Annotated in this window: 55 protein-coding genes and 3 pseudogenes; 31 read left to right on the top strand and 27 right to left on the bottom strand. The window is 60.7% G+C overall.

All coding sequences use genetic code 11. From position 1 onward, the window contains the following. The 4 genes from DRB19_RS20460 to DRB19_RS20445 form a co-directional block, all read left to right on the top strand. Positions 1-296 (top strand): transposase (locus DRB19_RS20460; RefSeq protein ID WP_162815783.1); only part of this gene is annotated, 296 nt, incomplete at its 5' end. Positions 297-390: 94 nt separating this feature from the next. Then, the gene (locus tag DRB19_RS20455; protein WP_147021873.1) at positions 391-693 is read left to right on the top strand and encodes a hypothetical protein; all 303 of its coding nucleotides are present in this window, start codon (positions 391-393) and stop codon (positions 691-693) included. A 232-nt stretch (positions 694-925) separates the two neighbouring features. Next, positions 926-1,402, top strand: a complete 477-nt coding sequence (locus tag DRB19_RS31715; protein WP_308494314.1) for a hypothetical protein — start codon at positions 926-928, stop codon at positions 1,400-1,402. Then, positions 1,321-3,306 (top strand): hypothetical protein, encoded by a 1,986-nt coding sequence (locus DRB19_RS20445; protein ID WP_162815782.1) that lies wholly within the window; start codon positions 1,321-1,323, stop codon positions 3,304-3,306. Before DRB19_RS31715 ends, DRB19_RS20445 begins: the two co-directional genes overlap by 82 nt. Positions 3,307-3,475: 169 nt before the next feature. On the opposite strand, the gene DRB19_RS20440 is transcribed toward DRB19_RS20445, so the two are convergent. From DRB19_RS20440 to DRB19_RS20400, 9 genes are all read right to left on the bottom strand, one after another. Next, positions 3,476-3,760, bottom strand: a complete 285-nt coding sequence (locus DRB19_RS20440; protein WP_420870167.1) for a transposase — start codon at positions 3,758-3,760, stop codon at positions 3,476-3,478. Between the two features lie 743 nt (positions 3,761-4,503). Then, positions 4,504-4,878, bottom strand: a complete 375-nt coding sequence (locus DRB19_RS20435; RefSeq protein WP_114187877.1) for a hypothetical protein — start codon at positions 4,876-4,878, stop codon at positions 4,504-4,506. After that, on the bottom strand, positions 4,875-5,126 hold the full coding sequence (locus DRB19_RS20430) for a hypothetical protein (RefSeq protein WP_114187876.1): 252 nt from the start codon (positions 5,124-5,126) through the stop codon (positions 4,875-4,877). The genes DRB19_RS20435 and DRB19_RS20430 overlap by 4 nt, the downstream gene beginning before the upstream one ends. Next, complete coding sequence (locus tag DRB19_RS20425) at positions 5,123-5,638, bottom strand: hypothetical protein (protein ID WP_162815781.1); 516 nt, start codon at positions 5,636-5,638, stop codon at positions 5,123-5,125. Before DRB19_RS20425 ends, DRB19_RS20430 begins: the two co-directional genes overlap by 4 nt. Before the next feature lie 1,199 nt (positions 5,639-6,837). After that, a complete protein-coding gene (locus DRB19_RS20420; protein ID WP_114187874.1) occupies positions 6,838-7,092 on the bottom strand; it encodes a hypothetical protein in 255 nt (84 codons plus the stop codon). Further along, a complete protein-coding gene (locus DRB19_RS20415; protein ID WP_114187873.1) occupies positions 7,082-7,339 on the bottom strand; it encodes a hypothetical protein in 258 nt (85 codons plus the stop codon). Before DRB19_RS20415 ends, DRB19_RS20420 begins: the two co-directional genes overlap by 11 nt. Positions 7,340-7,354: 15 nt before the next feature. After that, positions 7,355-7,552 carry a hypothetical protein gene (locus tag DRB19_RS20410; protein ID WP_114187872.1) on the bottom strand — a complete coding sequence of 66 codons (198 nt, stop codon included), beginning with the start codon at positions 7,550-7,552 and terminating at the stop codon, positions 7,355-7,357. Next, on the bottom strand, positions 7,549-7,896 hold the full coding sequence (locus DRB19_RS20405; RefSeq protein ID WP_114187871.1) for a hypothetical protein: 348 nt from the start codon (positions 7,894-7,896) through the stop codon (positions 7,549-7,551). The genes DRB19_RS20410 and DRB19_RS20405 overlap by 4 nt, the downstream gene beginning before the upstream one ends. Then, positions 7,896-8,375, bottom strand: coding sequence for a hypothetical protein (locus DRB19_RS20400; RefSeq protein WP_114187870.1), 480 nt, complete (start codon positions 8,373-8,375; stop codon positions 7,896-7,898). The genes DRB19_RS20405 and DRB19_RS20400 overlap by 1 nt, the downstream gene beginning before the upstream one ends. Before the next feature lie 1,419 nt (positions 8,376-9,794). Here DRB19_RS20400 and DRB19_RS20395 point away from each other — a divergent pair. From DRB19_RS20395 to egtD, 6 genes and pseudogenes are all read left to right on the top strand, one after another. Next, on the top strand, positions 9,795-11,165 hold the full coding sequence (locus tag DRB19_RS20395) for a PAS domain S-box protein (RefSeq protein ID WP_162815780.1): 1,371 nt from the start codon (positions 9,795-9,797) through the stop codon (positions 11,163-11,165). A gap of 971 nt (positions 11,166-12,136) precedes the next feature. Then, a pseudogene (locus tag DRB19_RS31545) lies at positions 12,137-12,265 on the top strand (type II toxin-antitoxin system ParD family antitoxin); the annotation flags it as partial. A 32-nt stretch (positions 12,266-12,297) separates the two neighbouring features. Continuing rightward, on the top strand, positions 12,298-13,479 hold the full coding sequence (locus DRB19_RS20385) for a PAS domain-containing protein (protein ID WP_114187867.1): 1,182 nt from the start codon (positions 12,298-12,300) through the stop codon (positions 13,477-13,479). Positions 13,480-13,675: 196 nt separating this feature from the next. Next, complete coding sequence (locus DRB19_RS20380) at positions 13,676-14,497, top strand: alpha/beta fold hydrolase (protein ID WP_114187866.1); 822 nt, start codon at positions 13,676-13,678, stop codon at positions 14,495-14,497. A 5-nt stretch (positions 14,498-14,502) separates the two neighbouring features. After that, positions 14,503-16,161, top strand: coding sequence for a PAS domain-containing hybrid sensor histidine kinase/response regulator (locus DRB19_RS20375; protein ID WP_245439697.1), 1,659 nt, complete (start codon positions 14,503-14,505; stop codon positions 16,159-16,161). A gap of 17 nt (positions 16,162-16,178) precedes the next feature. Beyond that, complete coding sequence (egtD, locus tag DRB19_RS20370; protein WP_114187864.1) at positions 16,179-17,132, top strand: L-histidine N(alpha)-methyltransferase; 954 nt, start codon at positions 16,179-16,181, stop codon at positions 17,130-17,132. On the opposite strand, the gene DRB19_RS20365 is transcribed toward egtD, so the two are convergent. Continuing rightward, positions 17,118-17,561 carry a DUF3429 domain-containing protein gene (locus DRB19_RS20365; RefSeq protein ID WP_114187863.1) on the bottom strand — a complete coding sequence of 148 codons (444 nt, stop codon included), beginning with the start codon at positions 17,559-17,561 and terminating at the stop codon, positions 17,118-17,120. The genes egtD and DRB19_RS20365 overlap by 15 nt on opposite strands. 364 nt (positions 17,562-17,925) lie before the next feature. On the opposite strand from DRB19_RS20365, the gene DRB19_RS20360 reads away from it, so the two are divergent. Continuing rightward, positions 17,926-18,267: a cupin domain-containing protein gene (locus DRB19_RS20360; protein WP_114187862.1), complete on the top strand. Its 342-nt coding sequence runs from the start codon at positions 17,926-17,928 to the stop codon at positions 18,265-18,267. Positions 18,268-18,610: 343 nt separating this feature from the next. Continuing rightward, positions 18,611-19,153, top strand: coding sequence for a DUF2231 domain-containing protein (locus DRB19_RS20355; protein ID WP_245439695.1), 543 nt, complete (start codon positions 18,611-18,613; stop codon positions 19,151-19,153). Positions 19,154-19,217: 64 nt separating this feature from the next. Here DRB19_RS20355 and DRB19_RS20350 read toward each other — a convergent pair whose 3' ends face one another. Together DRB19_RS20350 and DRB19_RS20345 are read right to left on the bottom strand one after the other, a co-directional pair. Next, positions 19,218-20,321, bottom strand: coding sequence for a catalase family protein (locus DRB19_RS20350; protein WP_114187860.1), 1,104 nt, complete (start codon positions 20,319-20,321; stop codon positions 19,218-19,220). A 244-nt stretch (positions 20,322-20,565) separates the two neighbouring features. After that, entirely contained in the window at positions 20,566-20,775 is a 210-nt protein-coding gene (locus DRB19_RS20345) for a hypervirulence associated TUDOR domain-containing protein (protein WP_114187859.1), read from the bottom strand. Between the two features lie 391 nt (positions 20,776-21,166). Here DRB19_RS20345 and DRB19_RS20340 point away from each other — a divergent pair, with 391 nt between their 5' ends. Genes DRB19_RS20340 through DRB19_RS20320 form a run of 5 tightly spaced genes read left to right on the top strand, consistent with a single transcriptional unit; the run spans position 21,167 to position 25,378 of the window. After that, positions 21,167-22,459: an extracellular solute-binding protein gene (locus DRB19_RS20340; RefSeq protein WP_114187858.1), complete on the top strand. Its 1,293-nt coding sequence runs from the start codon at positions 21,167-21,169 to the stop codon at positions 22,457-22,459. Between the two features lie 36 nt (positions 22,460-22,495). Beyond that, positions 22,496-23,395 carry a carbohydrate ABC transporter permease gene (locus DRB19_RS20335; RefSeq protein ID WP_210207505.1) on the top strand — a complete coding sequence of 300 codons (900 nt, stop codon included), beginning with the start codon at positions 22,496-22,498 and terminating at the stop codon, positions 23,393-23,395. After that, the gene (locus tag DRB19_RS20330; protein ID WP_210207504.1) at positions 23,395-24,366 is read left to right on the top strand and encodes a carbohydrate ABC transporter permease; all 972 of its coding nucleotides are present in this window, start codon (positions 23,395-23,397) and stop codon (positions 24,364-24,366) included. The genes DRB19_RS20335 and DRB19_RS20330 overlap by 1 nt, the downstream gene beginning before the upstream one ends. A gap of 36 nt (positions 24,367-24,402) precedes the next feature. Next, on the top strand, positions 24,403-24,705 hold the full coding sequence (locus DRB19_RS20325; RefSeq protein WP_114187856.1) for a hypothetical protein: 303 nt from the start codon (positions 24,403-24,405) through the stop codon (positions 24,703-24,705). Further along, positions 24,698-25,378: a polysaccharide deacetylase family protein gene (locus DRB19_RS20320; RefSeq protein WP_162815778.1), complete on the top strand. Its 681-nt coding sequence runs from the start codon at positions 24,698-24,700 to the stop codon at positions 25,376-25,378. The genes DRB19_RS20325 and DRB19_RS20320 overlap by 8 nt, the downstream gene beginning before the upstream one ends. A 29-nt stretch (positions 25,379-25,407) precedes the next feature. On the opposite strand, the gene DRB19_RS20315 is transcribed toward DRB19_RS20320, so the two are convergent. From DRB19_RS20315 to DRB19_RS20295, 5 genes and pseudogenes are all read right to left on the bottom strand, one after another. Beyond that, the gene (locus tag DRB19_RS20315; RefSeq protein ID WP_114187854.1) at positions 25,408-25,770 is read right to left on the bottom strand and encodes a hypothetical protein; all 363 of its coding nucleotides are present in this window, start codon (positions 25,768-25,770) and stop codon (positions 25,408-25,410) included. A gap of 102 nt (positions 25,771-25,872) precedes the next feature. Beyond that, a complete protein-coding gene (locus tag DRB19_RS20310; protein WP_114187853.1) occupies positions 25,873-27,375 on the bottom strand; it encodes a YcaO-like family protein in 1,503 nt (500 codons plus the stop codon). Positions 27,376-27,549: 174 nt separating this feature from the next. After that, the gene (locus DRB19_RS20305) at positions 27,550-28,617 is read right to left on the bottom strand and encodes a spore photoproduct lyase family protein (RefSeq protein WP_114187852.1); all 1,068 of its coding nucleotides are present in this window, start codon (positions 28,615-28,617) and stop codon (positions 27,550-27,552) included. Positions 28,618-28,797: 180 nt separating this feature from the next. Further along, a pseudogene (gene uvsE, locus DRB19_RS20300) lies at positions 28,798-29,802 on the bottom strand (UV DNA damage repair endonuclease UvsE). Positions 29,803-29,840: 38 nt separating this feature from the next. Next, the gene (locus tag DRB19_RS20295; RefSeq protein WP_245439693.1) at positions 29,841-30,899 is read right to left on the bottom strand and encodes a single-stranded-DNA-specific exonuclease RecJ; all 1,059 of its coding nucleotides are present in this window, start codon (positions 30,897-30,899) and stop codon (positions 29,841-29,843) included. A 242-nt stretch (positions 30,900-31,141) separates the two neighbouring features. Here DRB19_RS20295 and DRB19_RS20290 point away from each other — a divergent pair, with 242 nt between their 5' ends. Then, on the top strand, positions 31,142-31,798 hold the full coding sequence (locus DRB19_RS20290; protein ID WP_162815777.1) for a deoxynucleoside kinase: 657 nt from the start codon (positions 31,142-31,144) through the stop codon (positions 31,796-31,798). A 22-nt stretch (positions 31,799-31,820) separates the two neighbouring features. On the opposite strand, the gene DRB19_RS20285 is transcribed toward DRB19_RS20290, so the two are convergent. Further along, positions 31,821-32,831 (bottom strand): SDR family oxidoreductase, encoded by a 1,011-nt coding sequence (locus DRB19_RS20285; protein ID WP_114187850.1) that lies wholly within the window; start codon positions 32,829-32,831, stop codon positions 31,821-31,823. A 256-nt stretch (positions 32,832-33,087) separates the two neighbouring features. Between DRB19_RS20285 and DRB19_RS20280 the strand changes: the two genes are divergently transcribed. After that, a complete protein-coding gene (locus DRB19_RS20280) occupies positions 33,088-34,191 on the top strand; it encodes a spore photoproduct lyase family protein (protein ID WP_114187882.1) in 1,104 nt (367 codons plus the stop codon). A 78-nt stretch (positions 34,192-34,269) separates the two neighbouring features. Next, complete coding sequence (locus DRB19_RS20275) at positions 34,270-34,779, top strand: DUF892 family protein (RefSeq protein WP_114187849.1); 510 nt, start codon at positions 34,270-34,272, stop codon at positions 34,777-34,779. Between the two features lie 88 nt (positions 34,780-34,867). Here the strand turns inward: DRB19_RS20275 and DRB19_RS20270 are convergent, their stop codons facing one another. Genes DRB19_RS20270 through DRB19_RS20260 form a run of 3 tightly spaced genes read right to left on the bottom strand, consistent with a single transcriptional unit; the run spans position 34,868 to position 37,845 of the window. Continuing rightward, on the bottom strand, positions 34,868-35,872 hold the full coding sequence (locus tag DRB19_RS20270; protein ID WP_114187848.1) for a cytochrome d ubiquinol oxidase subunit II: 1,005 nt from the start codon (positions 35,870-35,872) through the stop codon (positions 34,868-34,870). 12 nt (positions 35,873-35,884) lie between these two features. Further along, positions 35,885-37,258: a cytochrome ubiquinol oxidase subunit I gene (locus DRB19_RS20265; RefSeq protein WP_114187847.1), complete on the bottom strand. Its 1,374-nt coding sequence runs from the start codon at positions 37,256-37,258 to the stop codon at positions 35,885-35,887. Between the two features lie 5 nt (positions 37,259-37,263). Beyond that, entirely contained in the window at positions 37,264-37,845 is a 582-nt protein-coding gene (locus DRB19_RS20260; protein WP_114187846.1) for a GbsR/MarR family transcriptional regulator, read from the bottom strand. A gap of 200 nt (positions 37,846-38,045) precedes the next feature. Between DRB19_RS20260 and DRB19_RS20255 the strand changes: the two are divergent. Then, a pseudogene (locus DRB19_RS20255) lies at positions 38,046-38,597 on the top strand (YciE/YciF ferroxidase family protein). A 64-nt stretch (positions 38,598-38,661) separates the two neighbouring features. Here DRB19_RS20255 and DRB19_RS20245 read toward each other — a convergent pair. The 3 genes from DRB19_RS20245 to DRB19_RS20235 form a co-directional block, all read right to left on the bottom strand. Next, complete coding sequence (locus DRB19_RS20245; protein ID WP_114187844.1) at positions 38,662-39,786, bottom strand: site-2 protease family protein; 1,125 nt, start codon at positions 39,784-39,786, stop codon at positions 38,662-38,664. 95 nt (positions 39,787-39,881) lie between these two features. Then, positions 39,882-40,253, bottom strand: coding sequence for a response regulator (locus tag DRB19_RS20240; RefSeq protein ID WP_162815776.1), 372 nt, complete (start codon positions 40,251-40,253; stop codon positions 39,882-39,884). A gap of 233 nt (positions 40,254-40,486) precedes the next feature. Continuing rightward, entirely contained in the window at positions 40,487-40,987 is a 501-nt protein-coding gene (locus DRB19_RS20235; RefSeq protein WP_114187842.1) for a fasciclin domain-containing protein, read from the bottom strand. A gap of 193 nt (positions 40,988-41,180) precedes the next feature. Between DRB19_RS20235 and DRB19_RS20230 the strand changes: the two genes are divergently transcribed. The 3 genes from DRB19_RS20230 to DRB19_RS20220 all read left to right on the top strand — a co-directional run bounded on the left by DRB19_RS20230 (position 41,181) and on the right by DRB19_RS20220 (position 43,829). Then, a complete protein-coding gene (locus DRB19_RS20230) occupies positions 41,181-41,768 on the top strand; it encodes a helix-turn-helix domain-containing protein (protein ID WP_114187841.1) in 588 nt (195 codons plus the stop codon). Positions 41,769-42,032: 264 nt separating this feature from the next. Next, positions 42,033-42,680 carry a DUF4142 domain-containing protein gene (locus DRB19_RS20225; protein ID WP_114187840.1) on the top strand — a complete coding sequence of 216 codons (648 nt, stop codon included), beginning with the start codon at positions 42,033-42,035 and terminating at the stop codon, positions 42,678-42,680. 447 nt (positions 42,681-43,127) lie between these two features. Continuing rightward, positions 43,128-43,829 (top strand): IS6 family transposase, encoded by a 702-nt coding sequence (locus tag DRB19_RS20220; protein ID WP_114187839.1) that lies wholly within the window; start codon positions 43,128-43,130, stop codon positions 43,827-43,829. A 142-nt stretch (positions 43,830-43,971) separates the two neighbouring features. Here the strand turns inward: DRB19_RS20220 and DRB19_RS20215 are convergent, their stop codons facing one another. After that, entirely contained in the window at positions 43,972-44,511 is a 540-nt protein-coding gene (locus DRB19_RS20215; RefSeq protein WP_114187838.1) for a hypothetical protein, read from the bottom strand. Between the two features lie 252 nt (positions 44,512-44,763). Here DRB19_RS20215 and DRB19_RS20210 point away from each other — a divergent pair, with 252 nt between their 5' ends. From DRB19_RS20210 to DRB19_RS20195, 5 genes are all read left to right on the top strand, one after another. After that, positions 44,764-45,144 carry a hypothetical protein gene (locus tag DRB19_RS20210; protein ID WP_114187837.1) on the top strand — a complete coding sequence of 127 codons (381 nt, stop codon included), beginning with the start codon at positions 44,764-44,766 and terminating at the stop codon, positions 45,142-45,144. A gap of 663 nt (positions 45,145-45,807) precedes the next feature. After that, a complete protein-coding gene (locus tag DRB19_RS30070; protein WP_147023384.1) occupies positions 45,808-46,020 on the top strand; it encodes a hypothetical protein in 213 nt (70 codons plus the stop codon). A 124-nt stretch (positions 46,021-46,144) separates the two neighbouring features. Beyond that, positions 46,145-46,552: an OsmC family protein gene (locus DRB19_RS20205; RefSeq protein ID WP_114187836.1), complete on the top strand. Its 408-nt coding sequence runs from the start codon at positions 46,145-46,147 to the stop codon at positions 46,550-46,552. 8 nt (positions 46,553-46,560) lie between these two features. Further along, complete coding sequence (locus DRB19_RS20200) at positions 46,561-46,902, top strand: hypothetical protein (RefSeq protein WP_114187835.1); 342 nt, start codon at positions 46,561-46,563, stop codon at positions 46,900-46,902. Positions 46,903-47,145: 243 nt separating this feature from the next. Next, a complete protein-coding gene (locus DRB19_RS20195; RefSeq protein ID WP_162815775.1) occupies positions 47,146-47,415 on the top strand; it encodes a hypothetical protein in 270 nt (89 codons plus the stop codon). 65 nt (positions 47,416-47,480) lie between these two features. On the opposite strand, the gene DRB19_RS20190 is transcribed toward DRB19_RS20195, so the two are convergent. Both DRB19_RS20190 and DRB19_RS20185 read right to left on the bottom strand, forming a co-directional pair. Beyond that, on the bottom strand, positions 47,481-47,699 hold the full coding sequence (locus DRB19_RS20190; RefSeq protein ID WP_147023383.1) for a DUF6894 family protein: 219 nt from the start codon (positions 47,697-47,699) through the stop codon (positions 47,481-47,483). Positions 47,700-47,745: 46 nt separating this feature from the next. Beyond that, a complete protein-coding gene (locus tag DRB19_RS20185) occupies positions 47,746-49,347 on the bottom strand; it encodes a pyridoxal phosphate-dependent decarboxylase family protein (protein ID WP_210207503.1) in 1,602 nt (533 codons plus the stop codon). 409 nt (positions 49,348-49,756) lie between these two features. Here DRB19_RS20185 and DRB19_RS20180 point away from each other — a divergent pair, with 409 nt between their 5' ends. Continuing rightward, positions 49,757-50,731, top strand: coding sequence for a quinone oxidoreductase family protein (locus tag DRB19_RS20180; RefSeq protein WP_114187831.1), 975 nt, complete (start codon positions 49,757-49,759; stop codon positions 50,729-50,731). 416 nt (positions 50,732-51,147) lie between these two features. Then, on the top strand, positions 51,148-52,296 hold a 1,149-nt coding region (locus tag DRB19_RS20175), incomplete at its 3' end, for a GAF domain-containing protein (protein ID WP_114187830.1).

The raw sequence follows: 52,296 nt of genomic DNA, 5'->3' as shown, positions 1-52,296 counted from the left end.
AGATCACGCCGCGGGCAGCGGTGGGCGACAAGGGTTATGCCGCGAAGGTCAACCGACAGGCCGCTCGCGCCCGTGGCATCTGCCCGGCCATTCCGTATCGCACGACCACCAAAGAGAAGCCAAAGTTCTTTCCCAAGGCGCTCTATCGTGGGCGGGCTCGCATTGAGCAGACCATGGGAAAGCTCAAGCGGTTCAAGCGCGTTGCTTTACGCTGCGAGAAGACGGACGAGAACTACGGCTCTTTCGTTGCTCTTGCTCTGAGCTTCATCCTCATCAAATCCGTCCACACGACCTAGTTCCAACAGCCTGCTTGCTTGGCTGTTTATGGTCAAGAACAAGTACACCACGCCCACGCTAGACCGCGCGTGGATATTTCTTCCGGAGGCCTGGATGACCGAGAGGACCTACAGGAGCAACCGCCGCAAGATCGCCCGTAGCGGCGAGGCCACGGGCGCGTGGCTGAGCGAGTTCGATCTGGAGCATGGCGTTTGTGCCGTTCATGCCCATTGCATGAAAGCAGGCCCAGACCATCGCGTGCCACTGGCCACCCCGGCGCTGGCGATTGTCACAGCCATGGCGCCAGAGGACCGAGACGTTTTTGTTTTCCCCAGGCAAGGCCGGGCGCTCTCGGTGACCGCCGGAAATCGGGACCCGCTTGATTTCAGTAAAAATTTTTCGCGCTCTATGGCCTGAAGCACGTGAAATTCTATTCCGTGCTCAACAAGAGCGATCTCCGAGTGCTCAAGCTCGGTACCCACTCGATTGCTGACGTGGAAGAAGCCGAGCGTTGGAGAGCGTCGCTACATGCCTATCGAGGCAGCAAACTGGCGGCCGAGAACAAACGACGACGGAGCTTAGCTCACTTTCTCTGACGCACACAGCAGCAACTGATTTCGACCGCAGGTCTCAGGCGGAGTGTTGACTCATGTCCAAACGCAACTATGGCCGAGCCGAAGAATTCTTCGCTACCGTCGCCAAGGCGGCACTGGCCGCGCTTCCGACACTTCTCAAGCGCTGGCTGCCGGACGGTCACCGTGAGGGCTCCGAGTGGGTCGCGCTCAATCCGCGCCGCAAGGATCACGCGCGAGGATCGTTCAAGATCAACCTGAAGACTGGCCGGTGGGCCGATTTCGCCACGGGCGACCGGGGCGGTGATGCCATTAGTCTACTGGCTTATCTGCGGAACGTCTCCCAGCGTGACGCCGCCCACGACCTTAGTCGTGATCTTGGCATGCCGGCACCGGTAAAGCGCACCAGTGGTCGTACTTCACGGCCCCGGGCTGGGGGGAGGGTGCTGTCTCCCCTGATTCCCCTGCACACGTGCACACGCGGGGCTGCCGCCTCGAGGACTATGCGCGGGCGAAGCAACTGCCGCTGGAATTCCTCAAGGGTCTGCATCTGACCGAGATCAGCTATCATAGCGCCCCCGCAGTGAGGATTCCCTACCGAGACGCGAGCGGTCAGGAGGTTGCCGTGCGCTTTAGGACAGCTCTTTTTAAGGGCGAGAGTACGGATAATCGCTTTCGATGGAGACATGGGTCGACGCCTTGTCTCTATGGGCTTTGGGAGTTACGCGAACAGCGCGACGTCGTGCTTGTAGAAGGAGAAAGCGACACCCACACGCTCTGGTGGCACGGCATCCATGCTGTCGGCATACCGGGAGCAAGCGTCTGGAAGGAGGAGCGTGATGCTCCTCACCTGACCCGCTACGACGTCATTTACGTCGTCATCGAGCCCGACCAGGGCGGTGAGTCAATGTTGCAGTGGGTCAAGAAATCGGGTCTGCGGGATCGCGTCCGCATTATCCGTCTCGCCGGCTTCAAAGACGTAAGTGCGATGCACGTTGCCGGACCCGAGCATTTCGCAGCGCGCTGGCAGCAGGCTCTCCATACTAGCATCGCCTGGTCTGACGAGGTGAGCACACAGGCCGAGTCTGCCCGGGAGAATGCGTGGGGAAAGTGCGAAGAGCTCGCGCGTGACCCTGCCATCTTGGATCGGCTAGCCACCCATCTTCCACACGTCGGCCTAGTCGGAGTGGAGCGTGAGGCGAAATTGCTTTACTTGGCACTAACCAGCCGCGTGTTCGACCGGGTTATCTCTGTTGTGGTGAAAGGCCCCTCATCGGCCGGCAAAAGCTATCTCGTCGAAACGGTGCTGTCGTTCTCCTGCCCCACATCCTACTATTCTCTGACCGCCATGTCGGAGCTAGCGCTGGTCTACGGCCAAGAGCCGCTGCAGCACCGGATGCTGGTGCTCACCGAAGCTGACGCCATGGCCAGCGACATGGTCTCTTACTTGATCCGTTCGCTCCTCAGCGAAGGATACCTGCGCTATGAGACGGTGGTAAAGACCACTGAGGGATACGCGACTGTCTTCATCGAGCGTCCTGGTCCAAGCGGCCTTATCGTGACCACAACGCGCGATAGTCTGCACCCGGAGAACGAAACCCGCCTGATCTCGATTACATTGGCCGACAGCCAGGACCAGACCCGGGCCATTCTGGACGCCCTCGCCCGCGAAGATCAGGGAGATGATGTGGATCGGGCTCCCTGGATTGCCCTGCAGCAGTGGATCGCGGCCTCAGACGCGCAGGTTACTATTCCTTTCTCAGAAAATCTTGTCGGGCTCATCCCGCCAATTGCCGTGCGCCTGCGCCGAGACGCAAGGCTCCTCCTCCAACTCATTCGCGCTCATGCGCTTCTGCATCAAGCCAGCCGAAAGCGCGATGACCGAGGTCGAGTCGTGGCGACGCTTCAGGACTACGCCGTGGTCCGCGCGCTTGTGGCCGAGTTTATGTCAGAGGGCGTGCAGGCCACTGTCCCCGCAACGATGCGCGAGACCGTGACCGTTGTTGGCTTGATCCAGAAAAGGCATGGCAGCGCATCGGTCTCGGAAGTAGCAGTTCACCTCGGAATCGACCACTCATCGACGTCCCGACGCTGTGCGGCAGCGGCACGGCGTGGCTATCTCGGTAATGGAGAGATGTCACGTGGCAGACCTGCTCGTTATGTGCTCGCCGATCCACTGCCGCAGGAGCAGACGATTTTGCCCACAGTGGAAATGGTGGCGGCAAGCATAGGAAGAGCCGAGGCTGACGTCTGCACGTGTGCACCCGAAATCGCAGAACATGATACCCCCCTCCCTAACGAATCCAAAGCCAGGCGCCGGACGCACAAGATACCGGCGTGGTCTAGTCGAGCATGGCGACAGGACCTTCAGAGCCGCCAAGATAGCGCAACAGCAAGTGGTAGGCGGTGGCGAGTCCGGCGCTGGCAAGGGTGGAGGAGGTCACGCCGAGGGGATTGAGCCCCCGCCGGGCCAGACGACAAAGAGAGTGCCTAGAAAGCGCACCGCCCCATCAATCCAGCCTGCGGTGCGGACCTGTTCCCAGAAACGGGATCGCCAGCATCACAGCGAAAGGCGAAAAATAGACGGTTATGACCGTCTCACTTACCAGCGTCAGCCGCAGCGCCAGTCATCGGGTCAGCGAGGCTAGAGCATCGCACGGATAAACGGACGCATACCCGGCGGCCCTGAGGAAATTCCAGCATTCGTGTGGCTCGAAGAGATTGCAGATGTCACCGAGGGCGCGCCAGAGCGCGTCGAACGTTCGGGCCTCGGCTTTGCGCAGGTGTGCCTTGATCCTGGCGAAGGCCTGTTCAATGGGATTAGGATCAGGCGAATAAGCCGGTAGAAACAGGAACCAGACTCCGCGCTGTTTCAGGCACTGCACAGCCTTTTCGCTCTTGTGGACTAGCACAAGGCACAGGCCGCGGAGGAACACGAGCCACCGGCGGTCTGTCCGCCAGAGTCGAGAACCGAGTTACGGTCAGAGCAACAGGTTATAGACCGATGCTGGCAATGCCCCGTAGCGCGCCCCCGCGACGGAACCAGACAGGGCATTTGAAACCATGCCGCCATCGAGACGGAAGATTACGACGGCGATAATCTACCAAGTTACGGATCTCGACGCTGAAGGCCTAGAACTTGGGCGGTGCGGACGGATGGCAATGCTGATCGCGTAATGCGCATAGCCGTTGGGCGTACGAGCGGCTCGATCCCTTGTTATCCACGGATACCTCAATAAGAATTGCCGCTTGCACGGTGGTGCGCCAGTTTTAGATGACAAACACCCGCGGTGATGGCACCACGGGAACCTTCGCGCCGGTTATTGACCCCGACGCTGCGCGCCGCAGCCAACTTGGCCTGCATGATCCCGATCTCGCTGTCAAAGCTTCTAGAGCGCGCACTTGAGATTGCGTCCGACAGAGGCGACTGCAACCGCGAAAGACAGTGATACTTCCTGCGACACAGGACATCGGGAGATGGCGCATTGGACGGTCTATGCTTCAGCATTCTGGGTGTTGAAGGCAAGGAGCGTCATAACACAAATGCCTGCAGATATCGCGGACACGATCAGGTCGCTGGTCATAATGACCTCCTGAACCGAGGTGCCTTCGGTGATATTCTTTGATCGGTGCAGGAGCGATTGCTTCTCGATGCTCAGGCCCAGCGCAGCTTGAACAGAAGGGCGTCTGCCTCGTTTTTGAACCCGACGATGCACCCGTGATCGGCCCAGTCATAGACCTCCTGTGTAGACTCCCACGGACCGCCTGTGCCGACGTGTTCGCTCAGCCAACAACAGACATCGTCGGAAAGCATCTCATCATCGTCCCAGACTTTGTACTGACGCATGTCGAGGACGAACGGAAACGCTGCGATGAGTGCGTGGCGGTCCGCCTCGCAACGTGCCCATGTGGTCGCATCACGGATAATTTCGCTTCGAAACCATGGGGCGCCCGTTGCGTACGCAATCACCAGGGCGCGATCCTCGGTGCTGATGTCCGGAACATCCAGCACTTTCAGTTCCTCGCTCATGTCGCAATCCTTTCCAGGTGATGATCGATACGATCGTAAAGATCGGGGAAGTTGCAGTCGTAATGTGCGCGGCCTTTCACCCGAACATCGGAGCTGGTCTGCTGCTCGGAGCGAACCAGGATCCACACGATGTTGGTCGTGGCCACCTCGGTGCCCTCAACATCCTGGCAGACGAAAGCGAGCTTGGCCGGTGCCGTGGTCAAGTCAATGGGCCGACATTCGATCGAGAGAAAGTGGTACTTGCTCATGCCAGCAGCTCCGTCAGCGGTCCGGCTCCATCGCGCGCTATCACACCGGGGGTCAGCTTGATGACCTTGCCTTTCCGATTTCGCGTGATATCCATGGTCATGGTCGCGGTGCCGGTCATGTCCACTGCCGTGATCAGAAGAATTTCACGGCGATCCGCCTGCATGAATGGGGGCGTAGTCGAGCCCTTGCGCCCGGCCCAGGCCTCCGAGGCAACGACGTAGGATTCTACGCCGAGTTCCTTAAAAGCTTCCGAGAATGCGGCGTATGTTTCTTCGCGCCGGGTCACGTTAAAATGCGTCTGCAGAACATGACAGCCGGTCGGCGAGAATGCGAAGATGGTCATGGGCCAGTCTCCGTCCGGCTTCGCGTCATAAAAACTTTTGGCCTGCTTCGCCACGAAGGTGATCACCCCGGTAAGGGTGTCGGCTTGGTCGGTCCTTCCATTAACAGGTCGTTCAGCGGCGTTGGTCATAAAAATGTAGCTCCTTTGCAATGGAGCCAAGAATCCCATAGTCGGATTCGCGCCGTCAATATTCTCGTGATGCGGAAAATTAAGACGGTATCGACCGCGCTGTGTATTTACCAAACACGCATGTAATGACGCAGGCACCTGCTGTTTCTGCCTTTAACATTGCCCTCTGATGGCATGAGGCAAGCAACCTACATATGCGCTATCTTGGCTCTGTTCCGGGGACGATGCGCTTGACTTGAATGACCTGCCACTTGCTTTCGCCGCGCGGCGTGATGAACCTGCCCGTGGGAATGCGTTCGAGGTTTTTGTCGGTGGGTGATGCCCGCAGGCTGCCGCTTGGTGATCTCGCCGACCACCGACACCAAACAGGCATCGTTGTCCGGGCATTCAGTCACCTTTCGAATTTGCTCCACCGCGGCGTTGTTGGGATTACCTAGTTGGATTGGGTTGCCACTCTTGGGGATTCCACGCTCGTTAAGCACGATAAAACCGTCCCTGATCTCCAGCTGCGCAAGATAACGAGTGGTCAGAGGTGGCTCGGGATATTTGCCGAGGATTAGTGGAGTTTCTGCCTGACTACAGCCAGAATGGCTGCCGAACAGCAGAAGCTATGAGCAAGCGGCCGCGCCAGAACTACGGCGGCGAGGATCGGACCGGCTTTGCGGTGGAGAGCAGCGTCGGTGAAGCCGAGGCGATCCGTATCATAACCCCGACGTGAGCTGGTGCAGGATTTCGATGAGCATGGCCTGCATATGGTTGCGCTGCCGGCGCAGGCCACTGGCGCACTAGGCCGGCATGACGGGTAAAAACAGATGACCTATAATCGGGTGGATTGTCTGGAAGGGTTTCGCCCGTCGGCGGAACGAAGTTTTGAAGGCCTGAGTGGATGGGAGCTGAGATCACAACGGCGGCCATCGGCGGCGAAGTCTATGCCGATGGCCGGGTCGTAAGAGTCAAGATCAGGGGAGTCACTCGCTCACGCAAGGTCTGCGGTATCGGCAGGCAGCCCACTGCACGATAGAGGGACTGCGAGAGGCGTCAGGCCAGCGCTCGCATCTGGTCGGCACCATGAAGGCAAGGATCTTCAGGCATCTGACCGGCCCGGTCGATTCTGATCCGCACAACCCTGACGCAATCGGCGAGCCCCTGACCAACCTGATCAGGAGTTTTGGCCGACACGAACAAATGGACTGAAGCACCGTAGAGACTCTCGGCCGAGACGAAGTATAGAGTCCCGGTCACTGGTCTTCGGCTCTATCCGCAATGCTTGCCATGATCGCGTCAACCAACTCAACGAGACTGAACTCGCCATCAATGATCCCGATGAGATCGTCCTCGCCACGCATGGAATAGGTCCGAGGCGTGAAGGTGATCACCCGCTCCGTCAGAAAGTCGCGAATCGTCTCCATAAGGATCGCATGCAGATCATCGTCAACGCCGGAAGTCAGGCCGGCGTAAGTCAGTTCTCCAGGCGGCACAATGTTATTCATCATCTTCACCCCACCATCCTGATGTATCCGGCATTGTTACAACACACTCCTCGACCGGCATGGCGGTCCACTCGATGACTCCCTTGGTATCGGGGATCGACGGCACCTTAAAAGCAGAAATCACGCCGTCCGGATCAGGCGTGGCCTCCATCGTGGCCCAATAGTCTACGACGAGCTGCCCAGCCTCATGGACAGAGTCGGCCACCACCAGCATCGACAGGTCTTCCCTGTTGGGGTCCTTGGCGTTCACATAATAGGCATGTATTCACAACACCTCATAGGCGTCGGGGTCAGGCAAATAGACCTCAAAGTGGTTAAATTCGTCCAAGCAGAACGGGGCGTAGTTGTAGAAGTTCGGGTCCAGCGCAATGTCGTGAGCGTCCTCAATGGAGTCAGCGTCGATGATCACGACGGCCGTCTCGGTGACGTTGCAGGTGATGTGGAAGGAGAATTTCGGTATCATGCGGCCTCCCCATACCACCTCAGAATGAAGTGGATGGCCTGTGCGGCTGTTTTGAACCCAAGGCGCACCTCCACACGGTCGTGCGAGTACCGATCATCGACGCGTACGGAGCCGACAATGACCCGGTGAAGCTTGGCACCCGTACGGCGGTCCCGCGTCCACTGGATCATCTCGTCATAGGTCGGGATGTTGTAGCGCATGATCTCATTGATCCACATGACATCCTGATTGTGGCCGGCATCGAAGCGGCCACGGGACACGACCGTGCCGAGGCGAACGGTGACGTCGTCCACGCTGCCCATACCTTCGACGAGCCACTTGGCGTGATTGGTCACGAATACCATCACTCGTCCTCCCTAAGGAGCTGATGGATGATCGCGTTCAGGGCGATGTACTCTTCCTCCACCGTGCGCTCAAACCCACAGGCCAGGGTGAACGGCTTGGTCAGATCAATGGTATCCTCGTCTGTCAGAGTGGCGCCCAGCAGCATCCCCGTCGGGAATCCCTTGTTCTTGTGGAGCACGCTTGCGCAAGCAACAGCGGCGTGGTCCTCCCCGCTGAGAATGCCCAGGCAGAAAGTCGAGGCCAGCTTGGCGCACAAAAGGGCCTCATCGTCAGGGATCACCGCACGGGCGGCGGCCTCCATCCGAGCGGCATCCGCCGTCGCCGCGTCGTGGACGATCTTAACGACGCCGCTGACAGAGTTGTTGGCCCGGTGGAGGACGAAGCCGAGATATCCAATCGTCCCGTCCTCAGCCGGGGCAAAGTGAGAACGCGACAGCTTATTGCCCGCCAGCCTGGCGGACTCCGTTGAAATAAACATGTAAAAAGTTCCTAAAAATTGATTGGCTGACCATAAAACGCCCGATCAGTCAGCCCAACTTGCCTGAGCGGATCTCCAAACCTCAATATCTTTTTTCAACTTTATCCGCTGCGGTGAGCCAAGATCGGCGACGGCATCACCGACGCCCAATTCTGGCTGCGGCGGACATAGGCAGCGCTATGGGCGGCGGCACTGACGCGGCCGCTCCCGCGCCGAAGCGTTTCATCTCCATCACGGCGGGAACCACTCCGGAAATCGGAAGCAGGGTGGAATGGAGACAGTGGATGGCGGCCTCTCGGACCACTCTTCCGGCGCGGTTGCGTCACCCCACCCGCCATAGGCTCCGTAAAACCCGCAATGAAGAAGGCTGAACGGTGCTCACACGTTCGGAGCCGCCCTTGCATATCGTTACTGGCGCGGCAACGCGACAGGTTCTTGAAGCTTGGAACTGGACAGCCCGTGCCAACATCAATTTTTTGCCGCGCGAGGGGTCTCTGCCCTGTAACCTTCAATCCGTTCGAGTACACGCCGATCCTAGCGACCCTGCCGTCCGAACCAACTTCCGTTTCGGCCAAGCCACTGGAGCGCCTCGGAAGGCTCATGCCAGTTCTGGCGCATAATGCGTAGAAGAACCGCGAGATTGAACTGCTTCAACCAAGCTGCGCCTATTGAGCTGCTCGGGCCCGCAGGTCATAAACCCGCAGCCCGAGAATGTGCGAATTGAGCGGTTTCCAAGCGCAGGAGCAAACGATCGTTTGAACACGTCCCTTAAGCCATTCCGTTAACCAGCGGGAGAGGGGAGGGCTATCTCAGCGTCCAAGAAAATGCTTTCAAAACAAGGGGCCTCAACGGCTTAGCTGACGAGCAGAGGTCGACACAAGTCCCGCAATCAGCTCCCAAACGAAGCAGCTCACAATACCATCCGAGAAATAGTGCGCGCCTTAGGCCCAAGCCGTAGTCAATTCTATTTTCACTTCTATCGTCGCAGAAATGTCAAGACAAATCAATGGTTAAACCTCCGGCCGCAGCGTAGCTTTTGCGAGGAGCGGGGATCAAAAAGCCTCAACTGAGAGAACCTTCGCCTATCGAAGTCCTATGCCGCCTTCATAGACAGGATGAGGGCAGGAGCTCGGGAGTGCTGGCTGCTCGAATAAGTATTTACGGGATACGAGGAGAGGGCAGGGGAAGAGCAGAACGTCGGAGGGAGAGCAACCGCCACCTTCCCGTGCCTAGCAGGGCGGAATGCGCCGGTGCCAGCGACGGTTGGCCTAGCGGTCCCATAGCAAGCTCGGCGTTGAGATCCTTCGGAAGGCATGCTTCCCCCATGAACTGGAGTGAACAACTTGCGAGCCTAGGTGAACGGAACCGGGCCTGTGCCCGTTGTCCTGTATCCAAGCCACGCTCTTGGAGGGCATGGCCATGCCTCCCAAGTCAGAGCAGAACGGGATCCCAGCCATTCCCTCAGCTCAGGGCATTCTCGATGCTGTGGCTGCCCCTATCGCGGTTCTCGACCAGAGTGGAACGATTGTCGCCACCAACTGGGCGTGGCAGGACTTCGGCCAAGCCAATCAGGCCCGTGACAGCTCGCATATTGGCATCAACTACCTTGAGGTGTGCGCGCGTGCGACGGGAGGCGATGCTCCCTGCGCGAGAGCGGCTGCAGCCGGCGTCCGGTCGGTCCTGTCCGGCGACAGCACCTTTGTCCTGGAGTACCCGTGCCACTCCCCCGATGAGCAGAGGTGGTTCCAGCTTCGAGTGTCCCGCCTGAAGCATATGGGAGCCGTCTATGCAGTTGTGATCCACCATGACATCACGGAACGGATCCTGATTGAGCAGGAAAAGCAGGCCTATCTCGCCAGGGCCCAGTGGCACCAGGAGCAGCTCAAGGCCATGGCGGAGGTGTCGGCCCGGATTGCGGCGGTCGGCACGCCTGAGGCGACCTTGCAGGAGATCGCGGATCAGGCTCGTGGGATCATCGGAACGCATTGGGCTGCCGTTCAGACCGTCTCCTATGGCCTGTGGCCTCATACCTCGGTGGCCCTGTCGCTCTCCGAAGAGTGCCTCCAAGGGTCAGCTCTGGCGATCAGCATGGCCGCAGCCGCCATCTCCACGCAAGTCATTCGGTCTGGCGTACCGGTGCGGCTTCCAACCGCGGCATGGCCACCAGAACCAGACCCACATGGTGGGCAGGAGCCTACAGCATCGCCTAGGCCGCTCGTGGGTATGCTGGCTGTGCCACTCGTCGGGGCACAGGGTGGCGGCATGATGGGAGCGGTCATGCTGTCCGGCAAAGAGAGCGGAGAGTTTACACCCGACGATGAGGCCCTGCTCACTCAGCTAGGTCAGATTGCCTCCGTTGCGATGGAAAGCGCTGCCCAGGTCCACGCTATGCGGAATGCCAAGGAACGGCTCTTGGCCACGCAGGAGCATGCCGGCGTTGGCATTGGCGAGACGGACCTGACCGGGCGGCTTGTAATGGTCAATGCCAGGTTCTGTGCGCTGACCGGCTACTCGCGCAGCGAGTTGCTGACCCGGAGCATCTTTGATCTTACCGATCCGGAAAATTCGACAGATGAGCAGGCCTTGTATCAGCAGCATGTGGCCGGTGAACGGAAGGCCTATGCGCTCGAGCAGAGTTATGTTCGACAGGATGGCTCTGTGACACGGTTTGCCGCCACAGCAAATGCGGTGTTCGACGAGCAAGGGCAATTTCGGTACAGCGTGCGCGTGATCCAGCCCCTCGACCAGTCCACCACGCTTTGCCTTGTGCCTGCAAATGACACGCCGTGAACACACGGACTGCGGCGCAGGTCATCCGCCAGGCACTGGGAGCGCCAACTCGGAGGCTGCTTTGCAAACCGCATTGCTCAAACAAATTCAGGCCGATTTTAGAATGAAGCTGACAACCCTGTCATACAGGCTCGTGTCATGGAGAGCCCCTCAACTTGATGTCGTGGCCGCTCGGCTCAGGGACAAGGACAGGCACGGATGTACTGCCGGTCCTGTTGCTGCACCACCATGCTTTCCGGCTCCCCCAAGGCCACGCCAAGAAAGCTTTGGATCGGTTGTCGTCGAGCCGATTGCCGAAAGGAGAACATAGGGCTTCATGAGGATCGCTCCTCTGTGGAAAGACATCAAAACCCAAGCCGTACAGGAGGCGTCCTGCGGAATACAGGTTCAATCGTGATGCTGGTTCAAAACTTGATTTAACTCTGGGCAATAGGTCTTCGGGAACCAAGACGGGCCCGCCTCCCACGAGTGTGTAGCTCGTCCCATAAATCCGCTGACTTTTAATCAGAGGGTCATGGGTCCGAGTCCCAGCGCGCTCACCACCTAAAACATTTCACCGGAAAGGGTTTTTATCGCGTTCTTGTGTGTTCAGTCCTGCAGCTGTTTTTGCCCGGGTAACAGTGGACGAAACTCGCGTAATCCGCCCGAACTTCGACTCACTTACGCTGGATAGCCAAAGGTCCGCAATTTCGAGATGAGCGGACCTTTGCACGGCCGCTCTTACGGACGGCTTTTGGCCCTACGCGGCCTTTCCGCTTCGGACGATCCGTGACGAGATAGGCCCATGTCATTTCCAACATGAACATCATTCCCACACTTCGTGAGAGCTGACGGAACCCTGATAAGGGTTTCCTTGGCGGAGGTGCCGCGGGACGGTCAGATATTCAGATGATCCAGCGGCCAAGCTATCCTCGCGCCGCCCAAGCCACTCCCCTTGCTGTGCCACAAACGGGCACTATCTCGCCCAGTCCATGGCAAACCGCATCTCCCAGAATATCTCTCTCACGGCAGAGCTGAGCGCCTTCATCCAAGCGCGTGTCGCCTCGGGCGACTACCAAAGCGCCAGTGAGGTCGTACGAGCCGCGCTCCGCCTCCTCCAGCGAGAAGAGGCTCCCAAGCCGCCGGGCCCGCCATGCACGGTGACAATCCGAAGCCGTTGCCACCTCACAGGGCTGCTCCGACACCTCACACCGAAAGCTTGCGCCGGCAGCAGGCTCGACCTGGGACAGATGCCGTCCTTCTGGCCAGGGCTGCCGAGGAGGAGACACGCCTGAATGCGGCGCTCTCCATCGCCCGGCTCGGAACCTTCGACTGGAACGTGCGAACAAATGAGGTGTTCCTGGACGAGCGCAGCCACGAGATGTTCGGCTTGCCGTCGGGTCAGCCGGTCACAGCCTTCGACATCTTCGGGCGCATCGATCCGCGCGATCTGGAGCGCGTCTCAAGCGAGGTGCAGACCGCGCGGGAACAGCAGGCGAGCCTGGAAACCGAGTACCGCGTCAGACGTCCTGACGGAACGATCCGCACTCTCGTCAGCATCAGCAACGCCGTCGCAGGTGCCGAGGGCGAACTGGAGCGGATGATCGGCGTGTTCAACGACGTGACCGAGCGCCGCCGGGTTGAGGCCCTGCTCCGGGCCGAACGGGATCGCAGCCAGGACATTCTCGACAGCATGGGCGAAGGCTTCGTCCTGGTGGGTCCGGATTTCCAAGTGCTCGACATCAATGGTGCGGCGCTTCGGATCGAGGACCGGCCGCGCGAGGAGATTGTCGGAAAGAGCTTCTGGGAGGCGTGGCCCGGCAGCGCGGAGGCGGAACTCGGTCGCCTGTGCAAGCAAGCCATGGCCGAGCGCCTCCCGGGACGCCTTGTGCACGAGTATGTCTGGCCTGACGGCCACAAGGCCTGGCTGGAACTGCGGGTCTACCCGTCCCAGGACGGACTGGCTCTGTTCATGCGGGATGTGACGCAGCAGAAGCAGGCCCAAGAAGCCAATGCTCACCTGGCCGCCCTGGTGGTGGCCTCCGGTGATGCAATCATGAGCTTTGCGCCCGACGGTACCATCCTGACCTGGAACCCCTCAGCCGAGCAGGTCTTCGGTTATTCAGCCGCAGAGGCGATCGGCCGACCTGTGTCGATCCTGATGCCCGAGGACAGGGCTCATGAGCCGGCCTCGAACTTCGCGCGGGTCCGGCAAGGAGAGATGGTGAAGTTTGAGAGTGTCAGGCGCCGCAAGGACGGCAGCCTCTTCGACGCGGCACTCTCGCTCGCTCCGATGCGCAACCCCGACGGGGAGTTTTCAAAGTATGGCCTGTAGGAGGACTTCCGCTATCAGCCTTGAGGACAGGAGAGGAGAGCTTCCGTGTGGGACCTCGCTCGGCAACGAATGGCTGGTGTGCAAACCCGGATGTTGAAAGAACAGCCAGTCCATTTAGATAGGGCATCTGAACTGCAAAGCTCGCACCCCACCTTAGCGAGCGGCCCCTATCGGTTTAGGACTGCCCGGAGCGCCCATGTCTGCCGTTCTCGAACGAAACAATGTGAAGGTGTTCGGGCGCGGCCAGCAGCCCATGATCTTTGCCCATGGCTATGGCTGCGACCAGAACATGTGGCGTTTCATCACGCCGGCCTTCGAGGACCGCTACAAGATAGTCCTCTTCGATCATGTCGGGCACGGGCAGTCGGATGCCGCCGCCTTCGATTTGGCGAAATACGGCTCGCTCAACGGCTACGCCGACGACGTGCTGGCGATCTGCCGGGAGCTGGGCCTGAAGGACGTCATCTTCGTCGGCCATTCTGTCAGCGCTACGATCGGGGTCCTCACCGCCATCAGGGAGCCGGAGCGGTTCGACCGCCTGGTCCTGATCGGCCCCTCGCCAAGGTACATCAACGACGGCGATTATGTCGGTGGGTTCAAGCAGGAGGACATCGAGGGCCTGCTCGACTTCCTCGACAGCAACCATCTCGGCTGGTCGAGCACCATGGCCCCGGTGATCATGGGCAACCCGGATCGCCCTGAGCTCGGCGAGGAGCTCACCAACAGCTTCTGCCGCACCGATCCCGAGATCGCCAAGCACTTCGCTCGCGTGACCTTTCTCTCGGACAACCGGATTGATCTGCCCAGCGTGAAGACGAAGGCGCTCATCCTTCAGTGCTCTCAGGATGCAATTGCTCCCGAGGCCGTTGGGCGCTACATGCACCAGAACCTTGAGGGCAGTCAGTTCATTCAATTGAAAGCCACAGGGCACTGCCCGAACCTGAGTGCCCCTGAGGAGACGATTGCTGCCATGGAAGCCTTTCTGGACGATCCGACACCGGCAAAGGCCGTTGCGTAGTGAAAATGGACCAGGGCTCGTTGATCGAGACGGCCGAGGAACTCTACGAGAGCGCCCCCTGCGGCTACCTGTCGACCCTGCCCGACGGCACCATCATCCGAGCCAACCAGACGTTCCTCATTTGGATCGGCATGGAGCGGCAGGATGTCGTCGGCCACAGGTGCTTTCAGGAGCTGCTGAGCATCGGCGCCAAGATCTTCTATGACACGCATCTGACGCCGCTCCTGCGGATGCAGGGCTTTGTCAATGAGATCGCGTTTGATCTGACCTGTGCCGGCGGACGCTCCCTGCCGGTCTTAGCCAACATGCTCCAGAAGCGGGATGCGAATGGCCGGCCGATGGTTCATCGCATCACCCTCTTCAACGCTACCGACCGGCGCCAATACGAGCGGGAGCTGCTCCTTGCCCGGCAGAAGGCAGAGCACGCGACCGAGGAGCTCAAGCGCCTGAACGAGACCCTCGAGGAGCGGGTGACCCAGGAGGTGGCCGAGCGCCTGAAGGCTGAGGAGGCCCTGCGGCAGGCTCAAAAGATGGAGGCCATCGGACAGCTCACCGGCGGCATCGCTCACGACTTCAACAACCTGCTCACCATCATTGTCGGCAACATCGAGCTTCTCCAACGCCGCCTGCCCGAGGATGCCGACCGGCTCCAGCGCGCCGCCACTCACGCCATGGAGGCGACCCGACGCGCGGCGACCCTGACCCAGCGGCTCTTGGCCTTCTCCCGGCGTCAGCCGCTTGATCCCAAACCCATTGACGTGAACAAGCTGGTGGCCGGTATGTCCGATCTCCTGCGGCGGACGCTCGGCGAGGTCGTTGTTCTGGAGACCGTTCTCGGAGGCGGCCTCTGGCGCTCCCAGGCCGACCCGAACCAGCTGGAGAACGCCATCCTCAATCTGGCCGTGAATGCCCGCGATGCCATGCCAGATGGCGGCAAGCTCACCATCGAGACGGCCAATGCCCGTCTCGACGAAAACTATATCGAGGCTTTGGCCGAGCCTGTTCCGCCTGGGCAGTACGTGCTCGTGGCCGTCTCCGACACCGGTACCGGCATGGACAAGGCCACGATGGAGAAGGTGTTCGAGCCGTTCTTCACCACCAAGGAAGCCGGCAAGGGAACCGGCCTGGGCCTGAGCCAGGTGTACGGCTTCGTGCGGCAATCCAACGGCCATGTGCGGATCTACAGCGAGCTGGGTGAAGGGACGACGATCAAGATCTACCTGCCGCGCCTGATCGGCTCCGACGAGGAGCCTGCCGAGATGCCCGCAAAGAGCCCCGCGATGGTGAGAGGCACGGGCGAGACCATTCTGGTCGTTGAGGATGAGCCCGATCTGCGAACCTACACCGCCGAGGCACTGCGGGATCTCGGATACCGCATCCTCGAGGCCGGCGACGGTCGAGGGGCTCTGGAGATCGTCGAGCGGCAACCGGAGATCCAGCTCCTCTTCACCGATGTCGTTCTGGCCGGAGGGATGAACGGGCGTGCGCTCTCAGACGAGGTTTCCCGGCGCAGGCCAGGGCTGCCGGTTCTGTTCACCACGGGCTACACCTCGAACGCCATCGTCCACCATGGCCGTCTGGATCCCGGCATGCACCTGATCGGGAAACCCTTCACCTCGGCCGAACTGGCTTCCAAGGTAAGGCGCATGCTCGACGGAGGCTAAAGGCGGAAACCTCATCAATGACCATACTCACGCAGGAGGCCAGATTGATTGAGCGAAATGAGGTGCTGCGGGATGTGCTTGGCGGTCTGTCTCGTGCCCAGAAGACGCTTCCCGGCAAGTACCTGTGGGATGAGACGGGTTCGTCCCTGTTCGACCGCATCTGCCACACGCAGGATTACTACCTCACCCGCTGCGAGGGTGCTCTCCTGCGCTCGACGGTTGAGGAGATTGGCAGCCTGGTTGGGTTTGGAGCAACGATCGTCGAGTTTGGCAGCGGAGCAAGCCACAAGGTTCGCTTACTGCTCGATGCCTTCACTGCGCCGACGCGGTACGTCGCGCTCGACATCTCACGTGAGTATCTCGAAGCCGCCACACTGCGAATTGCAGAGGACTATCCGGGGATCGAGGTTTCTCCGGTTTGCGCGGATTACACCAAGCAGATCAGCCTTCCAATCCAGCGCGGGGCAGCTCCGATCCTTGGGTTCTTCCCAGGCTCTACAATCGGCAACTCCGATCCTGCAGGCGCCGTCGCCTTTCTGACGCGGGCACGCGAGACACTTGGGCCGAGCTGGTTTCTGGTTGGAGCCGATCCCAATCGTGATGAACAGAGCCTGTTTCGCGCTTACAGCCAGGCTGATGGTCTTATGGCTGATCTGCATAAGAACCTGCTGGTCCACCTCAATCGCCTTCTCGGCACTGCATTCGATCCCGGTGACTTCCGCCACGAGGCCCGCGTGCAGCATAACCCGTTCCGCGTTGAGGCTCATCTGGTTGCTACCAAACCACTGATGTATCAGGTTGGGGATGTCCCAATCACGTTCGAGATCGGTGAGAGCATCCACACGGACACTTCGTATAAGTATGATCCTGGTACATTCCAGAGCTTAGCAAGCCAAGCCGGGTGGCAACCTATGAAGTGCTGGTGCGATGAGCAGAACCGCTTCTGCCTTCACTTGCTACAATCGAGCTAAGACAGTGATGCCCAGCAGAGCGACAACAGCTAGCGTCAGTTGAACCCGCAGAGAAGCATACCATCGTGGTGCGAGGCCCTGACGGACAGTCGAAAGGTCGTAGGCCAGCAGCGCCAGGAAGCCGACGACGAGCCCAATCATGCCGGGCGTGCTCGGGATGAGCAGACATAGGAACGCGAGCAGCGCTGGGAGAACCGAGAACAGGTAACGCAAGTACGGCGCGCGACCGCCCTCCCGTGGCAGCAGCAAGCCCCATTGCGCTCCGCCCATAAACGACAGGATGCAGGTGCCATACGCGCGCAGGGCCATTGTCGGATCCCACGACCACAGGTGGATGTCCAGAACAGATCCCACCGCAAACAGGGCGAACGGCACGACACCGGCCCAGCCGAGGAACAAAGCAGGTCGCGGGATCGTATCTGTAGGCATCGGCAGTTCCTGATATTGAAGTGCGAGTGGGGAAATGTGCCATGCGACTGGCTAGTCAATCAGCCTGGCTTTCGTTCCCATATCGGTGCACCCAAGCTGAAACCGGCTTGTTGTCCACACGTTGCCTCACATCCCAGGCCATGCGGAGGCTGCCCCGATGATGTGCCCTTATTGCAAACACGACGTGGAGAACCCCTGCCATAGCTTGCAGGAGGTCCAGCAGCGGGCCTCTGCCCATGTTGAGCGCTGCGATAGAGCGTTCGACCGCCAGAAGGATGCAAGCCAGGGGCAAAGCGGCGGGAACATATGACAACCAAACTCCACAAGAACTTAAGGGCTGGCCGCCTTGTGCAGGGAGGATGACATGACGGACACAACCGTGACAAAGGTAAGCAGTGCCCACTCACCGACAGGTGATCAGGGTGAGGTCTACCTTGCCTCAGGCAAGAGGCTGTCGATGCGCATGTGGCGCGATGAACCACCAAGCCGAGACAAGCCGGCTCACCGGCAGGAGTACGAGGTGGTTGGCTACGTGATCTCGGGACGGGCTGAACTGGAGATCGAGGGCCAGACCGTACGGCTAGAGCCAGGCGACTCCTGGGTGGTGCCTGCGGGCTCGGAACATACCTACCGCATTCTGGAGACCTTCACTGCCGTTGAGGCAACAGCTCCACCTGCTCAGGTACATGGACGTGAACAGTCTTAGTCCTTTAGCAGCCCGATGGTGAAATGGCGATCGACGCCATTCCTTGTGACCGAAGGCGCACGGTCCGATCTAAGAAGGCGGTAAGTGATCCTCCACTGTGGTTCTAGGAACATGTCAGCCCCGTAGTGACGATTGGGGGAGTGGTTAGCAGTCCTGTTCACAAACACTCTGCGGCAGTCCGCCGCTGATAGCTGAATAAGCCGGACGCGGATTGCGCGCGTTGCCCAACTAAGCACAATCCTCTGAAGGGATCATCCCCATGCACCAGGTGAGGCCGGAGCAGCAACAAGCCCCTCGTCGCCAAGACCCATACCAACCTTATGGACGGCCCGGGCCGTATCGCATGGAGGAAGATCGCGAAACGGCGCAGCCCGAGCAGGGAAGCCGCGCCCGACCTGCCCGTGGGCTGCCGAGTACTGCTGCGGTCATGGGTCATCCTATTCACCCTATGTTGATCCCGTATCCGATCACTTTCCTAACTGCGGCGCTCGCCACCGACGTTGCGGCGCGTGCAACCCAGGATCCGTTCTGGTCACGCACATCCCGCTGGATGCTTGGCGCGGGTCTTGTCACAGGGCTCGTTGCAGGTGCGGTTGGGGCCATTGATTATTTCACCATCCGCCGCGCCCGCGAGAAGTCGGTCGGCAAACTTCACGCCTATGGCAACCCGCTTGCGCTCGGCCTTGCGGCTGCCAACCTCGCGCTGCGCCAAAAGCGCCAGGCAGGCGTCATGCCGGGCGCGGCTGAGATTGGACTGTCAACCGCAACAGTGGTAGTGCTCGGCGTAACGGGCTGGGCCGGTGCGGAACTGTCCTACCGCCACATGGTAGGTGTTGCTGGCCATGGCGATCAGCACACCGAGGAGGAGAAGCGCTACGTCCCGTGAATGAGCATCAGTTCACATCGTGGGCAGGGACGAATGTGCTGCTATGGGTGACTAGGGGAGCAACTCAGTCCGGGATCTCGTCAAGGCCGCGCGGCTCGACGCGCTGGCCGGCATTCAGCTCCGTTCGAAGCGCCGCGATGGCGCCGTAGGCCTTGAGACGCCCTCGCATGAGGGAACCGAGCGGACGATGATCTGCGAGGCTGTGAGCCGGTGTGAAGGAGAGCCTGTCATCGGCGAAGACCTGCCGTGCCGGGCTATAAGCATCCTGGGGCGGGAAGGCGACTTCGGCTACAGTTAAGAATGAGCTTTTATCTTCCGGCCATTCCACCGATGCGTCCTCGATAGGCATTGTCTCTGCGCTCGTGCGCAACTGGACGCGCAGTTCATACCTGGCCCGGTGCTTGGCAAAGTGAGCCACCACGGCGTCCTTCAGCACGGAAGAGCCGACAGACGGATCCAAGGTCGTGCCGACGAGCTTCTGCAGATTCTCCGATGCCGGAAACAAACCAAGCTTTGCCACATAGCGGCCATACCGCAGGGGTGCCTGACTGAAATAGCTCTCGCCCAAGGGATGGGTGTGGGGATGCCCGAAGAAGTCCAGCAGCACGCTGTCGGATCCGAGGAGATGCAGCGCTTTGTTTACAGCAAACCCGAGCGCCGTGCCGGCTTGCTTTGCTCCCTCAGGTAGGCCTGAGATCCCCTCAAGGAAATGCTGCACTCTGAGAAAACCTTTCAGGTCTGCCACTGCAAAGCGCCGGCCGGAGCTGAGCAGAAAGTCTTGCGTGATTTCCCCCTCGTGGCCGCTGAGCATCGGGCCTGATGCGCCGATTACCTTGAGGGCAATCCCCCGGGGCGTGTGGATGGTGTCCGCCAGAAGATCTCCCGGCTCGGTAGAGAGACGAGCGACTAAGGGATAGGTATCAGGTACGGCAAAGAGACCCTGTGCCAAAGGCTCCGGCAAGCCGCGGAGCACCGTTAGTGTCCCCTTCAGCAAACCATGGCTTTTTCCATGCGAGGGACGGACCGCATGTTCGTATCGCTTGGCGAGGGTCTGGCTCACCCGGGCAAGCGAGGCAATGATCTCCCGGACGGTGTGGTCCTCGTCAGGTGGGATCGTCTCTACAGCGTCATCGTAGGGTAGATAGTGAAGCGAGCTCTGCGCGGTCACATCATTCTCAATCAGGGGGTCAGAAGCTGCAATAAAAGCAAAGGTAGCGTGCCTACGGAAGTTGTAAGTCACGGTGTGCCACCCGGGCGAACGCCGAGCACAGGTCCGGCTGAGAGGAGAAAATAGCCGACGGGATCTGTTGACAATCCGACGTTGAAAGAGCGCGCACAACTTTCATAGTTCATCAGCCACGTGGGCATTCCGCTCCAGCGTAGCGCGCCTGGCAGCTCGGGTGGAAAGGCCCTTACGCTTTCTTGAGTCCACCAGGTTTGTGGGCTGCAGTCTTTCCCGACTTATCGCTCTTCACAATGTACTCGGGATTATCCTTTGAAGCCGCAACCTTGTGACCTTTGATCTGCGTTGGGGTAGTCTGCTTCTTCACCACCTTACCAGTGCTGTGACCACCCGAGGAGTCCCAAGACACCTTGTCGCCGGCTTTGAGTGACTTCGCCATGGTAGGTTCCTCGTGATGGCCTGTTCTCATGCAGCAACTCAGGTCTGATTGCCCCGTTCCACAAAGTGTCAACCTGACGCGGCTGGCTAGTGTTCAGCCCATGCAATGATGCAGCTTTGTGCGGGTAGGTTCTCCAATGTGCATCCCTTCAACTGCCTTATGCCCGAGCGTGCTGGCTTAGAGAGCTCTCCTCAGGGATCAAGCACTGCTGAAATGTAGGTACCTCGAAATGATAGCATCCAAGATGCGCGGGACTTAGAGGCGTCATGTGCATGCTTTTATAAGCTTTAAGTTTAGAAATCGCTTGGTTCTTTGCTCACTAGTTGCTTAGCCTCTTTGCCCTATCTGCTTACTGCCGGATTTGCGGCTCATCGCGCTCAAGGGGGTCTCCATGTCACCTGCCCCAGTCGGACTTTCGCTGAAAGTGGCCCTTCGTCTGCTAGCTACCAGTGGCTTGGCTGTTGCCGGTCTTAGTGGGCCAGTCTGGGCACAACAAAAAACGATCACGGTCGCAACACACTATACCGACGAGCAGATGCGGCCCCTGACAGCCTGCTTCCGGCGCTATGAGGCCGAGAACCCCAACATCAGGATTGTTCATCAACAGGCGACCTTCCGGGACTTCCTGCAAACGATCCTGACTTCACGCATCGGCGGCCGTTCGCCCGATATCTACAACGTCTACAGCATATGGGGGGTCCAGCTCGTCTCAAACGGCGTCCTCGCCGAATCGCCGGCCGACATCATCGATTTCGTCCGGCGCGAGTACGAGGCCCGCACTGTCGATGCGGCGACCGTCGACGGTAAGATCTGGGGCGTTCCGGCTGAGGTCAGCACCTATCTGCTCGTTTATAACAAGAACCTCTTAAAAGAAGCAGGTTATTCCGCGCCACCGAAGACGTGGGACGAGCTTGCCGCCATGGCAGCAAAAATCTCGAAGGCTGACGCGCAAGGCAAGCTCACAGTGGCCGGCTATGCGTTTGGCCCCACGCCGGCCAATGCGGTCCACCCTTTCCGCACACTGCTGTTCTCACGGGGACGTTCGCTGTTCACCGAAGACCTGCGCTCCACGAACCTGACCGCGCCCGAAGCCGTTGAGATTGTCACCAAACAGGCTGAGATGTTCCGCCAGAACATCACGAACGCATCCATCCAGGTGCGGGACTTCCCGAGCGGTTCTGTCGGCATGATGATCACAGCCAATTGGTTCAAAGACACGCTCCGCCAGGGGCTGGGAGACAAGTTCGAGAGCACGGTGGGGGTCGCCCCAATCCCAGGTGGAGATGATTGGCGCACCTATCAGTACTCCTTCTACTATGGGGTCGATGCACGCAGCCCTTCCAAGCCGGAAGCATGGCGCCTGGTGCGCTGGCTCAACACACCATCCGAGCCGGGCAAACGCTCATGCGTCGGCGACATGCTGATGACAATGGGAGGGCTGACTGCCAACAAAGCTGACATCATGGCGTCGCAAGCCGAAGTGAACGACCCCTTCACACGACCCTACGTGGAGGCGATCAGCTCGGGCCGGGCAATTTCGGAAAAGAACGTGCCGCAGGCCTCCGAGATTGAGGTCACCATCCGCGGCGCAATCGAGGAGGCGTGGCTCGGACGCCAGGACCCGCAGAGGGCTCTCAGCGCCGCCAATGCACAGATCGAGTCGATCCTGCGGGAGGCGCGGTGAATGCAGTAGGCAGGTGCCGCGGGAGCCTTGTTGACTGTGTCAGCACTCCGCCTCAACCCAGCGAAAATGGTGACCCAGAAGACGGCACCGTACCTGTTTCTGGTGCCTGTACTCCTGTTCGGTCTTGTCTTCTTCGCCTTGCCGCTGGTCGCCTCCCTTTACCTGAGCTTCACCAGCTGGAACTCCCTCGTGGCCCCGCGGTGGATAGGGCTGGCGAACTACGAGCACCTTTTCACACGCGACCCCCTGTTTCTGAAAACTCTCCTTAACACCCTTGTCTTCACGGTCGGCGTGGTCGGCATCGGTGTGCCAGCCTCGCTTCTTCTCGCTGGGGTGTTCTCGCGGAGCCGATATCAGGCGCTGTGGCGCTCGATCTACTCCCTGCCGATGGTCACCAACGTCGTCGCAGTGGGCTTCATCTGGTGGTTTGTCCTGGCGGACCCTTGGGGCGTTCTGAACCGTCTTTTGGCGCTCATCGGAATTGCCGGGCCGGCGTGGCTCAACGATCCGTCAACGGCCATGATCGCGGTTGTGATGGTGTTTGTCTGGATGCACCTTGGCCAGAATATGCTGCTATTCTCCGCCGGGCTCGGAGCCATCGACGAGTCCCTTCACGAGGCGGCGCGGATTGACGGCGCCAGCGAAGCCCGGATCTTCTGGAGCATCACCCTGCCGCTGCTGCGGCCCACCATCCTGTTTGTGCTCATCACCAGCGTCATCACCGCCATCAGCTATTTTGCCTTGATCCTTGTGCTGACGGAGGGCGGGCCCGTGAACAGCACGAACGTCACCGCACTCTACATCTATGGCATGGCGTTCACGGACTTGCGCCTAGGCCGCGCGTCGGCAGCCGCCTATGTGCTGCTTGTTGTCATCTTCCTCGTCTCTCTCCTTCAATTGCGTGTCCTGCGGCGCGGGGGTGTGGAGGCCTACTGATGCGGATGCTTTCGCACAAAGCCAAAACCGCTCAGGCAGACTTGCCCAAGCCCAGGGATGCAACGAATGCAGGGACAACAGCGGCGCATGCTCGAACGGGACGTAAATGGGCCGTCTGGATAGTCAAATACGGCATCCTGAGCCTCGGCGCCGTCATCATGATCCTGCCGTTTGCGGACATGCTGATTGGTGCGCTGCGCACGCCGGTTGAGCGATTAGCCCGGCCCCCCGTTTACTGGCCAGCAATCCCGCAATGGCACAACTTCATCCGGGCCTTCACTGATCTGCCGATGCTCGCCTGGCTAACGAACAGTGTTATCGTGACAGGAGCCATTACGGTGGTCCAGCTTGTCACGAGCGCGCTTGCCGGCTTCGCGCTCGCCAAGTACCGCTTCCGAGGCCAAAACCTGATTTTGCGCATTGTTCTCGTCGCGCAGATCTTTCCGTTCTTCCTTTTCATCATCCCAATGTTCTTTATCCTGCGCTACTGGCCGTTCGCGGGCGGCAACGACTGGCTGGGGCAAGGGGGGACAGGCCTGCTCGACAGCTATCTTGCTCTGATCCTACCCTTTGCGGTGTCCTGGTACGGCGTTTTCCTGATGCGTCAGTTTATGTTGACGGTGCCGGATGAGCTGCTCGATGCCGCACGGATCGATGGTGCCAGCGAGTTTGGCCTGTTCTGGCGCATAGCCCTGCCGCTGGTGCGTCCGGGGATGGTGACGCTCGGGCTTCTTGTCTGGATCTACCACTGGAACGAGGTGATCTGGACCATGACAGTCACGCGAGCGGCCCCCGAGCTTCAGACCGTCACTGTGGGGATTCAACTCCTGCGCAGCGAGTTTTTTGACGAGCGAAACCAATCATTGCAGCAGGCGGCACTCGCTGTATCCGTCATCCCAGTCATCGTGCTGTTTTTGTGCCTTCAGCGCTTCTACGTTCGTGGCCTCAGCATGGGCAGTCTCAAAGGGTAAGCCCATACTGTGATAGTAGATATTCCAAGAGGGACAATGACCGATGATCCAGACCACAATAGCCTCCAGGCTGCTCTCACTTTTCTGGCGGGTCGAAATTACGGCGAGGAAGGAATCCCGATGATCCTGATGCTTGAAAACGGGCCCAGCCTTGTTGCTGGAGTAGACCCGTCCTCGGGCTGTCTCGGACCATTGCTCCGCGAAGGTGTCAACGGTTCTGGTCCTCACAAGAGCGAGCACGGTGCTGGCGACCTCTCGCGCGTAATCGAGTGGATTGCAGACCGCACGTTCGGCTCGGCCGCGCTCGCCCAAGTTCGTGATGAGGCGCGTGATGCTTGAACTCGATGCCGTTGCAGCGGCCTTCGAGGCGGGAGCTGTTATCCGCACCGTTAATTTCCACCTCACGCCGGAACGGCGGAGAGCGGATTACGAACGGCAGTTCGCCCTTTATGCCCAGTACTTCGATCCGGTCACAGCTGAGGACCTCGACCGGGTGATGACAACAGGGCAATGGCATAAATCCAGGCCCGGTTTGATCCTCGCGTTTTACAATGGGTATCGTAACAACTTTGACGTGGCACGTCCGCTTCTTGATCGACACGGATTGGTTGGTTGGTTTTTCGTAATCACAGGCTTTGTCAGCGCAGCTGATCAGTGGAGCTTCGCTGCGGATCACAACATCACCTGCGAGAGTGATGAAACACTAGGGACTCGGATCGCACTCTCATGGGACGAAGTTGCAACTCTGGATGGTGCTCACGTCGTTGCGAGCCATACACGAACCCACAGCGCTGCGTCCGTTACCAGGGAAAAACTCTGGGACGAAGCCAGCGGCTCACAAGACGATTTCATACATAGGCTAGGACATCCTGTCCGCGCTATCGCCTGGAACGGAGGCGCAGCTTATGGCGAGCACCCGGAGGCTGATCAAGCCGTTGATGCGGCAGGCTTCCAGTTCGTCGTATCAAACCTTCGAATTCAGCGCCTGCGGGACTGGTGTGATCGACCATGAGAAGTGGTCAGACCCTGGAGCTTTCCAGGTTATGGGCCAACCATTGAGATTCCGCTCACGAGAACGGTACCCAGAAGGACGATGAAACCGATAAACACTGTCGGGAAGCCATCCTGCCTGTGGTGGGCGATGCCTGTCTTGAGGCCATTCCTCCAGCGGTGAAAGGTCTCCTGACGCCGGGCCCAGGCAAGCTGCGCCGGCGTTAATGGGGTTCCGGAGGCTTCCTCGCACGTGCCCAGCATGGCCATGCCAGGATCGAACACCTTCGTTTTGTCGCCGCTTGCCCCGCTATCGATATCGGCCTTGAGCATTGCGGCGGTTGGGGCATCCGAGTCCGGCGGCTGATTGATGGGATTGATCGTGTGGGTCGGAGGGATGTCAGACTGTGTCATGGATTGATCCTGACAGGGTGGAGCGAGCAGGGCCGCGGGCTCCCACACGCCAGTGATGTCCAACAACCCAGCTGATATGTGACGGTTCCGAACGTCAGTGCCTCAGAGACCTAGAACCTCCGCGACGTGGTGAGCCTCAGGCTCGCGATAGAGCGGGTAAAGGGGGCCGACCATCCGATCCACGGCGGCGGTGTCGAGCAGAGGCTGGCGACCACCCAGCCGGTCCAGAGCCTCAGGAGTCAGGCGAACAGGGCGAAGCGCATCTGCAGGCTCGCCGAACCGGATCAGGGGACTGTCACGTTCGATGAGCTTGCGCGTGTTCCGCTCTCCGATGCGGTAGTAACTCATCGTTTCCACCTCCAGCCCCGGAACGATGACCTTCACAACTGCAACGGAGTGGTTGGGAGGAGAACAGTCGACGTACAGCACGTCAAAGCCTGCCGCCTCCAGATGGTTGCGGGCGACGCGTCCGCGCTCGCGGGTATCAACGCAAGGGGTTGCAGGCAGCTCCCCAAAGCTCTTGACCGCTCTTGTGAAAAAGACGCTCCTTCGGAGTGTATCTTTGAGCTTGGATGAGTTCAGCCGAGCCCATCCAAGCATTTCGGTCAAAGCCCGGTTCTCGGCATTCTCCAAGCTTGGGCCAGCGGTCTGCAGGAAGGCCTCGATATGGCCCTGCGGCGCTACCCGTTCAGCCACGGCACGCGGGCCATGCGAGTAGGCCTTGCGCACACGCGATGAGCAGAATTCCAGCAGGGCTTTGCGAAGCGCACGCTCCCGGTCCGGGTCGCAGGCCTCTCCACAAGCCGACAGCATGATCGGCACGGGCGGCTCGTAACCGTCGCGCTCGAAGCCGACGACATAAAGATTGGCGAGGCCGAACTCATCGGTTGCGTACTTTGCCTGAACCTCTATGCCGAGACCATCAAGATGGTCGAGGAGCGCTCGGGTTCCCGGCTCCAGGTTTTGCGGCAGGTCGAGAAGAATGCCTTGGTCCAGGGCGCGGAAGAGAAGACCGTTGCCATCCCGCTGGAGACATTCCAGCAATCCATGACCAAGAGCCCAGTCAATGTCGGGGCCGGCACCGAGGCCATTGGTGATCAGGGTTGTGAATGGCTGGTAACCCGGTGGCAGCTCGAAGTAGTCTAAAGCACCCACATCCATGGGCACAAGGACCGGCTCGCCCGTCCTCGCTCGGACGGCCTTGATCCAGGCCAGTGGCGTGTCCCGGTCAACGGGGCTGCCTGCGGGCAGACACAAAGTCAGCGGGTCGGTGATGCGGGCCTTGCCGACCCTGAGGACCAGTTCGTTGTAAGACCCTGTCCAGTGGGGCTCGCCGACAAGCCGCAATGTCGGACAGATCATCTCCGCCATTTCGGCAATCGCGCCGATCAGTGCCTCTCCGTCCGTGGTGCCGTACCCGTACCCCGAGGGCATGGCGCCGGGAAAATCCGCAGCATTGTCGAGGAACAGCGCAACTTCCCAGACGGCGACGCCCGTCCGGTCAAGGGAAGTAAGGGGGAAGGCGGTATACCGCCCCTTAGGCAGCGCCTCAGCATAACGCCGGGCCGGATCAGGAAGATCATCGGGAAGACCAAGGATGGGCATGAGGGCTCATGTGATTTGGTGGCACGTGTCCTCTGAGTAAGCTCTTGCCCACCCGAACAGAGGAGTTAGTGCGCCGGTCTCCGCCGTAAAGGTACACTTGGTTTCAAAGCCGCTTCTGTGGGCCTTGCCTCGATCCAGTGGCTTTCGCTTCATGCGCCTAGATTACATTTGCCTTTAGAATGCGTAACGAACCCCGCAGTAGGGGAGCTTGTCTGCCAACAGGTCCTGAAAGCGCGTAAGCCACTTCTGCTTCCAGCCCACCTTGTAACGCAGGTTCAGCATGCCGCCCTCAGAGCGCTTCACCTGCTGCAGGTCAGGACGCCACAGGTACTCTTCCGCTTTTGGGTGCCAGCGCAGGTTCACCTCGTGCAACTGCTCATTATGCGTGAGGAAGATGATCTCCGCCCGCAGCTGCTCCTTCGCCTTGGGTGACAGCACGTGATCGATCTGCTCGAACAGCGGCTGGTAATCCTGCTCCCAACCTTCGTAGACAATGATGGGCGAGAAGTTCAGGTGGACCTCGTATCCAGCCCGCACGAAGTCGTTCACCGCTGCAATCCGCTCGGAGATGGACGAGGTGGGCACATCGACGACCTTGGCGATCTTCGCCGGCATGAGTGAGAAGCGGATGCGGGTCTTGCCCTGAGGATCGTACGACAGCAGGTCGCGGTTCACATACTTGGTCGCGAACGAGCCTTTGGCATTGGGCAGGCGCCGGAACAGGCCGACCAGATCTCGGACATTGTCACAAATCGATGCGTCAACCGAGAGATCGCCATTCTCGCCAATGTCATAGACCCAGTGCTGCGGATCGATCTGGTCGGGCGCGGGAAGGATGCCTTGCCGCCCCGCATGCCGCGCGATGGCCGCACAGGCCTCCTCGATGTTGACGAAGATCGAGATCGGATTGGCATAACCCTTGCGGCGCGGAACATAGCAGTATGCGCAGGCCATGGCGCAGCCGTTCGAAGTCGAGGGGGCGATGAAGTGGGCGCTGCGGCCGTTCGGACGCATCGTGAGACCCTTCTTCACGCCCAGCACGAGACTGCTGCGCTTGATCCTAAGCCAATCCTCGGCATTGCCCTCGTTGCCGTGCAGGGACGGGATCTTCCAGTGCGACTCAACGTAGGTGCGTTCGGCCTGCGGGTACTTGGCCAGGATCTCCTGGCCGCGCGCATAGGTCTCTGCCGCCGGTTCAAGATAGATCCGCTCAATGTCGATCAGTTGCTTCGGGAGTGCCATGTGGGTTCCAGCAACCCGCATCTTCGATGCGCAGTGCGCCACAAGAAGCGGATTCGTTTCGGTAGGTTCAGAACCTTATATGGTCATTCGCACCTGGAAATTCAGCTTTCTGCGAGCCTGCATCGCACGAAAAGAGACGAAGAATGAGCCCTATGATCGAAGGTTCGTCCTCATGGAGAATTACGCGCCGGCATCGGGCTCAGTTTGAAGCAACGCGGCCTCCTCCTGCTCCAGGAGGAGCGCTTCGGATGCACTCAGACCAAAGCGCGCCGCCACATCAGGAGCATAGCGTAGCAGATCAGGCCGTAACCGGATGAGTGCCAGATCCTTCACCTTGGCCTCAAGCATCACGTCAAACTCGAGCCCATCCACCGTGCGCATGAAAGTGATGAACTCGAACGGATTGCAGAAATCCGCATGGCCGGTCCACACGGGGGCGACGTTCACCATCGTGCTCTTGCGGGTTTTCCGGTCCGTGCGCTTGACCTGGCGGAGTTCGGTGCGGGGTGAGGAGAAGTAGATCTTGGGGCGCTCGTCCTGGGGCCATGTTCTGAGGAAAGCCTCCACCGTCGGCCTTAGCTCAAGCCCTTCCGGGTTCTGGCACCAGAAATGCTGATGGTCGAAGACCAGCCTCACCCCCGTGTGCTCGTGGATCCAGAGCACGTCGGCCGCACTGAAACGGATGTCGTCATGCTCCAGAACAAGCCGCCGGCGCACCGGTTCGGGCAGGATCTTCCAGGTCTCCACCCAGCGCGCGGCACTGGCCTGCCGGTCGCCATAGGTCCCGCCCACATGGATCACCAGCACCGCTTCCGGGCCGAGCTCCATGAGGTCCAGCATCTCGGCCTGGGACGACAGATCCCAAATCCCTTTCTCCACCAGCTTCGGGTCTGGGCTGTTGAGCACCACGAACTGCGAGGGATGGAAGGACAGGCGGATGTCGAGGCGCTTGGCTTTGGCCCCGAAAGCCCGCAGCTCGGCGGCGCTTTCCTATACCATGCTGTGGAACTGCGGCATGTCCGGGTGCGTGGCATAGGGAGCGATGTCCGACGACATCCGGTACATCCGGATATGATGCTGGTCCAGGTAGTCGAGAATCGCGTCGAGGTATTCAAGCGAGACCTTCAGATGCGGATTGCTGCCCGAGCGCCGGGCATCGTTGCTCTTGAGGTCCGGCTGGCCCATGATCTTGACGGGGAAGCCGAGGCGGGCAGGCCGGGCACTCATGGCTGCACCATCACGTCGGGTCCGAAGCCGAGCTTCTCGACGAACAGGTTCCAGGACTCGGGGCGCAGCGCACCGCCTGTCGCCTGCCTGTGACCGCTGCCGTAGTTCTGGTCGGCCCCTGGCGGGGCGTTGTCCCTGAGAAAAGCGATGAGATCCAGATCAAGGGCTGTGCGGGCGGCAAAGTGGATCCAGCCCGGCCGGTAGCCGGTGTTGACGGCAAGAACGATGCTGTTCCTGAGCCGACCACGCCAGGCTTGTGCCACCAGCGGGTGGATCTGGCACGGCGAGTGGAACCGGATCAGCGCCACGCTGCCTTTGACCTTCGGGGGCACGCGCTTGGCGGCCTCAAGCTCCTGCTTGACCTCCTCACGGGCGGCTTGGAGGAGGGCGGTCTCCGGGTGCTCGCCAGAGAGGATCTCCTTAGGGCCACCAGCTTTCATGAGAAGGTCAAGGGCGGGCTTTGCGTCCCCGCTGGCACTGCGTCGCGGCGCATTGAGCAGCGCGGTCGCTTCCCGCAGCACCGTGATCCCGTAGCGCTTGCGCGCGCCCTCCATTTCCTCGAAGCCCGCCTTCTCGGCCATGTCGCCGATGATGCCAAGCGCAGCGATCCAGAGCAGATCGTCAACCTCGGCCAATACGGCGGCGCACCAGTAGGCCAGCAGGCTGGATGTCGGCACCGGGTCCATGTGGAAGCCCGAGATCACGTTTGCCGATCCTGGGATGCCAGTGGGGACATGGTGGTCGATCACCATGGTTTCGGCTCCCGGCAGGATATCGCCCTCGCGCACTCCCAGATCGGTGATGATCAAGCCGCCGACTGGAGCGTTAGACAGTTCGGTGCGCATTGCCTCCGACCATGGGTTCTCGCCCCGTCCCACGATTCGGGTCTGAAGCGGAAGACCAGCCTGCCCGAGCGACCGTGCTAGCAGGGCCACGGCCGAGAGGCCGTCCGCATCGTTGTGCCCAAGGATCAGCACGGGAGCATCAACCCTGAACCTGTCTACGACCGTGCGGAAGGTTTGCTGAACAACTGGGATCGGGTTTTCAAAGGTCACGGCATCTCACCTGCGAAGGGATACACACTCCAACGACCAGTATGAGCCGGGGTTCGCCTCGGAGATCGCCGGCCATCAGCCTGATCGGCGGGGTTATGTTACGGCGCTTATCAATCCAGACGCCCTTAATTAGGCCCGGAACATCCCGCTCAGGCGTCGATTAGTTATGCGGCGGGCTGAGGCGAGACCTCCCGATTATTCCTAAGCTTCTATGGACTTCTGTTTTAAGGATGAGGTTGTCCATGACCAGACTGGAGATCGTTGGCGGCATCGGTGCTGGGAAGACAACACTTGCCCGTGTTCTGGCTGAGGCTTGGGACACGCAGGTAGTGCACGAGGATGTTCTCAACGTACCCTTCTTCAGTCAGTTCTACGCGGCTCCTCAGGTTTACGGTTTTGAGAAGAACATCAGCTTTCTTCTCTCGCACGCCGATCTCATCCGGAATGCCACAGGCAAGAGCAAGGATTTGATCGTCTGTGACTTCGCCCTATTCCAAGACCTGTCATACACCGACATCGGCTGCTCGCCAGCTGATGCAGATGCTGCGGAAGCCGTCTTTCATCGCCTCGTCGACCGTGTTGGTCATCCCGCTCTTGTGGTTCACCTGCAATGCACCCCTGATACCCAGCTACGGCGGATAGCGCTCCGCGGCAGGAGCCAGGAAGCAGGCATTGAACGCGCTTATCTCGTTGATCTCTGCGCAGCCATCGACCGGCGGCTGGAACAGCTGCGATCAGAGGCTCTGGGCCTGACTATGATCGAGGTTGATACGGATGAGGTCGACTTCGCCACAAATCCTGCGGCAGCCCATGCACTGGCAGGGGAGTTCATCGCTTCCCTGGGACCTGCGGCCCAGATGCTTCCTGGCCCTGTAGCCGCAGCGGGAAGGCAGGCCTGAGCATCTCGCGCCTATTGCGGCGTCACCGGCGCGCTCTGCTCGCCGCGGCAAGCCCAAGGGCCAAGCCGCAGAGGATCGCCGCTGTTGCGACTGGGTGCATTTGAGCTTTCAGATAGGGGCTGTTCCTGAGAACAACCGGGTACCCAAGACTGCTGCGCTCGGCTCCATCCTCGCGGGGGCTGTAAAGATTGTCCCGACGCACAGGAATCCCCGGGTTTCTAGTCTCCTGGGCCCAGTACCCGACAGCCTCCATCAGCCGGTCGGTCAAGCGCGGGAACAACCTGCCCATCAGAGGAGCCATCTTGCCGCCAAAGCCCACCGTCAGCTCGCGCCGAGGGGTCTGACAAGCAAAGAGGATTGCTTCCGCAACAAGAGCGGGAGAGTAGACAGGGGGCGGAACCTGAATGCCGGTGTTGAGATAATTGCGTGCATGCTCAGGAAAAGGCGTGTCGATGGAGCTTGGCTTGATGTGGGTGACGGAGACAGGCGCGCCTTCCCGTTCAAGCTCCATTCGAAGTCCGGTCGTGAAGGCTCGGACCGCGTGCTTGGCCGCGCAGTAGGGCCCCTGAAGAACGACGGTGCGCTCGCCCAACACGCTGCCGATGTTGATGATGGCTCCACCTCGTCCGCGGAGATGCTTGGCCGCTTCGAGGGAGCCGTATACCACGCCCCAGTAGTTGACCTCAAAGACCCGGCGATGATCCTTAAGCGTGACTTTGTCCAGCTCGCCGGCTGTTCCTACGGAAGCATTGTTCACCCAGCTATCAAAGCCGCCGAAGCGCTCGACCGCAGTTCGGGCGATTCGCTCATGGTCCTCGCTGCGGCTGACGTCAGCGGCAACATAGTCGACGCGGGCACCGTCCGCCTGCAGCCCCTCTGCAATCCGGCGTAGAGCCTCCTCGTTGCGGGCGACAAGCAGCACACCGGCTCCCGCTTTTGCGGCCATCCGCACCGTGACCAGGCCGATGCCGCTGGATGCGCCAGTGATCACGATCACCTGCTGGTGGAGGGGCTTCAAATCGGGATAGCTCATCGCCTGCCTGCCAGGATCACATGGAAGATGATCCCCAACGCGCGGCGAACACTTCAGTTCAGCATGTGACACATCGGTTTTACTTTCCCTCTTTGCTTACAATCGGCTGCTCCAAGATCCACATAAGATGTCAGCAGGGCGGGCGGCTGCAAGTCGCCTTTAGCCTGTCTTGCGAAGGCCGCATCCATCCCAAAGCACCCGAGTCCGCTGACCAGCGGACTTCCATCAGAGGCATGTTGTCGTGTTAACCGATCTCGTGAGGGCTGCCGCACAAAGTCCTGAACCACGAGCCGACCAGTCGTCACCCAAGCTCTGGCGTCCCAGGCGCGTGCTCGTTACCCCGGCCGCGCTGGAATGGGAACACGGGCGGGCCATTCTGGAGCGGGCCGCCGCTCTTGGATCTGAGATTGTGGAGCTCAAGAGCAATCGCCTGACCGGCCTTTCCGGCAAGAATAGCCGGCAGACTTATGTCAACGCCAAGACAACCCTTGCTGTTGTGGTTGCGCCTCCCAGCAAGCGCCGCCTGCAGCCGATCCCACCCAGCGCGGACTGGCGTGTGGATCTTGCGGAGGGTTGCCCGGCTCACTGCCATTACTGCTACCTGGCAGGCTCCCTTGCTGGTCCGCCGGTCACGCGGGTCTATGCCAACCTTCCTGAAATCCTCGACAGCCTGGCAGACTATGTAGGCAGAGGAGCGGTGACATCCCGCTCAATCGACAGGGCGCACGAGGGCACGACCTTCGAGGCGTCCTGCTACACAGATCCTCTTGGCATTGAGCACCTGACGGGCTCCCTGGCGGAGACGATTGCGCACTTTGGCTCCTGGCAGGCTCCTGTGCAGCTGCGCTTTACGACCAAATACGATGCGGTCCAGCCCCTGCTCAATCTCTCGCATCAACGACACACCCGGATCCGCTTCTCGGTCAACGCGCAACCGGTGGCGCGTTTCGAGGGGGGCACGGCACCTGTTGCAGCCCGCCTTCGTGCCCTGCGGCAGGTGGCTCTCGCAGGGTATCCGGTGGGTTTGACGATTGCTCCCATCATGCCGGTGGAAGGCTGGCGAGAGGCTTATAGCGCCCTTCTGCAGGAGGCGGCTCAGCAGGTCGCCGGCATTCCCAACCTGGATCTGACGGTGGAGCTGATCACGCATCGCTTCACGCCGGGTTCGAAGAGCGTGCTGACCGGGTGGTATCCCGGCTCAAATCTTGACATGGATGAAGCAACGCGGGCGCGTAAGACGACCAAGTTCAATACGGTCAAGTATGTGTACACGCCCAGTGTCATGAAGGAGATGCGCGTCTTCTTCGAAGAAGCAGTCAGCAAGCACCTTCCCGCAGCTCGAATCCTTTACTGGACCTGACCCGAGGTCGACCGAGGCGGCTGGAACCTGGCGGAAGGCTGTCTGTTACCGTTGACGAACACTTGGAGGAGCACGCTCATGGCCACCGATGCCCGCTCGATCTATGTCACAGCATTGCGCAACACTCATGCGATGGAGCAGCAAGGCCTGCAGCAGATGGAGGTTCAGGTCTCACGCCTGGAGAGATATCCGGACTACGCGGCGCTCCTTCAGCGTCATATCGGAACCACACGCCAGCAGCTGGCTCGCCTCGAACAGGCTCTTCAATCCGCAGGCGAGAGCATCTCCAGCATCAAGGAGACCGTCACCACGGTGGCCGGCACTGTCGGCGCGACCGTGCATGGGCTGTTTCAGGACGAGACCCTCAGGAACCTCTATGCGGGCTACGCTTATCAATATGAGCAGATTGGAGCCTACCGTTCTCTGATCACCATTGCAGAGACTGCCGGCGAGACGGCGCACATCTCGGCATTCCAACAATCGGTGCGGGAGGAGGAACAGGCGGCCCAGGAGGTCGCCGGCATTATCGAACCCGTCACCCGCCGCTATGTGGAACTGACCACCAGCGGGGATAAGGCCGACCGCTAAGCGACCTACTCCCCTTCGATCCTAGATGCCAGTCGTGTCGCCGCCCAAAAAGGGCGGCGACACGCAATTTTCTTTCTGGCGGCCAGCCTCAGTAGTAGCGCAGATCCGTCGCCTTGCCCCAGAAGATGCGATAGGCGAAGGCCGAATAGGCGGCGATGATCGGCAACACCAGCAGTGCACCCACAAACATGATCATCAGCGACTCGGGCGCGGCGGCCGCCTGCCACACGGTTAGCTTGTCCGGAACGATGTACGGGAAGAAGCTGTAGGCAAGGCCGTGGAAGCCGAGCATGAAGATGCCGACGGCTCCGACGAACGGCATCCAGCAGAAGCGGTCCGTGCGCGTAGGCAGGTGCGGCAGCACGATGCTGAGCCCCACGAAGAGGCCTGCGGTCACGAGGGGAATAGGTGCAAGGAGAACGAAGTTCGGCAAGCTCAGCCACTTGTCCCAGATGCGTTCCGATACAAGCGGCGTGACAACGGACACCGCCACCATGCCGATCCCCGACAGGAGAAGGGTGCCCCGAGCCCAAGCCACGGCCCGGCGCTGCAGCTCGCCTTCGGTCTTCATAATGAGCCAGGCCGCCCCGATGAAGGCGTAGCCGGCCACAAGGCAAAGGGCTGTCAGCAGGGCGAACGACACGTTGGCGGGGGTGCGCTCAAAGCCCACGATGTAGAGCCCGAGCATGTAGCCCTGCATGAGGGCAGCCAACGTGGAGCCCCCTACAAAGGCGCGGTCCCACCAGACCTTGTACCCCACAGCCGACTTGGCCCTGAACTCGAACGCGACGCCACGCAGGATGAGACCCAGCAGCAGGCCGGCGACCGGGAGGTAAAGTTCTCCCAGGATTGCGCCGTGAGCCTGCGGAAAGGCGACAAGGAGCAGGCCAACCGCGAGCACGAGCCAGGTTTCGTTCGCGTCCCAGAACGGGCCAATCGAGGCGATCATCCGGTCTCGGTGCTCTCCTCGTACGGTGCCGCTGAGAATGCCCACGCCAAGGTCATAGCCGTCGAGTACCACGTAGAGAAGGACGGACAAGCCCATGAGACCCGCAAAGGCCACGGGCAGCCAGGTCGCAGGAGTGAAATCCATGATGATGTTCCTTTACAGGGAGGCCGCCACCGCGTCGCCTGCAGCCGTCGCGCCTCCGGCGCCGACGGGCTCAGCAGGGCTGTGGTCGGCGGGCGCGGCAGACTTGCGCGCGAGGTAGAAGATCGTCGCGATGTAGGCTGCCAGGAGTCCAGCATAGACGAGCAGGTAGCCGATGAGCGTCGAGGCGATCATGGGGGCTGCGACGCTGGACGCAGCCTGCTTGGCGGTGAGGATGCCTGTCACGAGCCAGGGCTGACGGCCGATCTCGGTGACGTACCACCCGGACAGGGTGGCGATCCAGCCGGCAAAGGTCATCGCGACCAGCACCCGAGCGACATAATGGTGAACCTGACCGCTGCGGCGCACCTGCCAGGCGGCGAGCCAGGACATGGCGAGCATCAAAAGCCCAGTACCCACCATGATCCGGAACGCGAAGAACACGGGCGCGACGGGCGGACGGTGCTCGAAGCTGTTGATGCCCTTCACCTCGCCGTTCCAGTCGTGGGTGAGATAGAACGAGGCGATGTTCGGAATCGCGATCTCGAACCGGTTCGACTTCGTGACCTCGTCTGGCAGGCCGAAGACCACCATGGGAGCGCCGTTGCGGGTTTCCCAGATGCCCTCCATAGCGGCGATCTTGGCCGGCTGGTGCTCCAGGGTGTTGAGGCCATGCATGTCGCCGACGAAGATCTGGATCGGGATTAGGGCAGCAGCCAGGAAGACGCCTGTACGAAGCCCCGCCATGACGCCCGGCGAGCGGTCGCGCTGCAGCCAGCGGAAGGCCGAAACACCGGCCACGAGGAAGGCGGCCGTGAGACCGGACGCCAAAAGCATATGGGTGAGGCGGTAGGGCATGGACGGGTTGAACACGATGGCCCACCAGTCGGTCGCGTGAGCAACGCCGTCGCGCATCTCGAAGCCGGCCGGCGTCTGCATCCAGGAGTTAAGCACGAGGATCCAGAACGCCGAGATGGTGGTGCCAACGGCCACCAGAACCGTTGCCAGCGTGTGGATCCGGTTCGAGACCCGGTTCCAGCCGAACAGCATGATGCCAAGGAAGCCCGCCTCCAGGAAGAAGGCCGTCAGGATCTCGTAGGCCAGCAGCGGGCCGGCGATGTTGCCGACCGTGTTCATGAAGCCCGGCCAGTTGGTGCCGAACTGAAACGACATGGTGATGCCGGACACCACGCCGAGCGCAAAGCTGAGGGCGAAGATCTTCACCCAGAACCTGTAAGCATCCATCCAGGCGGCATTGCCCGTGCGGTTAAAGCGCAGCTTGAAAAACAGCAGCACCCAGCCGAGCGCGATGGTGATCGTCGGAAAGAGGATGTGGAAGGAGATGTTCGCGGCAAACTGGATGCGCGCGAGAAGGAGAGGGTCGTCCATGGTATCTACTTGTCCTTGCCGCTGCCGCGGCGGTTCTTGGAGCCTGATGTCGGAAAGAGGCGGTCCTTGACGTCGAGGATCTTCTGGACCTTTGTGCCGAGCTTCAGGAGCTGCACGAGGCGCTCCGTCTCAAGGCGCTGCATGTCAGCATACCAGTCGGTGAGGAGCTCGAAGAGATCGTGCATCTCCCGCATCCGGGCCTGCGCATGACGCTCCTCAGCGCTCGCTGGCTCCTGCATCAGAACTTCGCGGAGGAGAGTGAGCGTGGGATCGATCTCACGCTTCTTGCGCTCCTCCACCAGGGTGCGGACGATCTGCCAGATGTCGTCCGGCGTGGAGAAGTAATCCCGCCGGTCGCCTGGCACGTGCTGGAGACGCACAAGGTTCCAGGATTGGAGCTCCTTCAGGCCCATGCTCACGTTGGAGCGCGAGACCCCAAGCCTATCGACGATGTCCTCGGCGTTCAGAGGTTCGCTGGAGAGGAAGAGCAGGGCGTAGATCTGCCCGACGGTACGGTTGATGCCCCACCGCGATCCCATCTCGCCGAAGTGCAGCACGAAGGTTTGGATGAGGGGTGGGAGATTCACGGTCCATCCTGAAGTTTCAGTATTTTCTGAAATATCGGGATTGAGCACGTTGTCAACAAGGGGCAGGATGCCGCGTTTAGATGAGTTTTCGCGTAGCCTGAGACGCTAACCAAGCCCGCACGCTAGAAATAGCATCAGGCACTCCAAAGCACCCATAGACAGAGGCAGCACAGTAATCCTTGAATTTGAGGAACACCCGCATGAGCCTCTTTTTGTTAGCGCATGCGAGCGCGTGGCTCGCGGCCATGAGAGGTGCCATCATGCAAGTTGACAGTCTGGAGACCCTTTACACTGCCTGTATTGCCAAGCTTATGAATGCCGAGCAGCAGGGACTGCAAGCCTACGATGCCATGCTGCAGAAGGCTCGACACCCGAAACTGCGGCAGGTGCTTGAGCGGCATCGCGCCGAGACCGAACAACAGATCCAGCGCCTGGATCAGATCATCCAGCGTTCCGGTGGCGCGACCATGCAGGTTGAAGACGAGATCATGCCGGCCATCTTGCGCGAGAACCAGAAGATGCAGGCCATGATCGGCAGTGACGAGCTTTCAGACGTATCGCTGATTGCCGGTGCTCAGATTGGTGAGCACTACGAGATTGCAGCCTATGGCACCGCAGCGGCGCATGCCAAGCTGCTCGGACGCTAGGAGGATCTACAACTTCTTCTGCAAACATTGGAGGAGGAGAAGCGCACGGACGAGTTGCTGACCCAGATCGCTGAACGCTCGGTCAATCAACAAGCTCCAGCATAAACTCCTTCGAACCTCAGGCACGGCGGCGTGCCCGCCTGCTCATCAAACCCAGACAACCAGGACATCATGTTCTTTCAACGGGAGAGATCCGTTGCCATGGCATGCGGGCAGAGCGTCTGGGACTGGCGGCCAGGATCATCATCATCTCGGCAATGTTCTCGGGCGTCACCAGCCCCACAAGACGAGCCTCGCTGTTGGTGACGCCAATGGCCGGCAAGCGTCCGTTCTGCATGAGGCGCAAGGCGTCCTCAAGCGGCAGGCGGTGGTGGAGGACTGGGATGTCGGAGCGCATCACTTCCACCACAGGAGTCTGCGGACCCCGCTCCCGCAGGGCGCGGATCATGTCGTCACGCGTGAGCACGCCGCGCAGACCTCCTGCACCGTCAACAACCGGGAACTCGTGCTGGGTGGTCTTGATCAGGCACTGCACCGCGTCCTCGACGCGGCTGCCGGGTGTCAAGGTCTCAAACTGGGTGATCATTGCATCGGACACTAGCATACCACGTGACACCTGGCGCATCTGGACCGCATGGGCCTCCGAGGCCGCGCCCAGATAGACGAACACCGCAATGAAGATCAGAAGCGGGTTGCCCATCAGGCCGAGCAGGCCCAGTCCGAATGCCACCACCTGCCCGACTGTGGCGGCAATCTGTGTGCCCCGGCTGTAGCCGAGGCGGTAGGCCAGAACAGCCCGGAGCACGCGTCCGCCATCCATCGGAAAGGCAGGAATGAGGTTGAAGACGGCTAGAAAGATGTTCACAGACGCGAGACGGGCCAGAAGGCTGACCCCTGCGTTCTGCACCTCCATGCTTTCCCGCGGCAAGACACCCCCGAGCAGCAGATACAGGACAGCGGCAATCGCGAGATTGACCGCCGGGCCAGCCAAGGCGACGATTAACTCCTGGGAGGGCTCCTCGGGGATGCGCTCAAGCCTGGCCACGCCGCCAATCGGCAGGAGGGTGATGTCCGGGGTCTGTACGCCATAGCGTCTGGCCGCCAGAACATGGCCGAACTCGTGCAGCAGAACGCACAGGAAGAGCAGAAGAATGAAGATGACGCCCTGGAAGGCTGCATCGCGTCCCCCCTGCGCATAGTGCGTCACAGCAATCCAGACGAGGAAGAGGAGAAAGGTGAAGTGCACACGGATAACCGTGCCCTTCACGGAGCCGATAGGAATGGACCAGCCCATATCCTCTCCTTCCAAGGTGTTCCTGATGTGGGAACGTCTGACGTCAGGGACAGGTTCTCAAGCCATGTGGCGACCCGCTCCTCACCACGCCGACTTCATCTTGCTCGGTTGAAATCCCCGGGTCGAGCATCGGCCCGGCTAAGGCGAGCCACCGTTTCGGTCAGTTGCTCACGCGGAGCCGGCTTCTCCAGCCAGGGCACCCCTTGCAGCTCATCGGGCACACTAGGTGTGAACGGCAGCCCCGAGTAGATCGCGAAGGGCGTGTGGCGCTCTTTCAGCTCCTGAGCAACGAGCAGTGATGTGCCGTCCTGAAGCATCACGTCCAGTACTGCAACTTGCGGTGTGTGGTGCTCCAGCCATTGGAGAGCATCGGCACAGGACAGGAACGGACCGGCCACAGAGAACCCGGCGTCCTCCAGATACGCCTCCAGTGACAGGCCGATCAGCACTTGGTCTTCAACGATCATGCAACAGGGGCCAGTCATCTCATCAGATCTCCTGCTGTCCAGGGCGAAGGCACTGCCGGAGAACTAAACCGGTCGAGCCTTTGCGCGGGCAATTGGAAGGGGACGGTCACCCCTACGACAAGGCACCGACAGAGGATTGCCGTCGTATCACTCTGTCGGGGCCGAGGGGTGAACCAGAACACCAAATTGTCTCGATGGCTGCTGTCCTGAGGGCAGCACTCCGGTTTGCTGGATCAGTTGCCTGCCGGAAGAATGACGCTGTCAAGCACGTGGATGACGCCATTCGATGCAGCAATGTCGGTCGCGGTGACCTTGGCTTCGTTGATCATGACCCCACTGCCGCTGGTGCTGACCGTCAGTGCCTTGCCATTCACGGTCTTGGCCTCTCGGAGCTTGCCAACATCAGCCGCCGTCACGCGTCCAGGGACCACGTGGTAGGTTAGAATGGCCGTGAGCCTGTCCTTGTTCTCCGGCTTCAGAAGGCTCTCAACCGTTCCGGCCGGCAGCTTTGCGAAGGCGGCATCGGTCGGCGCGAAGACAGTGAATGGTCCCGGACCCTTGAGGGTGCTGGCGAGACCGGCTCCACTGAGCGCCGCCGTCAGGGTTTTGAACTGCCCGGCCGCGACGGCTGTGTCAACGATGTCCTGTTCGGCGGCGCGGGCACTTGTCCCGGCGCTCATTATGCTGAGCGCAGTTGCTGCGGCGACTATCACATTCGCATTTTGGAGTTTCATCGCTCGTGCTCCTTGCACGTGGGTTAGGACGGTGATCCTTGTCGGCCGTTGAGACCACTACGCCGGCCTAACTAATTGAATAATGCGAAAATCATATTTCTTGCTACTCAAATTATCGTGAGATGGATATCGGTTATCGTGTGATGAAAATTACGCTATCCTGAATTGATCCTCACGATAATGAAGGTGTGCGATGCTGTCAGAGACCCTGGTCACCGGGCTGGAGCAGTACAGGATTGGCGAAAAGATCCGATCCCTGCGCCTGAAGAAGAAGCTCGGTCTCGCGCAGCTTGGCGAGCACACCGGCCTTTCCCCCGCCATGCTCTCGAAGATCGAGCGCGGTCAGCTCTTCCCGACGCTACCGACGCTGCTGCGGATCGCTTTGGTGTTCGGCGTCGGGCTTGAGCATTTCTTCGTCGAGCCGTCTGAGCGGCCGACGATTGCTGTGGTTCGGCGGGAGGACCGCTTGCGCCTGCCGGACCGGCCAGGGGAGGAAACCCCATCCTACTACTTCGAGAGCCTCGATTTTCCGGTCACTGACCGCAAGCTGCAGGCGTTTTATGCAGAATTCCCGGCCCAGTCGAAAGTGTCCGAGCTCCACCAGCACGAGGGTGCGGAACTCATCTATGTGCTCAAAGGCCAGCTTGTTGTCAGCATCGCTGGTGACGACGTCGTTCTGAATGAAGGAGACGCGATGTACTTCGACTCGGGGGCACCGCACAGCTATCGACGGGAGGGGCGGTCGCCATGCTCGGCCATCGTCGTGACCGCGCCCAAGTGAGTGCGTGTTGCGGCACACCTATTGCGTGGAAGGAACTCGGGCTGTCCGTGCCGTCGAGGAGAAGGGTGGTCCAACCTAACGCGGCTATGAACGGAAGCTGATCGAGCGTGCGTTACAATCACCAACGCTCCCGCAGTGCCATGCCTGGCAACTAAATTTGCTGTCACGCTGAAACCAACCTGGTCTCCTCCAAGTTCGTCTGGAGCAGCAGCTGGGCGGTTTGGCAGCTTGAGCGAACCGCTCCCCAGCAAGCAGGAGCTACCCATGGATCGTCGCCTCCTTCTGGTCAGCCTGACAGCCGCCGTCGCTGCCCCGGCCTTCGCTCAGCAGAGTAACCCGGGTGCCGGAACGTCACCCAACACCACAGCACGCAGCGGACTGCTCGGACCAAACGAGATGCAACACATCCAGCAGACGCTTCAGCTCGGCATGGTGGCCTTGGAAACGTCGCGCATTGCTCTTCAGAAAGCCCGCAACGACAACCTGAAGCAGTTCGCTCAGTTTGAGACTGACGAACAGACAACACTTGCTCAGGTCCTGCACACCATGATGGACCCGACAGCGCCAGCAGCCACTGGTGCCACAACGCAGAGCCAGTCAGCGCAAACGGGTTCGTCCGCCTCCTCGACGCCAGCGACGGCAGCAAACTCTGCGGCTCGGGCGCCTGACTCCGTGCTCGATACCAAGGGGCGCGAGATGATCCAGAAGCTGCAGCAGGCGTCGGATGCTGAGTTCGATAAAGCCTACTTGGCGGGCCAGATTGAGGGCCATCGCGACCTGTTGCAGGTTCAGGAGCGGTATCTGTCATCAAACCCGCAGAACATCAATCACGTCAATGTGGTGAAGCTCGCTCGTGGACAGATCAAAGAGCATATCGCGCTTCTTACCAATATTCAGAACGTCGTCCGCTGACCGGCCAACACGGATACCGAAGTAGGGCTTCCTAGTCAGGCCGTGTCAGGCTGCCGACATCGGGCGAGCACGACCGTGTCGGCCCAAAACCTGGTACGGAGCCGTATTAAGCCAATTGTGCACATCATGCGATAGTTGAACGCTCGCAGAGGGCAGGGACTATCCTGTTTCAACTCATTGGACGGTAGCATTGACTCGCACACCGCAGGATGAGGAGACCTGCTCAAGAGCTTAGGCATTAAGCCTCCGATAGACACGCCTGACTTCATCGAGGATGCAGCTGCAGCTACATTCTGCAGGCTTTGGCTAGAGCGGTGTGATCCTAATTTGGCTCATAGAATATAGATAGCAATCCGCAACGGTGAGGGTGAGATTATCAACGCCATGAGGCAATCGGGTGTTGTCACATTAACCCGGGTTTGGCCGTGACTGTGTAGACAGACTGGCATGAGCAAGCCCATCAGCTACAAACGCCATCGCTTTCCGCCTGAGATTATTGCCTATGCGGTCTGGTTGTATTTTCGCTCTCCTCTGAGCTTGCGACTGGTCGAGGAGATGCTGCTCGAGCGCGGCATCGTCATCTCCTATGAGACTGTCCGCCGGTGGGCGCTGAAGTTCGGGCGGGCGTACGCACGCCGCCTCAGGCGCAAGACGCCAAGCCGCTACGACATCTGGCACTTGGATGAGGTCGTGGTCACGATCTCTGGCAAGAAACACTGGCTGTGGCGGGCGGTTGATCAGGACGGCTATGTGCTTGATGAGATCGTCCAGGATCGACGCGATACCAAGGCCGCCAAGCGCTTGCTGAAGCGTCTCTTGCGGAAGCAGGGCGGCCCACCCCGGCGAATGATCACCGACAAGCTCGGCTCTTACGCGGCTGCCCAGCGTCAGGTCATGCCAGAAGTCGAGCACCGCTCGCACAAAGGGCTCAACAACCGGGCCGAGAACTCGCACCTGCCGCTGCGAAGGCGAGAGCGGGCGATGCAGGGCTTTCGGTCACCCGGAGGCCTGCAGCGGTTTGCCAGCGTATTCTCGGCTACTCGCAATCTTTTCGTTCCACCCCACTCCCGCCGCTCCGCTCTTGCAACTCATCTTCACCGCCTCAATGCCATGGCGGCGTGGAACGCTGCAGCCTGCGTTGTCGCGTGAGCCGCTCAGGAAGCGAAGATTGCCTTAAATCGTCCGACCTCAGTTAATGTGACAAGACCCCCGGAAGGTATCCTGGTGGCACGATCTGGCCGTCCTGGGCTGGCAAGGTGCTCTGGTCGCAGGAGCTCGCAGCGCCCGTCGCTCAGCAGGCGATCTGGGCTCCTGTCATGTGAACGGGCGTGATGGGTTTCACGTCGCGACCATTCACGGCACAGGTGAGGCGTGCCTCGGACCGGCATTGAGGGCCCTTCGGCGGACCAACCCGTGGCCCTACGGCAAATTGCACGGTAACCTCTCCGGGGGCCGTCTTAAGGAAGCCCTCAATGGACGACAGCCAAGTTTCGGCTACGACGTCGTCCGTAGCGCGTGCTTCAGTCAGCGCCTGCTCAACACAGGCTGCTGCGGCATCTTTGGGACGGAGAGGCTCGGGTAAGGCGGGCTGCGCGATCGCTGCTGTCGTCTCAACATCAGGCACTTGCTTCACGTCGGACACTTGAAGCTCAGACGCCTCCGGATCCCCATGGAAGCCGTTGATCACCACGAGCGCCAGAGTGCCAAAGACCGAGATCGGCACCAGCAAGCGCTTCAGCTTGCTAAGCAGCGGACCGCGGTTGAAGAGCACGGGCTCGCACGCATAGACGAAGGCGGCACCGAGGGTAAGGAGGATGATGACTCGAAGCATGAACTCTGCTCGCGCGATAGCGTACGAAGGGACTGACCCGCGGTGGGAACTCCCTCAACTTAGGGCAGGATCCCCACTGGCGCTTGCGACACGCCTTGCTTCTCACTCTCACGGTTAAGGATGTTCTAAAAATCCCGTATCGCACTGTGAAGGATGCTGCCTACACTGGCCTGAGACTTGGATGGATCGGCCGCAGGCCTTCGCTTTGGTGTCCCTAAGGTTGATCAGCTGCTTGTTCGGAGAAGTTGTCGCATGAAGAAGTTGGTCACGAGAGCCGGTGCTGTCACAACCGCTCAGGTGGATGGTTATCACATCGAAGAACGGCTGCTTGACCGCATCCTGATCGAGGTCAGCGACAAGGGTGGCGGGAGCCTGGAGGTCGCCTTTCATGAAAAGGATCAGCGCTACCTGTCGCAGTTCTCCGCCGCGCAGCATGCTCATTGGCTGAATGTAGCGATGCTCCATGTCGAATCCGGATGTGCGCTCGAGACACTCCAGGGTGAACAGGCTTGGATCACTGACGAGGCTCCCACCAAGCCGATGTCTTACATCACAGCGATGAGGCCAGCTCGCCAGGAGTTTGAACTTCCACCCGAACTGGAGTTCCTGAGGCGCACCTCACCCAGCATTTAGCCTCCCATCAACATAGTCCTGAATGGAGGAGTGGAGCAGTCCCGGACTGATAGATGCTTGCATGGGAAGGCCTTCTAATGGCACTTCCAAGAAACAAGCTGAACGTCTGCTCAAAAAAGGACCACCGGACGTGCCTGAACGGCAGGGGATTGTCGCGGCCTGGCCCAGAGCTGACTCTAGCTGTTTCAACATAGTTTGCGTCTGCCACGGTTCCGTAACTCTCGTTCCCCGAATTTCGAGAGCACCCTGAAGTTGGATAATCAGGAATGGAGCCTGGGATTGGACGGCGTCTGCCCTGACATGGCCATGAGGGTCTTCGGCACCACATTCATCAGGTCCTAACAGTTTGTGAGCTTTTCGAGCCATGGCGTCCTCTGAATCGGCCGGATCGGCGAGAACATCATCACCAACTGGTTTCTCGCCCGTGGCTTCGTTCACTCGCAGACCATCGTCGCTCCGATGCCGCCCCGCCGGATGGGAACAAGGCAGATCCGGACGGCTTTCCGCCTCCATGATCTTGCTGCCGGACCGGGCCATCCTAGTTCCCCATGGTGATGGTCCAACCCGACCGGACGGCAGCAACAGGCAGCGTCCACGTCCGGTCTTTCCGAGCGTTTCCTGGCGTAACGACGTTCACGAACCCCAGCCGCGAGGACCGGTGCCATGCCCAACAAGCACTTCGTCATCGAACGCGAATCCGAAACCGCCGATGGCATCGAAGGGAACAATTCCAGCATTGCGCCCTACATTTCGGGCGATGGGCGTTACGTCGCGGCGTTCGGTAGCAAACGCCACCAATCTCCTTCGCTACAGCCTCCATCTCGACAAAGGCCATCTGCCACTGGTGGACGCATTCTGGTCAGTGACCCTGCATGATCGGCAGGTTTCCTCGGAACTTGGCGGTCATTGCTACCGAATAGCCCTTTATGGCACTCCTGAAAGGATTGTCCGGAGTAACGATAGGATTGATGCTCGGTGGCCCGGCGAAGGGACTGCACCCATGGTGTCCATGACTATCGAGCTGCGCAACGTCGAGGGAACGCAAGCCGCACTGGGTTGGGCGGGCGGGCACACCGTAGTGGTGGATCGACCGGACGGAAGGGCAGGAGGCAAGGGCCTTGGCTTCAATGGCGGCCAACTCCTGGCACTGGCGATCGGAGGGTGCTTCTGCAACGACTTGCGCTATGTCGCCGATGCGGCGGGAGTGTCTCTGGGAAGAATCGCTGTCAGCGTCACGATCGAACTCGAAGGCGACCCCTTGCTGACGACGGCTGCCACCATGACAGTCTCGTGTGAGACACTGGACGGCTCCGATCCTGAGGGGATGATAGAAAGAGCAAGGGCGACCTGTATGGTGAGCAACTCGCTTCGAGCTGGCATCCCGGTGACGATCCGATCGGTTTCATAACAAAGGGAGTGTCAGTCGTCCCAACTGAGAATATCCGGTTCCTCCATGCACTTACCCGCTCCCTGGTGGTCTTTGCTACCGAATGCCGTTACTTCGCCTACTCAAGCTTCGCCCCGAACCTCGTCCCCGGCGATACCAACAACATCGAGGACGTTTTCGTCTTCGACCGGAAACGAAGCACCACCGAACTCGTCTCGGTTGCCACCAACGGCGACCAGGGCAGTGATTTCAGCGTCCCGTCAGGGATGTCGGCCAACGGCCTTGGTCGTGTCAAAACGCTGACGTGTCGCTCGCTTGAGCAATTTCATGTCTTGCGAGGCCGTGCTAACCGGAGATTCCTCGGCGCATGAGGCCGAAATTGTACAGATAGTTCGCCGGGATCGGACCCGTTCGCGTTTTGACACACGCTGGGCCGATTCGTGGTTTTCTACAGCCTTGCCTCGAACCTCGTTTCGGGTGACGAAAACGGCTTCCTGGACGTCTTCGTCCATGATCGGAAGCTGGGTACCACCGAGCGGGTTTCCGTGGCCGGCGATGGCTCCTAGGGGAACGGCGACAGCTTTTCGGCCTCAATATCGGATGATGGCCGCTTCGTGACCTTCGCCAGCTACGCGACGAACCTCGTGCCCGGCGACGACAACGGCACGTCGGACGTCTTCGTTCATGACCGGAGGAAGGATACCACCACGCTCCTGTCCCAAGGCACCGACGGCACCTCCGGAAACGGTGATAGCGCCGACCCCTCGATCTCGGCCAATAGCAAGCACGTGGTCTTCACGAGCGCGGCCCCTGACCTCGTGCGGGGCGACGACAACGCGTTGCCTGATGTCTTCGTGTCATCACGGCTCGATTGGCTGGTCTAGGAGACAGGCTCGAGGCCACTCCTTCAATCAGGCCTTCCACGGTAAGGGCCACGCTCAGCACGGCCTCACCCTGCCCCGGATGGGGAGACTGTCTCTCCATCCGCGGTGAGGACCTCGAAACAGTAATGCTTGAACAGAACGGGCAGAAACGGGTCCAAGACAAAGAGCCCGGTGCCGAGCCGCGCGAGCTCGCGCGCAGCGGCATCATCGGGACAGTCATGGCCGACACCATTACGGGCGACAATTCGGGAGCCCGGTCTGAGATGGAAAAAGCAGCGGGGCATCATGCCCTCCTCATCCCACAGGCATGGGCGCAGACGCGAAGCCGCCTCACACACCGTCGGCGGTGTCGAGCCGGTCGCACGCCTCCCGCAGAATTTGCCACACCCGTGCGACATGCGCCTCGGTGGTGCGGATGTTGCCGACGGCGAGGCGCAGGGTGAAGCGGCCGTGGAGCTTCGTGTGCGAGAGGAACGCCTCGCCGGATGCATTGACGGCATGCATGATCTGCTCGTTCAGGCGGTCGAGGCGGGCGGCGCACTCGTCGGCGGTCTCGCCGTCGCGGGGCGGGCAGGCGCGGAAGCAGACGAGGCTCAAGGGGACGGGTGCGAGCAGCTCCCAGCCCGGCGCGGCTTCGACCCACGAGGCGAACAGGCGTGCTAAGCGGCAATGCTCGCGGATGCGCGCGGCGAGACCGTCGCGGCCGAAGTAGCGCAGGACCATCCAGAACTTGAGGGCGCGGAAGCGGCGCCCGAGCTGGATGCCGTACTCGGAGTGGTTGCGGACGGCCTCCTGCTCCCGGTCGAGCGTGCGCAGGTACTCGGGCACGAGCGAGAAGGCGCGGTGCAGCAGATCCATCCGCCGCGTGTAGAGGACGGACAGGTCGAAGGGCGTCATGAGCCACTTGTGCGGGTTGAGCACGAGCGAGCCCGCGCGCTCACTGCCGTCGAGGATGTGGCGCAGTTCGGACACGACCGCAGCCGAGCCTGCATAGGCGGCATCGACGTGCAGCCAGAGCCGTTCGCGCCCGCACAGCTCAGCGATGGCTGGCACCGGATCGATGCTCGATGTCGAGGTAGTCCCGACGGTGGCGATGACGCAGAAGGGCAGGTGGCCGGCGGCCCTGTCCTCTTCGATGGCCCGCGCGAGCGCGGCAGGATCCATGCGGAACTCGGCATCCGTGGGGACCTTGCGCAAGGCACGCTGGCCGAGGCCGAGCGTGATGACGCATTTCTCGACCGACGAGTGAGCCTGCTCGGATGCGTAGACGCGCAGCAGCGGCAGGTCCGCGCGCCCGCTCATGCCGTCCTCGCGCACGCGCAAATCGAGACCCTCGCGCGCAGCGGCGATGGCGTGGAGGGTCGAGACGGAGGCCGTGTCGTAGATGATCCCCGAGAAGGCCTCGGGCAAGCCGATCATCTGGCGCAGCCACGAGAGGGTGATTTCCTCGAGTTCCTGAGCGGCGGGAGCCGCCCGCCAGAGCAGCGCCTTCGTGTCGAAGGCGGCCGAGAGCATCTCCCCGAAAATGCCGGGCGCCGAGGTGGAGGTGGCGAAGTAGGCGAAGAATCCCGGATGGCCCCAGTGCGTGAGCGCCGGCACGATGAGGCGGTCGGCGTCCGCGATGATCGCCTCCATCGACTCGCCGGCTTCCGGCGGTTCGGCCGGTAGTCTCGCAATGAGGTCGCCCGGCTCGACCTGGGCGAGGACGGGAAGCCGTTCGACGCCCTCGAAGTAGTTGGCGATATAGTCGACGACGGAACGGCCGTAGTGCCGGAACCCTTCGGCACTCATGTCGCCGAGCGGTGGGGCGACCCCATCCGGAACTGCCACGTTCAAGGCTTCCGTTGTCGTCGCGCTCGGCAGCACACCCAGCGTTTGCTCCTGAAACTCGTCCTGAGGCATCGCCGGGCCTCCATCATGGCAGTACGGCACGGGTGCCGGGCAGGCGGATGAACGTCAACAGGATAGCGGAGAAACGCTGCGGGCAAAAGCGGTGGTCGGTCGTGGCAGTCCCATCGGTCCGGTGTCGAGGCAGGCCGCACCAGCCGGCGGGACGAGCACCGAAGGCGGCCCTAACCAGGATCGGGCGACTGCCGCCAGGGAAGTCCAAGCCGGCTTGGATGCGACGACGCCCGGGCGAGCGTCACTAGCCTCAAGCACTCCTGCGCATGCCGGAGGAAAGTACGTCGTCGCGGGAAAGGTGACCAAGTTCTCGCGGTGCGGACGACATATGGGCCATGTTGTCTCCATGACCTTTCCGCTCCTGAAGGTGACATGACGGCCCAAAATCGGGATAGTTGTCGTCGCGCATGTGGCAGGATCGAATGAAAAGGAGCCACACATGGCTGACGCCATTGTCCTGCGAGAGCACGGTGGGCCGACGTCCCTTGAGCTTGAAAGCATTGAGACTGGCCGCCCTGGCATCGGAGAGCTTCGGATCAGGCAGACGGCAATAGGCGTCAACTTCCATGACGTCTACGTGCGGTCTGGCCTGTATCAGACCCTTGCCTTGCCGGGCATTCCGGGCATCGAAGCTGCTGGCGTGGTCGAGGAGGTGGGCCCTGGCGTGTCTGGCTTTGCCGTCGGTGACCATATCGCGTACGTGACGGCCGGTTACGGTGCCTATGCTTCGGAGCGCATCCTGCCGGCGGATCTGGCGCTCCGGCTGCCGTCTGCAATCAGCGACGAGGTTGCGGCGACCGTGCTGCTGAGGGGCCTTACGGCAGATATGCTGATGCGTCAGGTGCACCGGGTGCAAGCCGGAGACGAGGTTCTGGTCCATGCCGCCGCCGGCGGTGTTGGGCGCCTGTTGTGCCAATGGATTAGCCACCTCGGCGCGACCGTCATCGGCACTGTCGGCAGCGCCGCCAAGGCTGAACTGGCCCGTAAGGCGGGGTGTCGGCACACGATCCTCTACCGCGAGGAAAACTTTGTCGAACGGGTGCGCGAGCTGACCGGCGGACACGGCGTTGGCGTGGTCTACGACTCGGTCGGCCGGGACACCTTCTTCGGTTCCCTCGACTGTTTAGCTGTTCGCGGGCATCTGGTGAACTTCGGTCAGTCATCGGGGAGCGTCGCTCCCTTCGAGGTGTCCCGGCTGGCCGCCCGGTCGAACAGCGTGACGCGGCCCATCCTGTTCCACTACATTGCCCTGCGGGAGGCCCGTGAACGCATGGCGGCGGACCTGTTCGATCTCCTGGCCCAAGGCGTGCTGTCGGCCGAGCCCGGCAAAGCCTTTCCGCTTGCCCAAGCGGCTACCGCTCATGCCGAACTGGAATCCCGGCTGGCACCAGGTCCGCTCCTGCTGATCCCTTGAGGCAGGTTATTCCTTGAGACAGGCGCCAATCCGGGGTTGGGGACGGATGTGGGACTGGGGCGGACAGCTTCACCGAAGCATGCATCGCCACACCTATGCACATGGACGCTATAGGCAAGCCTGGTAGTGCACCCGTCAGCCGAGATGGTGCAGATCTTCCCAGCGTCAGGGAAGGTCAGGACCTGGCGCATCCCGGAAGTAGGCCCAGAGTCCGCTCTCACGACGAACATCGGACGCTCCTGGAGGTCGAGAGATCGGCAGAGGATGGCCCACAGGAGACTTTCGCTTCTGGTGAGTTTATCGAGACACGGGTGCTTCACTCCGCCAGCTCCACCGCATCTGCAACTTAAGGCGATCTTGCACAATCAAGCGGATCGCCGACAGATTAGCTTGACCGCAACGGCAGCCGTGAGGTCATGGGCTTGAAGATCGAGATCGACTTGTCCGATGCAGGCACCATGGGAGCGCGGATCCAAGCGCACGATTGGTCTGGTTCACCGCCTGGCCCGCCCGAGATCTGGTCCGCCTCGCTCCTGGTCACACTCAGCAACATGCTCCGCTCCAAATTTCCCACCTGCGTGGCCTGGGGACCAGAGCTGATCATCTTCTACAACGATGCTTACCTGGCGCTGCGTGGCACACGACCAGAGGCGCTCGGACGCCCTCTGCCGCAGGCGTGGGCGGAGTTCTGGAACCCCGTGTCTGCTTTCGCGACGCACGCCCTCCGGGGAGAGGCAGCCTACGTTGAGGACGTACCGGTCGGCGTCGTGCAACGCCACGGTTATCCTGAGGAGACCTGGTGGACCGCCTCGTTCAGCCCAATCATGGAAGATAGCCGCACGGTCGGTGGCATCCTTATCACCTTGCAGGAAACGACTGAGCGGGTGCGCACCGAGCAGCGCCTGCGGTTCCTGGTCGATCTGAGCACCCGCCTACGCGGGGTCGCGCAGGCACAGGATGTCATGACCACAGCAGCCGAGATGCTAGGCTCACACCTGAAGGCGAGCCGCGTCGGCTATGCCGAGCACGGCGAGAGCGGCAGGGCCCTGGCAGTCGAATGCGATTGGACCGATGCGGGGATTCCAGCCTCTGCCGAACAGCACCGTGTCAGCGATTTCGGCCAGCTCATCGAAAGCGAGCTGAGGGCAGGGCGCACCATCCGCATCGACGATGTTCTGGCCGATCCGCTCACCGCGGAGGAGACGATCGCGGCCGAGTTTCTGCGCACCAACCGACGCGCCAGCATCATCGCGCCGCTGATCCGCGACGGGCGGTTCGTGGCGGCGCTCTATGTTCATCAAGCCGAGCCGCGCCACTGGCGTGAGGATGAGGTGGCGCTCGTGCAGGAGGTGGCGGAGCGCACCTGGACTTCGGTCCTGCGAGCCCGGGCCGAGACAGCCCGGCGGGAGAGCGAAGAGCGTTTCCGGCAGTTCGCCGAACACTCGACTGACGTGCTCTGGATCCTCGATGTCGAAACCAAACAGATGGAATACGTCAGCCCAGCGTACGAGCGGGTCTGGGGGCGCTCTGCGGACGCGCTCCATAACCGCGACCAGTGGCTTGAA

It is taken from the genome of Microvirga aerophila (assembly GCF_003332305.1).
GTDB classification, from domain to species: Bacteria; Pseudomonadota; Alphaproteobacteria; order Rhizobiales; family Beijerinckiaceae; genus Microvirga; species Microvirga aerophila.
This window is presented reverse-complemented; position numbering and strand designations above follow the sequence as displayed.

What these genes read in the sequence shown, in the direction of transcription:
- DRB19_RS20455 (WP_147021873.1), top strand. Translation starts at nt 391, where the DNA reads ATGACCGAGAGGACCTACAGGAGCAACCGCCGCAAGATCGCCCGTAGC.
- DRB19_RS31715 (WP_308494314.1), top strand. Translation starts at nt 926, where the DNA reads ATGTCCAAACGCAACTATGGCCGAGCCGAAGAATTCTTCGCTACCGTC.
- DRB19_RS20435 (WP_114187877.1), bottom strand. Translation starts at nt 4,878, where the DNA reads ATGAGCGAGGAACTGAAAGTGCTGGATGTTCCGGACATCAGCACCGAG.
- DRB19_RS20430 (WP_114187876.1), bottom strand. Translation starts at nt 5,126, where the DNA reads ATGAGCAAGTACCACTTTCTCTCGATCGAATGTCGGCCCATTGACTTG.
- DRB19_RS20425 (WP_162815781.1), bottom strand. Translation starts at nt 5,638, where the DNA reads ATGGGATTCTTGGCTCCATTGCAAAGGAGCTACATTTTTATGACCAAC.
- DRB19_RS20420 (WP_114187874.1), bottom strand. Translation starts at nt 7,092, where the DNA reads ATGATGAATAACATTGTGCCGCCTGGAGAACTGACTTACGCCGGCCTG.
- DRB19_RS20410 (WP_114187872.1), bottom strand. Translation starts at nt 7,552, where the DNA reads ATGATACCGAAATTCTCCTTCCACATCACCTGCAACGTCACCGAGACG.
- DRB19_RS20405 (WP_114187871.1), bottom strand. Translation starts at nt 7,896, where the DNA reads ATGGTATTCGTGACCAATCACGCCAAGTGGCTCGTCGAAGGTATGGGC.
- DRB19_RS20400 (WP_114187870.1), bottom strand. Translation starts at nt 8,375, where the DNA reads ATGTTTATTTCAACGGAGTCCGCCAGGCTGGCGGGCAATAAGCTGTCG.
- DRB19_RS20395 (WP_162815780.1), top strand. Translation starts at nt 9,795, where the DNA reads ATGCCTCCCAAGTCAGAGCAGAACGGGATCCCAGCCATTCCCTCAGCT.
- DRB19_RS20385 (WP_114187867.1), top strand. Translation starts at nt 12,298, where the DNA reads ATGCACGGTGACAATCCGAAGCCGTTGCCACCTCACAGGGCTGCTCCG.
- DRB19_RS20380 (WP_114187866.1), top strand. Translation starts at nt 13,676, where the DNA reads ATGTCTGCCGTTCTCGAACGAAACAATGTGAAGGTGTTCGGGCGCGGC.
- DRB19_RS20375 (WP_245439697.1), top strand. Translation starts at nt 14,503, where the DNA reads ATGGACCAGGGCTCGTTGATCGAGACGGCCGAGGAACTCTACGAGAGC.
- egtD (WP_114187864.1), top strand. Translation starts at nt 16,179, where the DNA reads ATGACCATACTCACGCAGGAGGCCAGATTGATTGAGCGAAATGAGGTG.
- DRB19_RS20365 (WP_114187863.1), bottom strand. Translation starts at nt 17,561, where the DNA reads ATGCCTACAGATACGATCCCGCGACCTGCTTTGTTCCTCGGCTGGGCC.
- DRB19_RS20360 (WP_114187862.1), top strand. Translation starts at nt 17,926, where the DNA reads ATGACGGACACAACCGTGACAAAGGTAAGCAGTGCCCACTCACCGACA.
- DRB19_RS20355 (WP_245439695.1), top strand. Translation starts at nt 18,611, where the DNA reads ATGGAGGAAGATCGCGAAACGGCGCAGCCCGAGCAGGGAAGCCGCGCC.
- DRB19_RS20345 (WP_114187859.1), bottom strand. Translation starts at nt 20,775, where the DNA reads ATGGCGAAGTCACTCAAAGCCGGCGACAAGGTGTCTTGGGACTCCTCG.
- DRB19_RS20340 (WP_114187858.1), top strand. Translation starts at nt 21,167, where the DNA reads ATGTCACCTGCCCCAGTCGGACTTTCGCTGAAAGTGGCCCTTCGTCTG.
- DRB19_RS20330 (WP_210207504.1), top strand. Translation starts at nt 23,395, where the DNA reads ATGCGGATGCTTTCGCACAAAGCCAAAACCGCTCAGGCAGACTTGCCC.
- DRB19_RS20325 (WP_114187856.1), top strand. Translation starts at nt 24,403, where the DNA reads ATGACCGATGATCCAGACCACAATAGCCTCCAGGCTGCTCTCACTTTT.
- DRB19_RS20320 (WP_162815778.1), top strand. Translation starts at nt 24,698, where the DNA reads ATGCTTGAACTCGATGCCGTTGCAGCGGCCTTCGAGGCGGGAGCTGTT.
- DRB19_RS20315 (WP_114187854.1), bottom strand. Translation starts at nt 25,770, where the DNA reads ATGACACAGTCTGACATCCCTCCGACCCACACGATCAATCCCATCAAT.
- DRB19_RS20310 (WP_114187853.1), bottom strand. Translation starts at nt 27,375, where the DNA reads ATGCCCATCCTTGGTCTTCCCGATGATCTTCCTGATCCGGCCCGGCGT.
- DRB19_RS20305 (WP_114187852.1), bottom strand. Translation starts at nt 28,617, where the DNA reads ATGGCACTCCCGAAGCAACTGATCGACATTGAGCGGATCTATCTTGAA.
- DRB19_RS20290 (WP_162815777.1), top strand. Translation starts at nt 31,142, where the DNA reads ATGACCAGACTGGAGATCGTTGGCGGCATCGGTGCTGGGAAGACAACA.
- DRB19_RS20285 (WP_114187850.1), bottom strand. Translation starts at nt 32,831, where the DNA reads ATGAGCTATCCCGATTTGAAGCCCCTCCACCAGCAGGTGATCGTGATC.
- DRB19_RS20275 (WP_114187849.1), top strand. Translation starts at nt 34,270, where the DNA reads ATGGCCACCGATGCCCGCTCGATCTATGTCACAGCATTGCGCAACACT.
- DRB19_RS20270 (WP_114187848.1), bottom strand. Translation starts at nt 35,872, where the DNA reads ATGGATTTCACTCCTGCGACCTGGCTGCCCGTGGCCTTTGCGGGTCTC.
- DRB19_RS20265 (WP_114187847.1), bottom strand. Translation starts at nt 37,258, where the DNA reads ATGGACGACCCTCTCCTTCTCGCGCGCATCCAGTTTGCCGCGAACATC.
- DRB19_RS20245 (WP_114187844.1), bottom strand. Translation starts at nt 39,786, where the DNA reads ATGGGCTGGTCCATTCCTATCGGCTCCGTGAAGGGCACGGTTATCCGT.
- DRB19_RS20240 (WP_162815776.1), bottom strand. Translation starts at nt 40,253, where the DNA reads ATGATCGTTGAAGACCAAGTGCTGATCGGCCTGTCACTGGAGGCGTAT.
- DRB19_RS20235 (WP_114187842.1), bottom strand. Translation starts at nt 40,987, where the DNA reads ATGAAACTCCAAAATGCGAATGTGATAGTCGCCGCAGCAACTGCGCTC.
- DRB19_RS20230 (WP_114187841.1), top strand. Translation starts at nt 41,181, where the DNA reads ATGCTGTCAGAGACCCTGGTCACCGGGCTGGAGCAGTACAGGATTGGC.
- DRB19_RS20225 (WP_114187840.1), top strand. Translation starts at nt 42,033, where the DNA reads ATGGATCGTCGCCTCCTTCTGGTCAGCCTGACAGCCGCCGTCGCTGCC.
- DRB19_RS20220 (WP_114187839.1), top strand. Translation starts at nt 43,128, where the DNA reads ATGAGCAAGCCCATCAGCTACAAACGCCATCGCTTTCCGCCTGAGATT.
- DRB19_RS20215 (WP_114187838.1), bottom strand. Translation starts at nt 44,511, where the DNA reads ATGCTTCGAGTCATCATCCTCCTTACCCTCGGTGCCGCCTTCGTCTAT.
- DRB19_RS20210 (WP_114187837.1), top strand. Translation starts at nt 44,764, where the DNA reads ATGAAGAAGTTGGTCACGAGAGCCGGTGCTGTCACAACCGCTCAGGTG.
- DRB19_RS30070 (WP_147023384.1), top strand. Translation starts at nt 45,808, where the DNA reads ATGCCCAACAAGCACTTCGTCATCGAACGCGAATCCGAAACCGCCGAT.
- DRB19_RS20205 (WP_114187836.1), top strand. Translation starts at nt 46,145, where the DNA reads ATGGTGTCCATGACTATCGAGCTGCGCAACGTCGAGGGAACGCAAGCC.
- DRB19_RS20190 (WP_147023383.1), bottom strand. Translation starts at nt 47,699, where the DNA reads ATGCCCCGCTGCTTTTTCCATCTCAGACCGGGCTCCCGAATTGTCGCC.
- DRB19_RS20180 (WP_114187831.1), top strand. Translation starts at nt 49,757, where the DNA reads ATGGCTGACGCCATTGTCCTGCGAGAGCACGGTGGGCCGACGTCCCTT.